Raw genomic sequence first — 57,671 nt, forward strand, 5'->3', positions numbered from 1 at the left:
ATGGCAAAAATCAACGTCACAAGGTGCAGCACAAACATAAACGCCAAAGGCGTCCATAGGAAAGATAATATAATCGTTCCACCTATAACTGGAATTCCGAAAAATGCTTCAAGACCCCCGCTTACCCATTTTAAAATGTTGACTACTGACATATAAATCCACCTCTGTATCCGTTTTTTCAATATACGAATTTGCGAATTGAAATGTTTCAAATATTCTTCAGCCCGGCACAAAAACTATTTTTACAAGACAATTCATCTTGTTAGAGTTTTCACAATTTTTATTTTATGATAAAATCTTACAACAAAATAAATTTTAACGGGAGTTTATGGAGATGACATATAAACTTTTATTTTTGGACATAGACGGAACAATCTTGACACCGGATGATCAAATTCAAGAATCTACGAAAAGAGCCGTAGCTGAAGTTCAGAAACAAGGTGTAGAAGTCTTTCTGGCAACAGGGAGACCTTTGCATGAAATTTCGCATATCGGCAAAGAGCTGAACGTTCAATCGTTTATTGGCTATAACGGCGCATTTACGGTTTATAGGGGCCGCGAGATTTTAAAAGAGCCGATGAATCCAGATCTTGTTCAAAACTTTGTGCATACCGCCAAACACCATGGACATGAGCTCGTCATGTATACAAGAGAAAAAAATGTCCTTAGCTCGTTTGATTCCCCTGCTATGAAAGATTTCATTCAAAAATTTCATTTACAAAAAAATGAGTTGTTTTCGTATGATATCATCGATCAAGTTTTAGGAATGACGATATTAAATTTAGCTGATCGCGATGTTTCTCTTTATGAAAAAGACGATCTTATATACTTATCCCAAGTGAATATCGAAGGCCTGGCCCAATGCTACGATGTCATTAGGGAAAAGGTCAATAAGGGCAAAGCTGTCAAAGCAATATTAAATTATCTTGGCGTGCCAAAAGAAAGCGCCATTGCCTTTGGCGATGCCATGAATGATAAAGAGATGCTCTCAATAGTCGGCGAAGGTTTTGCAATGGGGAACGCAGATCCAAACCTTTTGCCATATGCGAAGCACCAAACAACAGACGTAACAAATTCCGGTGTCTATCACGGTTTGAAAAAGCTTGGTCTCGTTGAATAAGTAAGAAGACTGTGTAAATTGCCAAATAGACAGTTGTAAAAAAAGATTATGCAAAACTGTGTTTCGGTATTCAGCTGGAGCACAATGCAAAAATTGTTCATGATGTTGTTTTACAGTGAGAAAAATACAACATTTCTATTTTAAGGTAAAAAAGGACTCGATGCAGCGTGATCCAGGCAGCTGTCTTTGCCAGAACGGCTGCCATGTGACCGAGTCCTTCTATTCTGCTTAGACGAATACCAGAAAAGAGAAAACTGGTCTCCCCTCATCTTCAAGACCGGAGTGAGACATCTTTGTTCACATTGGAGAGAAAAAACGGGCGATGAAGGTTTTGCGGCAGGGAGAGGACCGAATTTATTTGACGAAATAAACTGAAAGGTCAGGAAATGTGCTCCTAATTATGAGCTCGAACCGATACAATATATATTCCTTTATCCGCATAAAAAGAAACTATTAGACTATTATTGAAATCATGAGCAATCGATTGGTGCTCAGAATTGCTGGAACATATTGAGTGAACTTTTTTGCATATAGTTTATGAAGGTGTATTTATTTTATCTTCATGAGTGGAAAGGAGAAAAGGCTTTGATAAAAGCAATTATTTTTGATTTCGACGGTTTAATTATAGACACAGAGACTCCCTGGTTTGAGGCTTATAAAGAAACTTTAGGTTATTATAATGTTGATTTGCCCCTTGAACATTATGTAAAAAGCGTTGGATCAGATAATACTGTACTTTACGAGTTTTTCAAACAACAATTGGGAGAAAGCTGTAATATTGAGGAAATTGATGCCAAAGCAGAAAGCATTTATAAAGAAAAGATGAAAGCACCTCAGGCACGTGAAGGTGTAAAGGATTATTTGCAAGAAGCAAACGATTTAGGATATAAAATTGCTATTGCTTCAAGCTCCACAAGGGAGTGGGTAACTCATTATTTAGATGAACTTGGGGTGTTAAACTATTTTAATACTATTATCACGCAGGATGATGTTGAGAAGGTAAAACCGGCACCTGATTTGTATTTAAAAGCAGTTGATGCCTTAAACATCAGCTCAAACGAAGCATTAGCATTTGAAGATTCTTTAAATGGGCTCCAAGCAGCTCTAGCTGCTGGACTGAAATGCGTAATTGTGCCAAATCCAGTAACGGAGTCTTTACCTTTCGAAAATTATGATTTGCGACTTCAATCCATGGCAGAAAAAAGTTTAAGTGATGTCATAAAACTTATTGAACAATAAAGAATTAAAGTCTCGTATTAATGCTAAGGCTTTATCAAATAATATTTGATAATCTCGCTAGATAAAGAACCCCCAAGGAGGCCCTTTATCTAGCTGCTTCCTCAATGAACACCACCTGCAAATGTTTCCGTGAAATCATTACGTGTGCACTCATTTCTTTATAACGAGTCCAATGAAGATAATGATTTCCTTCTAAAGTAACTATTTTACTTGAAAAACTGCGGCTTAATTGCGTTTGATAAAACGTTACATTGGATTTACCATCTTCGTTCACTCGATCTTCTTTCGTAGTAAAAATCAAGACAGGCATATCAGGCAGGAAAGTTAAATCGACTGTTTGCTCAATATTATTTTTTATTTCATTTGCTTCTTCAACTACATTTTTGTTGTATCCTTTCCAAGCAGAAATGGCTTTGGTCATTGTTAAATTCTCTTCGGAATAAGTACCTTTTTCAGCTACAGGAAGGAAATATCAGGAATGATATATAATGCCAATTGTGCAATTCCAGTTGGTGAAGCATACCTCATATATTCGGACATTGTTGGAGCTGACTCGCCAAAATACTCTAAAGCCTGTGGCAAGGTGAAATCAATCCCTATAACTGCTTTCACTTCATCTGGATATGCATTAGCATAATACATGCTGTATATGCCAGAAATAGAGTGCGGCATCAATATGTATGGACCTTCTATATTTGATTTTTTTAGAGCGGTTCTAATTTCCTCCACTATATTTTCCACTGATCGTTCCTTATTCGTTACGTCGCTCCAACCATATCCAAAGCTCTCTACTACGACCACTTTATGATTCTTTGCCAATTCATTTGCTAAGGGTTCGAAATCTAACACGGGAGCTGCTGTGCCTAAACCGTTTAATAACACAATCGTGTTTTCTCCATCACCTTTTGTATAAACGTGTATATTCTTTCCATCTACATCATAATTGTCCTAATGGTGGATATTTTCTTTGCTCATACACTGTTATGATGTGATGGAAAACGACCCAAATCAGAGCCGCTGTAATCATAAACAAAAAAATATTTTTTGGAATTATCCAAAATCAAGATTTCTTTTTACTGTTCATTCTTTCACTTCTCTCTATAAAAACATTCTATTGATCGGCAATGCCAACGCCATTCGAACCATCTCTCCCGCCCTGATTCCTTTGCAATAGGCCAATTGCTTGCAGAGGTTAAACAATAGCCAATGTTAAAAATGAAAAACGCGAATTTTCTAAAGGGTGCTTTTCTTCAATAAGGAAGCAGAGCCTTTTTCTTAATAATGACGAAATGCTTGCTCTTTTCGTTTCAAAAAAATCCCCTCTAAGTATATGGGCCTTGTCCACTGTCTACTTAAAGAAGATCTTATCAAAATTGGTTCTTTTTTCTTTTACCTTGTCAAAAAATATTTAAATAAAAATATTTGAATTCGAGATATTTTTCGGTTATGATAATATCAAAACAAAAGGAGGAAAATAACAAATGGCAAATTTTCAATTAGATAAGGTGCACAGCTCTATTTCTTTCCAAGTAAAACACTTAATGGTTTCCAAGGCAAAGGGAGAATTCACTCAATTTGATGTAGAAGTTGACGGCGATGTTGATCAGCTCGAATCTGCAAAAGTAAAAGTAACAATTCAAGCTTCTTCTATTGACACAAAAAATGAAGACAGAGACAACCATCTTCGTTCCGGGGATTTTTTTGATGTCGAAAACTATCCGGTCATCACGTTTGTCAGCGAATCTATTAAAAAGGTTTCCGACGATGACTATGAAGTAACAGGAAAATTGACAATTAGAAATGTTACTAGAACCGAAACATTCAAAGTAGAATTCAACGGTCAATCGAAAAACCCGTTGGACGGAAGCATTGTCGCAGGATTTGATGTAGAAGGAAAAATCAATCGGGAAGATTATGGTTTAACATGGAACGCTGCTCTTGAAACAGGAGGATTCCTCATCGGCAAAGATGTAAAATTATTCGGCAGCTTCGAATTTGTCATTAGCTAATCTTTCGCAGGCTAGTGATTTGCCCTTGGCCGCACATGGCGGCTGAGGGCTTTTATTTTGAGAAAATTTAGCAAAAAATGTCATTCATACCTCTCTAATGAAAAATCCCCCTGCTTATAAAGTTTACTTTTCTTTTATTTTTTGTTATTATTCATAATATTTCAACCGGAGAAGGAGGAAAACAGCATATGTCCCATCAATCATTGCAACGCCACTTGCCGCCTTACCGAGCAGATCATGTAGGCAGTCTGTTAAGAACAGACCGAATTAAACAAGCCCGATTGAAAAAAGCAAATGGGGAAATAACAGCTGAGCAATTAAGAGAGGTGGAAAACGAAGAAATCACACGCATCGTCGAAAAACAAAAGGAAATTGGCCTCAAAGCGGTGACAGACGGCGAATTCCGAAGAGCTTGGTGGCACTTTGACTTCCTTGAAAATTTAGTAGGTGTGGAAGGATACGACACAGAGACCGGAATCCAATTCCATCAAAAACAAACAAAATCTCATTCTATTAAAGTTGTTGACAAACTAGATTTCAACGGCCATCCGATGCTTGAAGATTTTAAGTTTCTAAACAGCATCGCTTCCGGCCATACAGCCAAAATGACTATCCCTAGCCCGAGCATGCTTCATTTTAGAGGGACGATTGAAAAAAGCGCTTATGAAGATCAAGACGAGTTTTTCCACGATTTAGCCCAAACGTATAAAAAAGCGATTCAAGCATTTTACGATGCCGGTTGCCGTTATTTGCAGCTGGATGATACATCATGGGCATATCTTTGTTCAGAAGAGCAAAAGGAGCAAATGCGGGCCCGCGGCTTAAATCCGGATACGTTAGGACAATTGTATGCGAAAACAATTAATGAAGCTGTTGCCAATCGTCCTGATGATATGAGAATTACGATGCACATATGCCGAGGCAATTTCCGTTCCACTTGGATTTCATCCGGCGGCTATGAGCCAGTGGCGGAAATATTGTTTGAAGGCGTAAATGTGGACGGCTTCTTTTTGGAATATGACAGCGAAAGAGCCGGCGGCTTTGAACCCCTTCGCTTCGTAAACCGATCAAATTTATCCATCGTTCTCGGCTTGATCACGTCAAAATTTGGAGAATTAGAAAATAAGGATGAAATTAAACGGCGCATTGATGAAGCATCCCGATTTGTTGATCTCAATCAGCTTTGCTTAAGCCCTCAGTGCGGTTTTGCATCAACTGAGGAAGGAAACCTGCTCACAGAGGACGAGCAATGGGCAAAACTTCACCATGTCGTAGAAATTGCCGAAGAGGTTTGGAAATAATCGTTTACTAAAGAAATACTTACATAAGTGTGTAATGTTAAGAGCCCGTTGAGCGTGAATTTCGTGCAATGAACTGTCAATTAAGCGAGGCTTGCGGACAGAATGTGGCGGAATTTCGATAAAGGGCAGCAGCTTGCTTTACCTATATGGATTGGTTTCATCGTTCATTCCGAAGCAATCGCAGCATGTAAGAGTTCCAAATTGAACCTTTTTCTGCTTTGCGAAAGCTCTATTCGGGTTATGCATAAAGAATCAATATTTCTAGAAATGATACGCCAGGAAACCGTAAATTGCAGCAGCTCTGTTTTTCTTTTGGAAAATTTGATTGCGAATCGCTGACATTTATTTTTGCAAAATAAGGTGCTGCCCGCTCATCAGATTATTTAGGAAAATCACCGTAATGACCTGTTTCTTCCGTTCTATTATTCTGGAAAATATGTAAAAAGGGGGTGTTTAATAAGTCGTTTTTACGGCTTATTGACGCCCCCATTAATGTTTTAGAAACGTTGTGATTTTTGTTTTCAATGGCGATTTGACTTTCTAAGAGCCCCTTTTTCTTTTTGACAGTATCATCATCAGATGTTTCTGAACAAATTACGAACTTAACAGCAAATATTTATGCTTTACAGCAGAGCTTAATTCGTCGGGAGAGCCTTCAAACACGATCGAGCCTTTGTTTAAAATATATATGCGGTCTGCAAGCTCAAGCGCCATCGATAAATTTTGTTCAACTAAAAGCATTGTAAGACCTTGCTTCTTTAATTCACGAATAATTCGTTTCACTTCCTGAACCATCAATGGGGACAATCCTTCTGACGGCTCGTCAAGCAGCAGTAATTTAGGATTCGTTAGCAAAGCGCGTCCAATTGAGAGCATTTGCTGCTCTCCCCCGCTCAAAGCCCCTCCCATCGATGCTTCTCTTTCTTTCAGCCTTGGAAACGTGTCATAAATTTGTTCTAATGTCCAGCCATTTTCGGCAGGCCTATAAGTGGTCATTAAATTCTCCTTTACAGTCAAATTCGGAAATATTCTTCTCCCTTGCGGAACAAGAGCAACGCCTAATTTCGAAACCTGGAAGCTCGTCTTTGATTGAATTTCCTGTTCTTCAAGCACAATTTTTCCTTTTTTTGATTGAATGATTCCCATAATAGAATGAATCGTTGTTGTTTTCCCCATTCCGTTTCTTCCCAGCAGGACGGTTACCTTGCCTTGTTCAACCGTTAACGAAACATTATGGAGGACGTGGCTGTCGCCGTAAAATGTATTTAAATCTGAAACTTTAAGCATGTGCTGCCGCTTCCTCCTTTCCAATATATATTTCGTTCACCCTCCTGTCGTTTCTCACTTCATTTGGATCGCCGTCAATGAGAATCCCTCCGTCATATAAAACGACCATTCTATCCGCCAGTCCAAATACGACCTCCAAATCATGCTCAATAATTAAAACGGTCAAGTCCTTCGGCAAATTGTGCAGCAAATCGACAATATAATCCGTTTCCGCCTGCGACATGCCGGCAGTCGGCTCATCTAATAATAAAACTTGCGGATTGATCGCAATGCCTAGCAAAATTTCGATTTGCCGCTGTTCGCCGTATGACAGCTTTTTCACTATTTCATTTGCACGCTTTTCCAATCCCCAAGTTTTGATCAATTGGTTTGCTTCCTCGAAAAGCTTCGGGTATTTTTTTTCGTTTCTCTTTTTAAACCACACGTTTTGCAAATGATGTTTCCGCTGTAAAACTAATAATAAATTGTCAAGCACCGTCAGTTCATTCAACAAATTGTTTCGTTGAAAGGTGCGGACGATTCCGGCGTTTGTCCGTTTAAAGTTGGAAACATTCGTTATATTTTCTCCTTTATAATAAATAGACCCGCTGCTCGGCTTCAGGTCGCCGGTTAAAATGTTGAAAAAGGTCGTTTTCCCGGCTCCATTCGGACCGATAATGCCTATCCGCTCACCTTTTTTCACTTCCAATGAAACATCCTTAAGAATTTCAAGACCGCCAAAATGCATGCCGACGCGATCAATCTTCAAGATTACAGGATTCTCCATGCCCCATCCCTCAATTCTTCACATCATTGTTATACAACGCATTGGATTTTTTTCCGGAAATAGCTGACAGCTTGTTGGATTTTGAAAATGACTGCAAGAGCAATTTTCCAAGCCCGACAATTCCTTTTGGGAAAAATACGACAAACAAGATAAAGATAATCCCGATAATCATCATCCACATGGTCGTATAAGAGCTGACAATCGTTTCTAAAATGACGATAAAAGCTGCGCCCAAAACGGGCCCGATCATTGTTCCAGAACCGCCGATAAGAACCATAATTAAAACAGAGCCAGACATCGTCCAATATACATCGCTAGGCGAAATGAAGCTGTTAAAGCTTGTATATAACGATCCTGCTACTCCGCCGAGCCCGCCAGCTATAACAAATGCGGCAAGCTTATATAGTGTTGTATGATAGCCCATCGATTTCAATCTTGTTTCGTTTTCGCGAATCCCTATTAATACTTGCCCAAAAGGGGAGTGTACGATGAGGCTTAAACCGCCATAGATCAATATAAACAAAAGCAATATCAAATAATAAAAGTAAACCGGGTTTGAAAAATCAAGTGATCCAATTAAAGGGCTTGGAATGCCTGATAATCCGTTTGAACCGCCCGTGATAGTCGTTGACTGGTGGACAAATGAATAAATCATTTGCGAAAAAGCCAATGTTAACATAAGAAAATAAAAGCCGCTCACCTTTACGCAAAAAATTCCGATGATGGCGGATGCAATGATTGCAGCCGCAAGCGAGGCGAAAAGAGTAAGGAAAAAGTTTGGAGATATCTCCCTTGCAAGAATGGCGGACATATAAGCCCCGACTCCAAAAAACGCCGCGTGGCCAAGCGAAACCAGCCCGGTATATCCGACCAAAATATTTAAACTAAGAGCGAAAATAGCTAAAATTAAAATTTCAGTTACCAAATTTAAATAAAACAAAGAAAAGATAAAGGGGGAAAAGATGAGCAACATAACTGCGGCAATAAGAACGAAACCTTTTTTGTTCAATGCTTAACCACCTGCCTTCCGAGCAATCCGTTCGGTTTGACGATTAAGACGACCGCCATTAATCCGAAAACAACGAACAAGCTTAACTCAGGAACTAAAAATCGGCAAAAAGTCTCAACAATCCCAATCGTTAAGCTGGCCACAAACGTTCCAGCGATCGACCCTAAGCCCCCTATAACGAGAACAACTAATGCCAAAATAAGCGTTTGGAATTCCATGCTTGGATAAAGCCCGAGGATCGGCGCAGCAATGACTCCGCCAAAACCTGCTAAATATCCCCCTATGAAAAACACGACGGTAAAAACTAGTTGAATATTTACACCTAAAGCACATATCATCTCTTTATCGCTCAGTCCAGCGCGAATGATCGCCCCCCAGCGCGTTTTTTCTTGAATGAACCACAACAGCCCCGCTAAAATTAAACCTATTGCAATTACAGCTAAACGATAGACAGGAAAGGCTTGATTAAATAAGGTTACCGTACCTGATAAACTTTGAGGCAAAGGGATCGATAAAACATCCGATCCCCATATCGCCGCTGTCATATCATGAATGACATACGCAAGCCCAAATGTTAACAATACTTGTGACAGGTGCCCTAGCTGATAAGTCGGCCGCAATAAGATCATTTCAATAATGAGAGAGCAAACAGCTACTGCTAAAGGTGCAATGATTAAGGCAAGCCCAAAATTTTGTCCAGAATGGACGGTAATCGAATATGAGACATAAGCTCCTATCATATACAACGATCCATGCGCCAAGTTCAATACTCCTAAAATGCCAAAGACGAGCGACAATCCGCATGTAATGACGAAGAGCAAAAGCCCGTATGAAATGCTGTTTACTAGCTGCGCCCCGATAATATCCATGATTATCACCTCTTTTTTTATCTATTTTCCTGGATCTCTCACCTCTTCAATAATTTCGATCACTTCGTTTTCCGTCTGTCCATTCACAAGCTTGGTTTCAATGATATACATGTTTTGAATAACGTGGTGGGTCTCCTTGTCAAACTTAATCGGGCCTCTCGGGCTTATGAATTCAACATTAGAAATCGCTTCTACCACTTTATCTGGATCTGAGGCGTCGCCGTCAAGCGTTGTCAGCGCTTCTGCGATAATTTTGGCAGCATCATAACCTTCCAATGCTTCAATGGTCGGGCGTTCATTATATTTCTTTTCAAAAGCCTCTTTAAACTGTCTATTTTCTTCTGTTTTTATACTATAATCCCAGAAAATAGAGGAAATTGTTCCAACTCCTGCGTTTCCTTGTGATTTCCGCACGTCCTCTGAAACAAGCCAGCCGGAACCAATTAATTTCTTATCTTCTTTTAACCCGAATTGATCGTATTGCTGAACAAATCTCACCGCATCACTTCCTGCGAAAAATGCATATACTGCTTCAGCCTTTGCATTTTTAATCGTGGTCAAATAAGAGGAATAATCATTGTTTCCGAGAGGCGGGTAAACTTCACCGACAATTTTTCCTCCTGCGGCAGTATAAGCTTCTTTAAACGCTTCAGATACTTCCCGTCCAAACGCATAATCTGCTGCTGCAATGTACATTGTCTTTCCTACGTTATGAAACGCCCATTCTCCTAATGAATTGCCAATCTGCCACGAGGAAAAAGAAGAACGCCAAATATAGTCACTTCGTTTGCTTCTCGTTAAATCATTTCCTCCCGCATGCGAAACAAGGAACGGAATTTTTTTCTTATCCACTTCATCGCGAATGGCATAGGCTACCGCCGTGCTTACCGTTCCTGTTAAAATGTCCACTTTATCTTGATCAATCAATTTTCTCGCTTTCCTTAATGCTACTTGCGGATCAGCTTCACTGTCTTCTTTAATAATTTCGATTTTTTTGGAGCCAATTTTCCAATCAATGCTGTCAAAATACAGCTCCATACCTTTGTGCAAATGCTTTCCAAGTGAAGCATAAACCCCCGAATCTGGAAGCAGCACACCAATTTTTATTGTTCCTCCGCTTTTGCTCCCGCCTTCTTCTTTTTTCGATGTTGACTGAATCGCGCTGTTGCCACAAGCCGATAAAACGGCTAAGAAAACAACTAGCATAATCAAAAATAACTTCTTTTTCATCAAAATCCCCCCGTACTTGTCAAGTAAAACGCTTTCAAAATTCGCCTCCCCTTTTTTTAAAACGCTTTCATTTTCCTGGGTATCTTTTCTCCTCCCTTTTCCTCCGGAACTAATATTTCAAATATTATAATATATCTGAATTTTTAAAATTTCAATATTTTTTATTCATTTCGTCAAAAAAACATATAGTTAATGAAATCTATGATCGTCGCAGAAAACGCTGGAAATTCTTGTTTTTCTCATCATTCAATCTTCATTTTTTCTTTAATAACGAAAATTTTATTATTTATTTTTTTTACACTCGTCACACAAACAAATGGCTTAATGAATAAATTTTATTCGTAATTGTTTAAGAAAGACAGATGAATATCCTAAGCTTTTATTTGCAGAGGACTTTCCGCAAAAAAAATTCGCATTAAAAGTGATGCCCATCGTAACCCAAATAAAAAAACCTAGGGACTCTTAAAATTCCCTAGGGATTGCCTTTACAATGTGACTGTTATGCCCACCACATTTCAGCAACTTCTTCTTTAAAAAGAATTTGCTTTAATAAGCTTACTGCCTTTCCTAATCCTTCATCAATGGATGCCAGCATATCCTCATGTTCAATTGAAAGAACATAATCATATCCGGCAGCACGCAAGGCACTTACAATATCCTTCCACTCTTTTTCACCTTGGCCATAGCCAACCGACCGAAATGTCCATGATCGGTCCAAAATTTTACTGTAATGCTTTGTATCTAAAACGCCATTCACTTGTATATTTGCTTGATCCAAATAAGTATCTTTAGCGTGTACATGAAATATGGCATTTTCACGTCCTAATTTTTTTATTGCTTCAACAGGATCAATGCCTTGCCAAATGAGATGGCTTGGATCAAAATTCGCTCCAATACTTGGCCCTACATTTTCTCTTAACTTTAATAAAGTTTCAGGATTGTAAACAATAAAACCTGGGTGCATTTCAAAAGCAATTTTATTTACACCATGCAATTTGGCAAATTTTGCTTCCTCCCGCCAATACGGTATTGTCACTTCATTCCATTGCCATTCCAGTAATTCCATATATTCCGGAGGCCAGGAACAAGTAACCCAATTAGGATATTTCGCATTTGGATGATCGCCTGGACATCCGGAAAACCCATTCACAACTGATACTTCCAAACGTTCTGCTAACAGCACTGTTTTTCTCCATACATCATGGGATTCAGCCGCAAACTTCTTGTCCGGGTGAAGCGGGTTGCCATGAAAGCTTAGACCGCTTATCGTCAGCCCTCTGCTTTCGATGGCCCGCTGAAATTCTTTTAGTTTCATGCTGTTTTCAAGCAATTCATCCGGATTGCAATGTTTATTGCCCGGATAATTGCCAGTCCCCAATTCTATCGCCTCTATCCCCATTTCTCGCACTTTATCAAGCATTTCCTCGAACGGCAGGTCTTGGTAAAGTACGGTAAAAACGCCTAATTTCATTTCAATACCTCCCCTGTCTCAACCTTGACCCATCTTTTCTCTTCGTGGCTTTTTAATATAGCCTCAATCAGCTTCATAATGTAGTGTCCGTCTTCAAAAGTGGCAAAGGACGAAGAGGCTGGATTCGGATGTGCTTTTACTGCTTTATAAAAATCAATGAATAAGTTTTTTAAACCATCTGGCCATCCTTCTGGATGACCGCCAGGGTAATGCGCCAGCGAAGAAGAAAAGTCAGATAGCAAGGAAGGATCCCGTACTAGCTCCATATTCGCCTGATCACGGCGTCCAATCCATATTTTGTTTGGCTCTTCCTGATTCCAATAAATAGTATTCTTTTGCGCGGCAATTTCAAACGTAAAGAAATTTTTCCTTCCAGCACTTACTTGCGAAATGGTGAATACCCCATGTGCTCCATTTTCAAAATGAACCAGCACACTGCCGCAATCTTCGCTATTAATCTCTATTTCTTCGAAAGAATCTTGACCTCCACTTTTAAAGGTTTCGATTTCTCCAACCGGTCTTTTCCTTACAGGATAAACCGTTTTTAAATCAGCAAATACCTCGACAATCTTTTGATTGAGAACATATTGAATAGTATCACACCAATGGGAACCGATGTCAGCAATCGCACGTGATCTGCCGTTTTTTTCCTCATTTAAACGCCAGTTGTAATCAGTATCATACAGGAGCCAATCTTGAAGATACGTTCCATACACTAAATGTGCCGGACCGTATTCATCGCTGGTCATCAGCTCTTTCACTTGGGCAACCAGCGGATAATGACGGTAGTTGAAGCATACTCCTGCGACGACCTTTTTTGTTTCGGCTAACCTTACTAATTCACTCGATTCTTCACTCGTCATTGCTAACGGCTTTTCTGACAGTAAATGCTTGCCGGCAGCTAAAACTTTTTTATTGATATAATAATGCAAATAATTAGGAGTACAATTATGAACGACATCTATTTCTTGATCATTTATTAAATCATCTTCATTTCCATAATACCTCGGGATCCCAAATTGTTCGGCTGCTTTTTTTGCCTTCTCTAATGTTCTGGCACTAATTGCAGCCACTTCAACACCATTTAATCTTCTCAGTGCTTCTATGTGCGACTTGGCAGAAAACCCTGTCCCGATTACGCCTACTTTGATAACTGACATAAACAATGCTCCTTTTCTTTTGGATGATTATTTTTTTAATGTTTTCCTTCCGAACGCCACGGCCAAAATGATGATCAACCCTTTAATAATCATCTGCTGGCTTACATCAAGCCCCATGATGATTAATCCATTGTTTATTGTTCCAATCATGATAGAACCAAAAACGGTGCCAATAACGGTTCCGACTCCCCCGAATAGGCTTGTTCCGCCAAGAATTACAGCAGCAATAACGGATAGTTCGTCGCCTTCACCAAATGTAAACCTCCCGGAATGCATCCGGCCGGCATATAATAAGCCAGCAAATCCTGCCATTAAACCGGAAACTAGAAACACAATAAATTTAATTCGATTCGTTTTGATTCCTGTATATTTGGCAGCAATTTCATTTCCCCCGGTTGCTAGTGTCTGCCTGCCAAACGCGGTTTTTTTCAATAAAATATGGCCGATAACTGTAATCACAACTGTCCAAATCAATAAAATAGGAATCGGTCCGATATCTCCTGAACCAAATAAATAATTAAACGTAGAATGGACAATCGGCACTGGTGCAGTATTTGTTATCCACATCGCCAAGCCTTTTACCGCTTCCATCATCCCAAGCGTAACTAAAAATGAGGGGATGGCGATCTTCGTAACTAGAAAACCGTTTACTAATCCAACTAACAAACCGGTTCCTAATCCAGCTGCCAGACCCCCGATCAAGCCGAAGCCAGCTTGCAGCGCTAATGCTGCTGTTAAAGAGGATAACGCCGTAATAGATCCGACAGAAAGATCAATTTCGCCCGTGCTAATTACAAAAGTCATCGCAACTCCCATAATCGAAATCATCGCCGTTTGGCGGGCGATATTCAATAAGTTTGATGTTGATAGAAAACCATCGTCATATAACGTAACGGAAAAATAGATTAACACTCCAATAAAAGCTATATATACAATATAATTGCGCCAATCAAATGCCATTGATCGTTTCGAAGGACTTAGGTTATTTTGCAACTGATCTTGCTCATTAAATTTAATGTCCTTGGATAGCATGCTGGAGAACCTCCTCTGAATGAATTTCCTTTCTTTTTAGTTCTTTCACATTTCTTCCTTCATGTATTACTAGAATTCGATCACTTACCGCTAACAGCTCCTGCAGCTCAGAAGAAATGACGATGATTGATTTCCCGCTGTCAGCTAATTCACGAATAATATCTATGATTTCGGTTTTTGCGCCAATATCTACACCGATCGTAGGCTCATCTAAAATTAATATTTCAGGGTCATTAGCAAGCCATTTCGCTAATACAATTTTCTGCTGGTTGCCCCCAGACAACAGCTTTGCTGTTTTAAAAATATGATCTGTTTTAATATTTAGTCTTTTTACAAATTTTTCCGTTATCATATTAGCCTTGCGATGGTCGATGAAAATTCCTTTTTTTAATTTTGATAGAATCGGTAAAATCGTATTTTCTTTCACACTATAATCTAGAATTAACCCCTGCAGCCTCCGGTCCTCTGGAATAAGTGCTATGCCGGCATTAACCGCATCTGATGGACTTTTGATTGTATGCTTCTTGCCTTTTATATAAATTTCACCTTTATTTATTGGGTCAATGCCAAAAATGGCACGCGCTAATTCAGATCTTCCGCTCCCCATTAATCCAGCAATTCCTAAAATCTCTCCTGAGTAGAGCTGAAAGCTGATATCTTTTACTTTGGAGTTGGAAGTTAAATTTTTGACTTCTAAGACTGGAGTTCCCTCTGTCGAATAATATCTTTCTTTCCATTCAAACGATTTATCTAAATCATCCCCTACAATATGCTGAATGACAGTTTCCATATCGATTTGATTACATTGTTCAGTTGCAACTTTTTTTCCATCACGTAAAATGGTAATTTTATCGCATATTCTAAAAATCTCGTCCATACGGTGTGAGATATATATGATAGAAATACCTTTCTTTTTTAACTTATTGATGATTTTAAATAAAACATCTGTTTCTTTTTCCGTTAAGGATGATGTAGGTTCATCCATAATTAATATTTTTGTCTCATGCGACAAAGCTTTTGCTATTTCAGTCATTTGCCAGTACCCAACACCAAGATCTCCGACGATATCCTTTGGATTGATGTCAATTTCCATTTCCTTGAGTATTTCTCTTGTTCTGGCTATACTCTTTTTATCATTAAGTATCCCGATTGCATTTTTTGGCTCTCGAGCTAAAAAAATATTCTCAGCGACAGTCAGTGAAGGGATTAAGCTAAATTCTTGAAAAATCATGGAAATATAATTGTTTTTCGCATCGTTCGCATCCTTAATCGTTACTTTGTTTCCTTCAATATATATTTCACCTTCATCAGCTTGATAGACGCCTGTTAATATTTTCATTAATGTGGATTTGCCGGCGCCATTTCCCCCCATTAATGCATGAACTTCACCTTTGTTTAAAGTAAAATCAACCGAGTCTAAAACTTTGATGCCGTTAAAATATTTTGAAATTCCTTTCATTGATAATAAAGGTTTGTCCATTTTGATCACCTTCTTTTAATTTGAGGCTACTCAAAGCAAGAGTAGCCTCAATAGTTGTTCTTTCATTTCAAATTTACCCATATCCCTTTTTCAGCTGATTCTAAAATCGCATCACAAATTACGGCAATTTGATAGCCATCGTAGAAATTCGGCGAAACTTCAGTATCTTCTACAATGGATTTTATGAAATCATAAGTTTCGATAATTTTTGTTTCGCCATACCCTATTCCCAACGCTGGGATTGGCCATAATCCTTGACCGTACGGATGCTCAGGACCGGTGTAAATTGTTCTAAATCCTTTGCTGTCGCTTGGATCATCAGCAAAGCAAACTTGCAGCTCATCACGTCGTTCATAGTTGAAATATAATGACCCTTTTTCTCCATGGATTTCAAATGTCAAGAAATTGTTTCTTCCCCATGCATTACGTGTTGCTTCAATACTGCCGATGGCACCGTTTTCAAATTTTACTAACGTTGTAAATTCATCATCAACGTCAACCTGACCTTTAGGAGCCTCTGCCTCACCTTTGACTGTGCCGAGTTTATCAACTCCGCTCGTTTGAATCGGTCTTTCCGGCACCCATGTTTTTGTTACTGCCATGACATCTGTGATCTCCCCAACGAGATACCGCGCAAAATCAATTACATGTGTTCCAATATCTCCGAGTGCACCTGAACCTGCAACTTTTTTTTGGAATCTCCAGGACAAAGGTGATTGAGGATCTGCGGACCAATCCTGCAAATACGTTCCGCGAAAATTCAGTATTTTTCCAATTTTTCCTTCTTCAATATATTTTCTTGCTAAAGCTACGGCTGGCGTTCTTCTGTAGTTGAAAGCCACCATATGTTTAACTCCTGCTTCTCTTACAGCATCCAGCATCCTTTTTGCTTCTTCAGCATTTCTAGCCAACGGTTTTTCGCTTATTATATGTTTGCCGGCCTTTGCCGCTGCAATGGCAATTTCAGCATGAGTATCATTAGGTGTTACAATATCAACAATATCTATATCAGGATCTTCTATAACCTCTCTCCAGTTAGAAGAATAGCTTTCAAAACCAAAACGCTGAGCTGCCTCTTTTGCTAATTCATCCGTAACATCGACAACCGTTTTGCGATGGGGGATTCCAGGAGCAGGCCAGAAAAACATGGGCATACCTGCATATGAAAGCGAATGGGCTTTCCCCATAAATCCAGCGCCGATCATTGCTATGTTAAACTTTTTCATAACCTTACCTCCCATTGAGTTTAAAAAATGAATAATGATTATTTTGCTGCACTCTGAATAGAATCTGGTGCCTCTTTATGGTAAACAAGCTTCCATGCATCAAGAACATTTTCTTTTGTGACTTTATAAGCTGGAACTGCCACATACGGAGGGGTTTCTTTGCCTAACAATGCATATCCAGCTAAAATAGCTTCTGAAATTCCTTGGTCATACGGAAGCTGCGCTCCTAATCCTTTCACAATACCGTCAGAAGCAATTTCCAAAGCTACATTTGTTCCTAGATCAATGGTCGTAATAACTAAATCGTCACGCCCGGCTGTCCGCGCTGCTGCGAGTGCACCTTCAGCAGGTACATCCCAAACGACAAACAAGCCGTCTAAATCAGGATTTTTCGTTAAAATACCCGAAGCCACTTTTTCTCCATCGTTTGGATCTGTTATACCGCCTCGTGCAACAATCTCAATATCAGGATATTTTTCTTGAATTGTTTTTTCGAAAGCTTCTGTACGCTGTTTCGTCACAAAGAAATCAGCGTCGTGAAAGATAACTCCAATTTTCCCTTTACCGCCCAGTTTTTCAGCCATAATTTCAGCTGCTGCAACTCCATTTCCGTAGTTATCTGCTGAAACAACACTCACATAATCTTTTCCATGTTCTAGCCCTTGAGGCGCATTATCCATGAAAACTAATTTTACGCCTGATTCAGCAGCTTTTTTATAAGCCTCAGCGGTAGATACCGGGTCTACTGGAATACTGACAATAATATCCGGATTTTTAGCAAGCACTGTTTCAATATCCGAAACTTGTTTTTCAGATTTAAAGTCTGCATCCGTTACAGCCACTACTTCTATTCCCATTCTTTCAAACGTTGCTTTTAGCCCGTCAATTTGGGCGGTTGACCAGTCGTTCCCTGCATAATGCATGACAATCGCCGCTTTATAGTTTCCTTGTTTTATTTTTGCTATTTCCTCTTCGGTCAGCTCCAATGTTTTGGCGGAAACTGCTGTTTCCCCGTGCGGGCCTTTACTTAAAATTAACTGATCATCTGAAATTTCCTTATTAATCGTGATAGGTCCTGATGCAGGAGCTTCAGATGATGATTTGTTTTGATCAGAAGAGCTATTTTCATTGTTTGATTTGTTTTGATTACAACCGACGAGAATAAGGCTGCTAATTATTGCAAATATGGAAAATATCGCGAAAAATTTTCTCATAAGCCATCCCCTTTTCATAAAATGTTACAAACCAATATTTTTTAAATAATTTCTGCTGATTTCTGCACCTTGTTTTGGATCCGAATAGCTGTCTAATTCTATCGTGATCCAGCCGTCATAATTAGATTCTTGCAATACTCTCGTCATCTCTTCAAAATTTTGGTGTCCTTTTCCTAATGGCAAAAATTGACCATTATCATAATCTTTAAAGTGGACATATTTGATTCTAGATGAGTATTTTTTGATAATTTCGATTGGATCGCCTCCGCCTGCCTCAAGATGCGCCGTATCAGGACATAGATTAATAGTTGTTAAAGGCATCAGCTTATCTAATTGAGCAGGTGATTCTACGATCGTTCCCAGGTGAGGATGATAACTTGGGATTAAATCGTACTTTTGGGCAATCTCCACAACTTTATTTAATGCATTTGCCAAATGAATGTAATCGTTTTCTAAAATCCCGTTTGAACGTACAGCTCCCCCGCCGACAACTAGATGATTGGCGCCTAATTCGGAAGCAAATGCTGCAACCTTTTCAATTTTCAACATTTCTTCTTCCAAAATATCTGGAAAAATAAAATTTCCGCCTGTATACACCGCCACAAAATCTAAAGAGTACTCGTTCATTAATGCTTGAAAATCTTTTTTTCTATCTACATATTGCATCAAATTTCCGTCAAAAATTTCAAAACCTTTATAACCGGAAGCAGCTATATCTTTTAATGCTTCTTCTGTTGATCCATTTGCCAAATAGTAAAGATCTTTAATTGACGTAACCCCTGCCGGATGGCCAACAACACCGCCCCAAGTATTGGTCTGGTAGCCTAGCTTCATTTTTACCCCTCCTAATTCTTTTACATGTTCATCAGTTGCTTTTTTACCCCATTCGTATTGAAAAGCTGCCATCACCTCCCATAAAATGAAATCGATTACATTAAAATGAAAAAAATAGGGAAAATAAGGCGTATATTTTTGTAATCCATTACATTTTAATCATATCTTTCTTCTTCTCTTTGCATGTCTCGCGAATAACCAGTTGATCTTCTAATATATATTGGCTTTTTTCCAGCTTATCTTTCTGAATAAGTTTTATTAATAATTCCATCGCTTTCTGACCTATCTCAAACATAGGCTGTGAAACAGTTGTTAGCGCAGGTTCAAAAATAGATGCGAATTTAATATCGTCAAAACCAACTATTGAGATATCATCTGGAACTTTCAATCCTTTTGCTTTGATCGCTTTTATCGCTCCAATGGCCATTTCGTCGCTTGACGCAAAAACAGCAGTTGGCGGTTCAGTAAGCGCAAGCAGTTTTGTCATTAAATTAAAACCGCTCTCAAATGAAAAATCTCCCTCTTGAATTAAATTCGGTTCGATCGCAATATCATGCTGCATCATTCCTTGCTTGAAGCCCTTTAAGCGGTCTCTGCTCAATATTACGTCCATTGGGCCTGATAAAAATCCTATTCGTTTATGGCCCAAGCTGATCAAATATTCCGTAGCTTTTCTGGCACTGCTAATATTATCAATAGAAACAGTTGGAATATCCGATCCCTCCAAATATTCACATGCGAGCACCACTGGGAATTCATGAGAAATCTCCTCTAATAAATGAGATTCAAGTCTTGCGGTCAACAAAATCATTCCATCTGCTTTTTTCTGGCGCAATATATCTAAATAGCCTTTTTCACGCTCTAAACTATTCCCGGTGTCGCCGAGAAGGACCTCGTAATCGTTTTCAATCGCTACTTGCTCTATCCCTCTCAATATTTTTGAGAAAAATGTATTTGTTATATCAGGCACTACAACAAGAACCGTTTTTGTTTCTAAGCGTCTCAGCTGTCGAGCCAATAAATTTGGTTGATAATTCAGCTTTTTGATTGCTTCCAATACTTTTTCAGCCGTTTCTTTTTTGACGTTCCCAGAATTGCTTAAAACTCTGGAAACAGTAGCTGTGGACACATTTGCCATTTTTGCAACATCGCTAATTCTAACCATATCCAGATCTCCATTTCCTAGATAAAAATCCTTTGGCTGTATTATTTTTTATGCTAGATTTGTAATCTAGTGTAATCGATTACAAAATAAAAAGCAATACTTTTTCTACTTTTTTAAAAATTAATTGTTTGTAAAACTTTATTAGCGTTAAAAGGGAAAAAAGGTTTTTAGAATAAAAAACAAATTGTTATATATTCCGAGGCGGCATTTTAAATGATTGACAAAGTCAATTCTTCAAACTACGCAACACATTGTATCCGATGGCAAATATCCAATCACAGCAATAACTGAACCATTGGGTGCCAATAGTAAAAAACCGGGCTTCTGGTCATAACAGGTAATCCAATATTATTCATCCAGACAGTTTAGCAGTCTTTTTTTCAGCAAAATGCAGATGTAAAGTGTAAAATATACTGCCAATTGCAAGAGACATCCAGCATACATGCACGTGTACAGTAATGAAATATTGAAAAACAAAACTCGAACAACTCTCCAATCAAAAAAATAGAATTTTTTATTTATGAATGCCCATTGGATCTTACTATGAAATAATTTGAAATCGACATCGCCTTAATCTGCAATTAAAGCCCCAAATTTATCATTCAATTACCGCTCATTTAACTTCATTCAAATGCTAAATGAACAGTTACCGATAGACGGCTGAATGACTTTATTAAAACAGAAAAGAGCCCTTGATGCTTTATAGCAAGGGCTCGTTTTTCCACTGAATTATGCCGGTACCGCATAAATAATATATCGCTGTGGCGCATTTCCAATATAACCGAACGGATAGCATGTTGTTAACGTTAAAACTTCGTTTGGAGCAGTAGATCGGATCACTGTTCGATCATCGGCATCAACAATCTCTGTTTCTTGAATCAAATATGTGAAACGACCATACTCCATTTCAACAATGAGTTCATCTCCAATTTTTAAATCGCCAACATTGCGAAAAACTGTATCCCGATGTCCTGATAAAACGATTTGGTCGTTTTGCCCAGAAAAAGCAGTGCCTCTGTAATGACCGACGCCTTTCTCCAATTCGTCTTCATCCGTCCCCTCAACGATCGGCAATTGTGCTTTAAGTTTCGGGATGTGCAAAATGCCAATCACCTCGTCCATTTTCGGTTGAAAGTCGCTTGGTACAACTTCGCTTCTCTCCTTTTTCTTTAGACCTTCTGCACCAACAAGCTGATGGGCTTCCTTCAATGCCTCATTTTGTGCGCTGTGCATTGACCATAACTTCCATCCGCCATATGCGACACAAAACAAACCACAGCTAATAAACAAAATGGGCAGCCAATTTTTCACATGCATCCTCTTCCTTTAATAGAGACTGTTGTTAATTATTTTACCATAAAAAGTCGAGAAGACATCCGCTTCATTTTGCGGAGAAAACCAAAAAATAAAATAATCGGACCCCAGCTACTGTTCTTAGGGAAACCTGTTAAAGCAGCCCATAAAAATGCTAGGCGTCGGTCTGTTTTCAATTGATCTGAAATAAGTAAAAAAAGTAAGAACGTCTCAAGGGCAGAATTTAAAATTGTTGTGAAGGACAAAGGGGCTTGTCTATAAGACTTTTTCGGCTTATAGACGTGCCCCTTTAAAATTTTAAAAACGTTGATATTTGATGTTTTTTGTTTTCAATGGAGATTTGACTGTCTGAACAGCCCCAATATTGTCTATATTTCTTCAAACCCACATTAATTGACAAAAATGAAATTTGGCTCGTTCAAATATTTTTTTAGCTCGTTCAATGCTTTTTGTGCCAACACTCCGTCCATAATCCGGTGATCATAACTGAGCGATAACGCCATCATGGATGCAATTTCAATCGAATCATCGACCACAACAGTTTTTTTCTCGATTCGGCCGATGCCAAGAATACACGATTGCGGATGGTTGATAATCGGTGTAAACCATGCGCCGCCAGCTGATCCGATATTCGATATCGTACATGTAGAGCCTGTCATTTCATCCGCTTGAATGGTACCATCTCTTGCCTTTAGGGTAAGCTCGTGAATTTCTTTAGCAATTTGAAATAATGTTTTTTGGTCTGCATGCCGTATGACCGGCACGACAAGACCGCGGTCTGTATCAGCAGCAAAACCGATATGGTATTGTTTCTTCAAAATGATTTCTTCACGTTCTTCATGAAAGGAAGCGTTTAATTGTGGATACTTTTTCAAAACGATCGTCAACGCTTTCACAACATAAGCTAAATAGGTGAGTTTGATTGCTTCCTCTTCCGCAAACGATTTTATGCTTTGCCGATGCTGAACAAGCTTAGTAACATTCGCTTCATCAAAATGTGTTACATGCGGAATCGTCTTTTTCGAATGAACCATTGAACGTGCAATGAGTTTGCGAATGTTTGAAAGCGGAATATATTCATCTTGTACCGAATTGGTCTTTGTTTCTTCCTTCTGATGTTTTTGCTGATTTTCCATTTCAAGCTGCTGATTTTTGCGCCTTTTGATCACGGCCTCAATATCTTCTTTTAATATTTTGCCGTTTGGACCCGATGGAATTACCTCTTCAAGATTCACTTGATGTTCTCTTGCAAATTTGCGCACGGATGGCGCGGCAACTATGAATGAAGAATTTGTTTGCTTCTCTTTTTCCCGCTTCTTGTACTCGTTGCGAATATCTTCTTCCGATACTTTCCCGTTTAAACCAGTCGGCTCCACAAGCCGCCAATCCACCCCTAGCTCTTTCGCTAATTTCTTCACTCGCGGCGTCGCCCTTTTCTCGACCTTTTGCTCCGTTGCTATTTGTTCTTCCGATCTTTCATTCGTTTCTTCTTGTTTTATGTCTGGCTGCCCGTCGCGTTCAGCTGTTTCAATTGTTGCAAGCACTTCGCCGACAGATGCTGTATCTCCTCTTTTTTTACGGATTTCCTTCACGATTCCGCTTGCAGGTGCATGCAGCTCCGATACCGCCTTTTCCGTTTGAACTTCAACAAGTATGTCATTTTGCTCCACCTCATCCCCTTCAGACACATGCCAAAATGCAATTAAGCTCTCATTATATTCTTCCGACAATTGCGGCAATTTAATTTCAATAATCATGTTGGCCTCCTGTGAAAGAAATGGTAGATTTATTCATTAACGAGTTTTATAGCTTCTTGATAAATTTTTTCTGCATTCGGTAAAACAAACTGTTCAAGCGGGCGGCTGAAAGGAATCGGCACATCTGGTACAGCCAATCGTTTGACCGGAGCTTCTAAGTCATACAAGCCTTCCTCTGCAGCTATGGCAGCAATCTCCGCCGTCATGCCGTATGATAAATAATCTTCATCTACTACAAGTAATCGATGAGTCTTTTTAATGGATTTCAGGATTGTTTCACGATCTAACGGGACAAGTGAACGCAAATCGATGACTTCTGCTTCAATTCCTTCTTGCTCCAGCTTTTTGGCAGCCTCAAGCGCATGATGAGTCGTCATTTGAATCCCTACAATTGTTATATCCTTCCCTTCCCTAACAACGTTTGCTTTTCCTAACGGCACCGTGTAGGCTTCTTCCGGAACATGACCGACTGATGCGTCTAATTGATCCATCCATCCTAAGCCTTGCAATGTTTTATGGAACATAAAGACTACTGGATTATCATCCCGAATGGCTGAAATCATCATCCCTTTTAAATCATATGGAGTGGATGGAGCCACCACTTTCATTCCCGGCAAATGCGCAAACGTTGCATACAAAGTTTGAGAGTGCTGAGCAGCATCACTGTACCCTCCGCCAACAGCGGTCATCAGCACGATCGGCAGCTTCACTCGACCGCCCGACATATAAGGGATTTTTGCCATATGGTTATAAATTTGATCCATGCAAACGCCAAAGAAATCGACAAACATCAATTCAACGATCGGCCGCATTCCTTCGGCTGCTGCGCCAACGGCCGCTCCAATAAATGCAGTTTCAGATATCGGGGTATCAATCACTCGATCTGATCCAAATTGTTGAAATAATCCTTCTGTCGATCCGAAGATTCCCCCGTAAACCCCGACATCCTCCCCCATGACAAACACGTTTGGATCCCGCTCCATCTCCAATTTAATCGCTTCCGCCATGGCTTTATTTCCCGTTAATAAGCGCGTTTTTGTTCCTTGCACAGCTTATAACCCCTTTCCTGTTTATTTACGAAACGTATAAATCATTTAAAGCATCTTCCGGATTCGGATAATTGCTGCTGCGTGCAAATTGATAAGCAGCGTCTACTTCCTGTTTTGCTTTATTTTCAATGATGTCAAGATCGTTTTCCGCTATGTTTTGTTCAGAGATTAATAGATTTCGAAGGCGGACGATCGGATCTTTATCCCGAAGAAGCGACACTTCATTTTTATCTCTATACAACTCCGGATCCCCTTGGAAATGTCCCAAGTAACGATATGTTTCAATTTCAATAATCGATGGACCTTCGCCTCGTCTGGCGCGTTCCACTGCTTCTTTTGATACTTCGTACATGCTGATCGGATCGTTGTCTTTGACGTAATATCCTTTAATGCCATATGCAGCTGCACGAACATCGTTAGATGCTACAGATGTCGATGCTGTTTTCGGAACAGAAATTCCGTACTGATTATTTTCAATCACCACAATAAGAGGTAAATTCCAAAGTGCTGCCATATTTAATGACTCATGGAAAGCTCCTTGATTGGCAGCTCCCTCTCCAATAAATGAAACCGCAACCCAGTCTTTCCCTTTTTTCTTAGCAGCTAAAGCTGCTCCAAGAGCGTGTGGGATTCCTGCTCCAACAATTCCTCCACAGGAAAACTTGACATCCGGATCAAACAAATGCATATGTCCTCCCTTGCCTTTGCCAAGCCCGGTTTCTTTTCCGAAAATTTCAGCCGTCATTTTATTTAGGTCAACGCCTTTCGCGATGGCATGATGATGAGGCCTGTGCGGCGACGTAACCGTATCTTCTTTTTTCAAATGAACACATATGCCGACGGCTGCCGGTTCTTGCCCTGTTGCCAAATGCATCTCGCCAGGAACAGGACCCGCCCCAATATTGAAAACCGGATTTTTCCCTTCAGTATAAGCTTCTGCCATTTTGTCTTCGTAATAACGGATTTTGTACATGTTTTCATACATCCATAAAAGATCATTTTTAGAAATTGCCAATGTATTCTCTCCCTTCTACCAAAATAGAAAACGGTTTCAAATAGTTAAATGCAAAAATTGTGCCAAACTACATTTTTTGTGATTGATATATTTAGTTTCATTGAAAATGAATAAGATTTTTTATGCTACAAAAAAAACGTCCCGTTTTGGGACGCTTTTTAGAGACACAATGATACAATTTGATACGAAATGAAACAAAATGATATTAATAAGGGATTTGAAATCTTTGCATTTGCCGATAAAAAGTGCTTCGTGATATCCCTAAATATTGCGCAGCTTTTGTGATGTTGCCGTTATATAGACGTAAAGCTTGCAAGATCGACTGCTTTTTCATTTCATCTCGATGAATAAACACCGTTTCCGATTTTGGCTTGGAGTCCGTTTTTATAATTTCCTCAGGCAAATCTTTAATAGTTAAAACAGGCTTCGTCAATTTGTTTAAAGTTCTTTCTACTATATTTTGCAATTCTCTAATGTTTCCCGGCCAATGATAATGTATTAACGCTTGAAAAAAATCCGGTTTGATTTCAGGAAAAGGCTTATTTAACTTTTCACAATTTTTTTCAATAAAATGATGAACAAGGAGCGGTATGTCTTCTTTTCTTTCTCGCAATGACGGCAAAGTGATCGGCATGACATTAAGCCGGAAAAACAAATCCTCCCGAAAGCTGCCTTTTTCGACCTCTTCCCGAAGATTTTTGTTCGTCGCTGCGATGATGCGAACATCAACAGGCAAAACTTTATGCCCGCCGATTCGCACCACTTCCTTTTCTTGTATGACTCGTAAAAGCAATACTTGCATTTCCAAAGACATTTCTCCAATCTCATCTAAAAAAAGCGTACCGCCATCGGCAAGCTCAAATTTTCCTGCACTTCCCCCTTTTTTCGCTCCGGTAAAAGCACCGTCCGCATAACCAAACAGTTCGCTTCCTAATAAATCTCGAGGAATTCCGCCGCAATTGATGGCTATAAAAGGCTTATGTTTTCTGTCACTTTCATTATGGATCGCTTGTGCAAACATTTCTTTTCCCGTACCGCTTTCTCCTAAAATTAATACATTTGAGTCCGTTTTTGCTGCTAGCTTCGCTTCGTTTACTTTTTGGAGAAACTGGGGATGCTTCCCGATCATATCAGAAAAAGTGATTTTCGCCTGATTGCCTGATAAATGATTAATAAATTGTCTTATCTTTTGAATCTCTTTTATAATCATCATTGAACCGATCCATTGGCTGTCTTTATAAATGGGGAGTTTATCAACTAGAACATGAAAAACTTTGTTTGACTGTTTTATTTTTAAGTGCAGTTCATGATTTTGAAGATGTCGAGGGCGATTGGAAATAATCGATTTGTTGCTAAAAACTTCGCTGATCTTTTTCCCTTCCAGGCAAGAATGATTCAATTGAAGCAGCTTTTTTAATTGATCATTCACTTTAATAATGAGCCCTTCCGTATCGAAAATGAGGATGCTCTCTTTCATATTATTGGTAGTCGCTTCAAGAAATCTTTGCATCATAATGTTTTTTTCTGTCTTTTCAATCAGCTCCAGTTGGTACTCAATCGCTTTCACTGCTGACACTACCATTCCTAAAGTATGTGGATGCACTTTTTCATATGGGCCTGAAACATTTAATACGCCGATTATCTTTCCTTTTGAATCGTGAATGGGCGCAGCCGAGCATGTCCATGCCTGGCAAATTTCCGAATAATGCTCCTCAGCATATATTTGTACAGGTTGATTGATCACAATCGAAGTGCCGATTGCATTCGTTCCCATTGCTTGTTCACTCCAATCAGCACCTTCCACAAATTGAATATCAGCTGCCATCTTTAACGTATCAGCGTCGCCAATTGATTTTAACAACTGTCCCTTTTCGTTGCAAAGAATCACTAAAAAACCCGAGCCCTTTACGATTGAATACAATCCTTCCATAAACGGAACCGAACATTCAATTAAAGGCTTGTAATGGTCTATTTCGATTTTTTTCATTTGACCATATCGTTGAAAAGGATCAACATTCATTTCTTTGGAACGAATCCATGAATCCTTTACAATGGGAGATAATTTTTCGTCGAGCTTATTTTCAAAAATAAAGCGCTTCCAACATTGTTTGACATACTCTCTTTTCTTCATTATAAAACACCTCCTTCAATTGTTGATTAAAGCTTTTCGTCCAATTGCATCACATGCCAGCTTACAATGTTTATCGAATTTTTCTAATATTCTCCTATATTGTAGCATTACAAAAAAGCTGTGAGAACTAGCGATCCACTGAATGAAGCTCCTTTTATTTTTGAAACTTTTTAAACCAAAAATGCTGGAAACCCCTTTTACTTTTTCAATCATGAGAAATTGGGGCGCCCTTCTTTTGATATCCCGAAAATACAGAAATTTACAGTTGTCGATCGTACTGGACGCATCGACAAAATTGGTCATAAAAAAAACCGATTCCAAAAGATTGGAATCAGTCTTTCTTGCTGCTGCACGGAAGGCCAAATCATTCTCTTTTTTCCGTTATGCATATGTTTGGAAATTGTATTACCAGTTATTAACTTGATCGAATGGTGATTTGGCAAAGCCTTGTTCTTTCTAAATGAAACGGCTTCATGGCATTTAAACGGTAATTCTTAATGTTTAAAATCAGTGATTTTTTAGTATGCTTCAAAAAAAGACGAAACGACGTTCCAACGATCACTTTGAAAAATGCCGCCGGTTCTTCTGCATATGTAAGCAGAACTCCCTATTGTGAACAAATATTGATCAGTATGATGATGTTTTTCAAACGTCTTCCTTCATTACATAACAACTGAATTGAGCTGATAAAAAATATATACAATGTAGGAATGTGGGCAGCTATAAAAGAATAAAGGTTTTTGGCAATGGGAAAGAAGTATAATATATTGAAATAATAAAATGCTCTATATTCTGGGAGGATAACATAAAGTTATAACGGGGGAACGTGAATCGTATTAAAACGATCATAAAAATTATTGTGAAAAAATTATCATCGGAGCTGTCCTATTCATTTATATTATGTTTTCTTTCTCCTTTTCTTTCGTTAATTGTTTTAATTTGTTGGACAGCTCCATAAACCAATTTTCATCTTTTGTTAACAAGGCTAAATCAATTAATGCTTTAATCTGCTCTTCATTTTCTATTGGAGATACGGGCAATTTTTTTACCCAATGATTTAATGTTTCAACTGTTTTACCAACGACGATTTCATTGTCACAAGCCATAACTTTTACTCTTATAATCTTTTGTGATGAATCTATCGTTTCAACATAACCGTAAATAAATTCGCCGCTTTTTGTTTTTCCTTTTACCCAATCCCCTACTTTCACTGGCAACTGATTGATTCCTTCCATTTTATACACCACCACTTGCAGTATTATAGAGATCTGTTTTGAAATACTAAATATCTAGTTGTTAACAGAAATTATTACATGATAATAAAGGGAACGCAAACAATTTAACCTGGGAAATAATAAAAATTTTAAAATTCCATTTTTTCAAATATATAACTTATAATAAATGTTTTCATATTTATTGCAATAGACAAACGTTCAGCACATTTGTTCCATGTGAAACATAAATCAGACAGCCGGCTCAAATTTTACCTTTTGTGCGGCAAATCGTTATTGAAGGAAAGTGCAACTTTCGGCTGTCCTTTCGTTTAAAGATGAAAAAATCTACCCTTTGTGATCAGCTGAGCAATAGCGAGAAAAAAAGTTTTTTTAAAATAATTCTTCATGCAAATGAACCTTTACATGCTCTTCCTGAAGCATGTACACAATCGACGAAGGAAGCCCGTTAAACATCTTTTCCAAAGCTGGCGCACGCTCTATCCACAAGCAATCTCATACTGTATTTCCCATTTAAAAAACAAAAATTTCCAATTGGCCGCTTCCCACTCTATGATAAGAAAAACTATTGTATTTCTTCCGTCTTTTCCTTATTAAGTATCACTATGAATCTACAAAAATGAACATTTAGCATTTATTGATTTAAATAACCTTTTTTGTAGTCGGTGATGTTGGAAAAGGCGGCACAAATTCACTTAATAAATATTCATAAATTGCTTTTTCAACTGATAAGCCACTTTTTGTGATGCCCATATTCCCAAAAAGAACATTAAACTCGAGAATATAAAGATGCCCTCCGCTTATTAGCACATCAAAGCCGGCATGATTAATGTTCAATTGTTTCGAGACATTCAAAACAAGATCACAAGCTTCTTGCGGTATAAATTCAAAACAGAGGCTTCCGCCTTGGGCAACATTGTGGAGAAACTCCCCTTCCGCCCCAACCCGCCAATAGGCGGTGAAAATATCTTTTCCAATGACACAAATGCGTAAATCTTTTCCGTCGTTTTCTAAATATTCTTGTACGTACAAAACATCATTTTGATTAGCATATTGATAAAAATCATACTCATTTTTAATTATAAAGGTTCCTTTTCCCATTGAATTCCGGACTTCCTTTGCAACAAATGGGAACGGGAACGTTTCTAATACTTTTTCGATATTGCTTGGGGTGCTTGCCAATATTTCCGTATATGGAACATGCTCAGGCGCCACCGTCCACAGCGCTCTCGTCATTTCTACTTTGCTAAAGCCCAGCTGCAATGATTCAATGCTTGGGAAAATTTTTTTCTTTAATCCGTATACTAGAGCAGGGGCTTGCCACGTTTCAGGAAAAAGAACAATATCCGCTTGTCGAATGGTTTCTAATTCTTTAAACATATTGTCAGGCTTTATATAGTGTACACCTGGAATTCCGATGGTCCGGTATGCATTAAAGGAAACCATTTTCATAAATTCGTGACCACACTCCAAAACATATAACAATTTTCTAAATAAATAATAGAATCTTCATGAATTTTTCGCAAATAAAATTTTCAATAGTTTCCCCTTTCAAATGCCGTGAGAAATTTTTTACTTCATTATGGCATCTTGAAAGGACGTAGAACAGGCGGATGTTTTTTTGCTATTACTTCGACTCTGAAGCGGAAAAAGGGAATCCCCTTGTTTTTATTTATAGTGATCCCGCCAGTGCTGCCTGAGAAAGCGTATCACCATTGCTCCCGGGGCGCAGGCAATATTTTATGATCTGCCATTCCGTCATTACTAAGTATCTGAGAGAGGCGTAATCGCAGCAACGACTTGGATGTCCTTCTGACAATTATGGACGAATCCAGTCAGTATTCGGAGCGTGATGTATGCGACCAATGTAATCGAACAGACGATCAAGGAGATTCGGAAACGTTTGAAGTCGATGTACAGTTTGAACTCAAAAGCTGAGGAAAACAATTCAGGATTTTAATGAGAAATAGCGGAGAGAAAGCTTCAAGAATTTGCCGAGGCTCATGAAGGGATAGCCGTCATCCGCCAGCTGTTTTCTAGTAAAAATTGTAAACATATACAAAAGCCAGTATAGAAAAATGAGCTGTTTTTCTATACTGGCTTCATCTTATTAGGACTTATCGAACCGTCCCTATATTAACTAAATAATGTAAAAAGGGGCATATAAGGAACACCGCTTTTCCACACATAAGAGTAAATATTTAGTCTTATGTGTGGAGACAATCTTCTTCTTTCAGCTGAATAACATTTTAGTGATACCTTATCGAATGGGTAATGTAAACATAATTATTACCCCCGTTGCCGTTGCAAAATACTGTTCTAAAAACCTGATACACACTAACACATTTTCAATTTGTAATGGCTATCTCATAGTTACCTTCTGCGTGAGAACGTTATTGCCCGAACCTAAGCGCAAACGGATATAGGCTTCATACGCCGAAACATTTGGATTAATGCGCATCATGATCGTTTTCTTTGCTTTTCCATTTTCATCTGCTTTCAGTTTGCCGATATTGAAATAACCGTAAGTGATTGGCCATGTTCCATCCTCAAATTGGATTTGCGAAATGCTTTGCCCGCCTGACAAATATATTTGAATTTGTCCATTTGATACTGCTTGGCCAGGTGTTAAACCACTCATCACCACTTCTACCGGAAATGGTATACCTCCGAGCGGAATGAATTTCGGTGTTAACAATTGATATTTTTCTTCACCGCCAGGCGGCGTCTCAACAATTGACTGACCGATATTGACTGTTTTGGTGAAGACGTTGTTTCCAGCCCCTATTCGAAGGCGAATATATCCTGTTGTTCCGTCTTGTACCGTTGGGTTAAGTCTCATTGTCAGTACTTTTTCCGCCACACCATGCTGATTAGCTTGAATGCTCCCAACACTTTGATAACCGTAAGTGGTAGGCCATGTTCCATTCGGAAGCCGAACTTGCGAAATTGATGTACCACCTTCTAAATATACTTGAATTTCCCCATTTTCAATGACTTGTCCCGGTTTCATATCTGTTAATTTGAGTGTTACTTGAAAAGGTTCTCCGCCAGTTGGCAAATATTCAGGGGTTTCAATGTTATATTTAATATCTTTTGGAGGATCCATTTCCGAGCCAAATGAACCGTCAGCAAATGTCGATTGATCATACCAAAGATAACCTTCATTCGGTGAACGCCAAGGCTCCGGCTTCAGCTCCTCAGAATGCTCTGGGGTCTCCATTTCTAATATTGGTGAAGGCTGATCAAGCGGTATATCAAGTTCAGAGAAGGTCAGATAACTTTCTTTATGAGACAGCCATTCGACAATTTTCATTAGCAATTGGCCATTATCTTTTTCAGTAAATCCGTCGTACGTTCTCTTGACTCCTCCGTGTTCTTCATTTCTATATTTAGGGGTGCTGTCTTCCACCACAGAAGAGTCGCCGATGAAAGCGGCCTTTCCTCTTTCCTTTTTTCCTATCGCTACAAAGGGCCCTTCATGAATTCCGCCGCCAAAATAAACCCCTTCGTCAACTGCATTGCTCCATTTGTTTTCTTCTACAGTAAGCCCATCAGGCAAATAAACAATCCCTTTAGCAATTTCAGGATTCATAATAGCCAGTGTAGAACCAGCATGAATCGAAATTTCATCAATGCCACTCGTTATACCAAAGGATTCATCAGATGGTATAATCACATTTGCTGTTGTGTTATCTATCGAGTTAAAACGAAATCTTACACCAAATTCTTCACTTAGCCAATCAGTGCTTTCAACACCAGCCATTGCAGCTTGTTCACCTTGATCCATTCCTTTTGTTGGATTATCAAAAGCCCCTCTGCGCCAACCATTCATAATTTCATTTGAATCCCAACGGTTAAAATTTCGGTCGGCATTATAGTGGTCGGCAATAAAAAATACGCTTCCCCCTTGTTCTGCAAACTCGGCAATAGCATCTTGTTCAGACTTCTTAAAAGGAATTTGTGCCTCTGGAATAATAAAAACATCATAGCCTTCTAAATCCTCCAGAGTAAGTGGATCTAAACTCCGATGCTCCTTCACTGTATATCCCGCTTCAAGCAATGCATTGGCAAAATCGGAAAATGCACCATCAATCACCCAATCGGACTGGCCTGCTGTTTGCCCATGGCTGTTATCAAACAAAACTTTCTTGCCGTTCGGATCGCTAGGAACTAAGATTGGGGCCGGATCATTCGGACCTTCTGCACTTACAGTTACGTTTTCCAAAGCAAAAACAAAAAACGCCAATACTGCCACAAGGCCCTGCAACAGCATCTTTCTCATAATTACTCTACCTCCATAATTTATTAACTCAACGAGGCAAAAGCCTTTTATTGAGTTCAGCCGCTATTGCTGGAGCTTTCGATATACATTGCTGCCTTATGAGCATCTGCTAAACCACCTTCTTGCGCAAATAGCCGGAAATGATATCGACGATCGTAACCATGGCAATGATTCCTAATAAAATAATACCGACACGACTCCAGTCGCGAGACTGCATGGCAAATACAAGCGGTGTACCGATTCCGCCTGCACCGATGATTCCTAAAATGCTTGCGGAACGGAGGTTAATTTCAAAACGATATAAGGTGTAAGAGATAAACCCAGGAATGATTTGTGGAACAACGGCAAACCACAGCGTTTGCAAGCCGCTTGCTCCTGTTGCTTTCAAAGCTTCAATTGGTCCGAAATCAATATTTTCCACTTCTTCTGAAAACAATTTGCCAAGCATCCCGATGGAATGGAGTCCGAGCGCCAACACACCGGCAAAAGAGCCAGGGCCTACTACTTTAATAAATAACAACGCCATCACTAGTTCCGGAAATGTCCGGATAAAGCTTAAAATAAATTTTCCTGTTCCTGCCGCAATCTTTCCTTTCGTCATATTGTTAGCCGCCCAAAAAGCAAACGGTATACATAGAAAAGCTGAAATAAATGTGCCTAATATGGCAATCGCTAATGTATCTAATAGCCCTCGGAGCAGATCTTCGCCTTCGGGCAAGTAAACATATCCCCAATCAGGAGAAAGAATGCCGGATAAAATCGCTTTTGTAATTTGGCCGGCCGTTTCTTTAAATCCTTCTATTGGAATACCGGATAATGCCCATATATAAATAACAGCCAACAACACATATATACTCCAAAGCATGAACCGGTTCTTTTTTGGTTTAACTGGTCTTGCAACACTCTTCATAATAGTTTCTCCCGCAATTTAGAACTAATATAGTCGATCAACAAAACAACCATTAATGTAAAAATAATGATTGTACTCACTTTGTCGTATTCAAGAAAACCTAATGTTTTATCATAATATTCTCCGATTCCTCCTGCTCCCACTAGTCCTAATATAGCTGCAGCCCTTATATTAATTTCAAAGGTGTAAAGAACGAAAGAGACAAAGTAAGGGGACACTTGCGGAACGACAGAGTAGACGATCCATTGAATTTTATTGGCGCCAACTGCCGTCATCGCCTCCAATGGGCCTTTATCAATACTTTCCATCGCTTCATAAGTTAATTTCGCAATAATGCCCATTGAGAAAACAGCTAATGCAAATATTCCTGGTAATGGCCCCAATCCGAAAATCGCAACAAATATAGCGGCTAAAAGAAGTTCAGGAATGGTACGAATTAAATTTAAAATAAATCTGAACGGGTAATAAATCCAATTACTAGAAGCGATGTTGCTTGCGCATAACAAAGCAAATGGAACCGCAAGCAAAGCTCCCATCGTTGTCCCAATAACCGCCATGCGGAATGTGTCAAGCATTGCCGGAACAATATCATCAAAATATGACCAGCTGGGAGGATACATTTGTACAAGCAAATCAAACATATTTGGAAACCCTTCAACAAAATCGATGAAAGAACTTTCCGTTTGATAGGCGCTCCAGCCGATCAGCAGCACAATCAACGCTGTTGTCAAGTAATGCTTTATTTTAGTAGGTGCTTTAGGAATTTCTTGTTTAGTTAATCGATTCATATTTAAACTCTCTATCCGCTTCATTTGTTCCCACCTCAAAAGGCTTTCCATATATTTCAGAAAACCGTTTATCTGTCGCTTCCCTAGCAGATCCGTCAAACACAATTTGTCCTGCTTTCAGGCCGATGATCCTTGTGGCATATTGTCTAGCTAAATCGACCGAGTGCAGGTTGACAACAAGCGTTATTCCTAACTCTTGATTGATCTTTTTTAAATCATCCATTACTTGTTTTGTTGTCAAAGGATCTAAAGATGCTACAGGCTCATCCGCTAAAATGATTTTAGCTTTTTGCGCCAAAGCTCTAGCAATCGACACTCTTTGCTGCTGTCCTCCTGAAAGCTGATCCGATCTGGTGTACGCTTTTTCAAGAATATTCATTCGTTCCAGAGCATTCATGGCCAAATCCACATCTTCTTTTGGAAACCATCCCAAAACGGTTCGGAGAGTAGAATGGTAGCCAACTCTTCCAGATAAAACATTTCGTAAAACAGTCGACCTTTTCACTAAATTAAAATTTTGGAAGATCATCCCAATGTCGCGACGGATGCGGCGGAGTTCCTTCCCCTTTGCTTTCGTGATGGATTTCCCGTCTATTGTTATTTCTCCGGAACTAATTTCATGCAATCTATTAATAGAACGTAGCAACGTTGATTTGCCAGCGCCAGATAAACCGACAATCACAACAAATTCCCCTTTTTCAATTTTCAAATCAATATTTTCCAATCCTACTACACCATTAGGATAAATTTTTGTAACACGATGAAATTCTATCACTCTGCATACCAACCTTTTTTAAATATTTATCTAAACATCCCGACGTTGCTTTATCTATTCATAGAGGATTAGCCAGTACGAACGATTCGCCTGGCTATATTTTATGAAAATACATTATTCAGTTTTCACTTTTTCAGCATACTCCCTGACGATATCGAAGTTACTGTCTTTCGATTCTATGTAGCCTTCATGCGTGTAAATGTCTTTTATAATCGCATGCCCTTCTTCGTCTTTTCCAATATCAATGAAAGCTTGCTTGATTTTTTCAACCCATTCTGAATTCATGTCGGAACGGACGGAAATCGTATCGTTCGGAATCGGTTCTGTAAACTCAATGACTTTCGTATCTTCGAAAACAGTTGGGTAATCTCCTGCTACGGTATTGCGGGCATCTTGGAAAACAACCGCACAATCGACATCACCGTTCAAAACAGAAATAATTGCTTGGTCGTGCCCTTTTACTGTTATTCCTTGTACATCTTTTAATGGATCAATCCCATTATCCATCAGCGTTGCGGCCGGCCAAACATAACCTGCAGATGAAGTGACATCTTGAAAAGCGATTTTCTTTCCTTTTAAATCTTTCACACTAGTAATACCAGAATCTTTTTTCACTACGAAAATTGATTTGTAATTGTCTACTAGTTCATCTGTTGGTTGCCCGGTCTCATCATCCACTCCGTAACGTTGCGCTTGAAGAATTACTTCAGCAGCTCCTCTTTCTTTCGCCAGCACATAAGCATTTGGCGGCAAAAATCCTACATCTACTTTTTTGGATTCCATAGCTTCAACAATGGTATTATAGTTCGTTGAAACACTTACCTCTACAGGTATACCTAAACGATCTCCCAATAACTTTTCAAGCGGCTTTGCTTTGGCCTCCAATGTATCTGCATTTTGAGAAGGTACAAATTGTACAGAAAGAGTTTCCGGAATATACCCAACTGATTCTTTGCTGCTATTAGTTTGTTGGGAATTGCTGGAGTCCCCGCATCCGCTGATGACCACCGCTGTTAAAGCTAGTATTGTTCCAAAAGCTACTAATTTTTTAAACATATTAATTTCCCCCATATCTTTTTGAAAATCTAATTTCCATTTTAACACCAAATTTTTAATTATTTGTAAATTTTGTTACAAAATATCACAAATATTTTGTTAACTTTGTAAATTATTTCTTTTCATTCAATTATCTATTTCATTTTTACAACGATTTGTTATGATGAAAAAAAAAGAAGGAGGAAAATAATGGAGAAGGAAACTGCGATTCATCTGCTTGTAACCAGCGATCTTCACGGCTACATTTACCCGACCAATTACAGAGACAAAGAAGAACAAAATTTCGGACTGGCTAAAATAGCCACGATTATAAAAGAAAAAAGAAAAAAAGGCTATGTACTTTTACTTGATAATGGAGACTTGATTCAAGGAAGCCCGTTGACTTATTACCATGCAAAAAACAGGCCCGACAGTGAAAATCCGATGATTCAAGTTATGAATGATCTCCAATATGATGCATGCGTATTGGGAAATCATGAATTTAATTATGGACGAAGTTATTTACAAAAGGCGATTGATCAATCAGCTTTTCCTTGGCTGTCCGCTAATATCTTGAAGCAAACAACAGGAGAGCCCGCTTTTGGAACACCTTATCTCGTCAAGGTATTGGACGGAGTCAAAATTGCTGTACTTGGTATAACCACTCATTTCATCCCTAATTGGGAAGAGCCGCGAAATATTGAGGGACTTGTTTTCAAAGATGCATTGCAAACGGCTAAATTATGGGTGAGTGATATTCGCCAAAAAGAAAAACCAGATGTGATGATCGTCTCATATCATGGGGGATTTGAAAGAGATCTACAAACTGGAGAGCCTATAGAACAGCTGACAGGAGAAAACCAAGCATACCAAATGTGCCAAGAACTAGAGGGTGTTGATATTTTAATCACAGGTCATCAGCACCGCCCACTCGCAGATAAACTAAACGGCATCACAATCATTCAGCCAGGCCATAAGGGGCAATTTTTGGGTGAAGTGACGATGAAAGTTAGACAGAAGGCAAATGGAAACAGCCCCGCAATCGTTAGTCATTCCAACTTAATCAAAATTGATGAAAAAATGGAAGCGAATCAAGATGTTTTGGCATTGATATCCGATATTGAACAAGAAACGCAAAAATTGCTGGATCAGCCGATCGGAACCGTTATTGGTGACATGACCGTATCTGATCCATTGAAGACCCGATTACAAGACAATCCTTTTATAGAATTTATCAATAAGGTGCAAATGGAAACAGCCAAAGTTGATATTTCTGCCACTGCCTTATTCAATAATGACTTGCCTGGATTCAAACAACATGTTACAATGCGCGATATTGTTTCCAATTATATTTATCCGAACACATTAACTGTCATCCGCATCAGCGGCCAAGATATTAAAGATGCTTTAGAGCAAAGCGCCAAGTATTTTACGGTTCAAAACGGAACAATCTCTGTCAATCCCGCTTTCTTATATCCTAAACCGCAGCATTACAATTATGATATGTGGGAAGGAATTGAATACGAATTAAAAATCTCTAATCCAGTTGGCCAACGAGTTGTGAAGCTAAATTATCACGGCAGCCCATTGGAGCTTGACAAAGAATATGATGTCGTCATGAACAGCTACCGCGCAGGTGGAACAGGCAATTTTGATATGTTTAAAGAAAAACCGATCGTTAAAAATATCCCCATCGACATGACCGAACTCATTGCCAACTACATATTAGAGCACAAAACTATCATCGCAGCTTGCAATCATAATTGGAGGGTAGTTTTATAGTAGTAAAAGCATTTTCCGATTTGCCCGCTTTTTATTTAAAACAAATGCCACTAATAGGTATCAAAGTATACTTGTCCAAATATCACAAATGCTTACAGCAACAAAAAGTCATTAATAACAAATTTGATATCAACGATGATTATATAAAAATGATTTTTTCGTTATGAAAATGTGAAGCGTTTTATTCGCACACATCAAAAAAGAAGATTTAGGATTTTCCTAATCTTCTTTTTGCATGAAAGTATATTTCACCATTCCCCTGAACAGGACATGGATTATTTAAGCAGCTGTCTTAACTCTTCGGTCATTTGTTCAACCAATTCAGGTCTGCCATGAAACTGAGCTGGAGTATTTTGAAAAAGTTGAATACGCCAAATTCCTTCCGTTTTCACTGCAACAAGTGTATGATGAGTGTTCACATCAGGATTTAAATCGGACTGGCCGTGAGGAACCATACCGGCAATCGCTCGTAAAATAGCGATATCAGGAGCTAGAAACCGGACATTTTTCACTTTGCTGACAAATTTAGCTGTCTGGTGGTGTTCAAAGACGGACTGGAGATGTGCGAATATTTCATCGTGTCCAATCGACTGACTGCCATCGAAACCAATGCTTTCGCCATCCTTAGTAAACAGATCCGTCATTCCGCTAGCAGTTCGATTGTTCCACGCATTGATTAGTTGCTGGTACAGCTCTTGAACTTCATTTATTTGAGAATTTTCCATCGTTTATCACTCCGAAATGTAATGTTTTGTTCTATGATAGCCAATCAACTGAAAAATTTTTTTTATAAAATGTTGCCGATTTAATATTTACGTGCAGTTTTTTCTTTTGAAACCTCTGCTTTGAAACGCTGAGACGAATGATCAAAAGCATTTTTTATAGAAGCTTGACAGCGTATAATACTTCAAAATGAAAATTTTCTTCTTTTTTCACTTCAAACGGCATTTATTTGATGTGCAATCACTTTAAAAGGGCATTATTTTTCCTTCTGTTATTGTAAGAATATGTTTGTTCTTCAATTAATCTGTTGGAAATGAATGCCTGAGACAGTCTGCAAATACCTTCCGATCCTCTAAAGCCACTACATAATCAGCAAACAATCATTCTTTTAATCATATTGCCATTTATTTACTGGGAGTGTTGCTACTGACGGCTCTTTTTTTCTATTTCCATACTGCTGCATATTTTTTTTGATATTTCGGATCTTCTTCCTTTTCAATTAAATCGAAGGCAAGCTGCTTGATCGCTTCATCCTGCACTTTATCATACAAGTTTCGCAGCCCTTGAATAATATCGAACCGAATAAGTGTCGCATGTTTTTCGTCAACACAGTTGTCAAACCGAGCTGCCAAATGACGGATAACCATCTCTTTTTGCTTTTCCCCAGCTAAACCAATCCTCCAAATAGCCTGCAAACTATGTCTGGCAGTTACAAACTTTTTATCATAGGTTACTTCCCAAACTTGAGGAAAATCCTCCAACATTCGCTGTTCGGGATCGCTGATCGCTAAGCGGCTTAAAAACTGAGCAGCACGCGAGCGCTTATGAGAGTCTTTACTTGTCAGCTCTTCCTTCAGCTGATCCCATACTTCATACGCCCAATCGACTTTTTCTTCAGTGATCTTCATAATGCTGCTGTACGCTTCGTACTGCGCATTTTTATCACTTGACTGCAATTCCGCAAAATAATGCCTCGTTCGTTCATCCACTATTTATCGCCCCAGTCATGCCTTATTATGTTTGATTTTACCTTAGGCAAAAGTGAATAGGCAATGACTGCAATATGTAAATGCCGAACGATCATATCGGAGGTACAGATCCAAAAAGCCGAAGTTTGATATGGAAACTGGCTCATATTCCATGTGAAAGCAAGTTTAAAATATTAGCAGAGAGCGAGCATGAAAAAAAGCCGCTGTATCACCAATAATTGGCGTTCAAGCAGCTTTTTTCAATTACTTATTTAAACGGATTTTTCCATTCCATTAGAACAGCATAGTTACGGGATTCCTCATCCTCCAAATAATTAGCCACAATTCCAAGAGGCGTCCGTCCGCAACGGAGGAGGAATGAAATAACCGGGTCTTTTAAATTTCCGCTGACGACAGCATCTACATATTGTTCAGCTGACATCTCATCCGCATATTTATAATATCCCGGCATTCTGCCGCCGCCGAGCAAGCGATCCAATCCTTTATGGACAACTACTTCGTACATTGATTGCATAAGCCATTTTCCTAAATCCAGCTTTCGATGGGACGGACGGATGCAAATATCCACAACATATAAAGTGTTGCCATTCGGATCATGGTTACGGATATAGCCGTTGTCCGTTATCTCTTCCCAAGTATGATCAGGATGGGCGGGATCAAAATTCACGATTAAAGATGTCATCGATCCTGCTAACGTTCCTTCTACCTCAACGCATAAAGCGCCTTCCTGAAACAATGTCACGTGATTCGTTAATTGCTCTTTATTCCACCAAAGTTCTGATGGAAAAGGCGGCGGAAAGCTTTCCTTTTGAATTTCAATTAATTCATCAAAATCTGCTTCATTATAATTCCTTATCACCACTTCGACATTGCGGCCTTGATTATTCAGATAAAATCTCTTTCTGTAACGGCTCATCTCCATTCCCCTTTCGTCCATGAACACTTAAATCAGGATATAAATCAAAGCGGCGGTCTCTCCAAGTGGTGACAGATCCGTTTTCTCTCACTTTGTATAAGAGAGATAAATCAAGATCCGCCGTAATAATCATATCGTGGTTTATTTCCCCCTCCATCAAGATCCCGTTTTTCGGAAATGGGATGTCGTTCGGAGTAATGACCGCTGCCTGGCCGAAATTTGCCCTCATAAAATCAACGGTAGGAAGCGAACCTACTGTCCCTGTTGTCACCACATAGATTTGATTTTCAATCGTTCTGGCGTGGCTTGTATACCGCACTCGTTGAAATCCGTGGCGGTCATCTGTACAAGACGGACAGAACACAACGTCAGCTCCCATTCCTCGCACAATCCGAACAATTTCCGGAAATTCGATATCATAACAAGTTAACATGGCAATTTTTCCTTTTTCGGTTTCAAATATTTGAACCGTTTCTCCGGGAGTCAGATGCCATTCTTTCACTTCCGTCGGCGTCAAGTGAAGCTTCGCTTGTTCAGCTATCCGGCCATCGGGATAAAATAAATGGGCTGTATTATACAATCGTCCTTCTTTTTCGATAATATGAGTGCCTCCAATAATATGCATGCCCGTTTCTTTAGCAAGCGATGTAAATAGTGAATAATATCGGTCCGTATAATGAGGTAAATTTTGAATCGTCTGCTTTTGATTCGGAATGGACAGCAATTGAGTCGTAAAAAATTCAGGAAAAAGAACAAAATCAGCATCAAACTCTTCTGCGGTTTTCACATAATGCGTTACTTGGTTTGCAAAATCTTCAAAGCTCCCGATGGAATGAAGATGATATTGAACAGCAGATACACGTATTTTCATGTAGCCTCTTTCCCTTCATCATAATCTGTTCCCCGCTTATTACTGAACAAAGTATAACATAAAACCAGTTTATTTTAATTTAATTTGATTTTGTGTAAAGCATTTTGCTGGAACAAAAGAGAATACTTGAACTATTTATTTAGAAGTGAAATAATTCACTCAAAATTAACAGACAAAACGAAAACAAGCCGTTTGACTGCCGGTGATTTGGCGTTCAAGCGGCTTGTTTTATTCCATTTTTAAATGCTTTGCTCGTATTTGGCAATAAGTTCTTCGTTTTTTCCGACTAAACCGAGTTTAAATGCTTTTTGAATAATTTTTGCTACTTCAGCATTGAAAAATGGATCTCCACCATACCTCATCTTATCATCCAAAATTTTATTATGGAAATGAGACGTTTCTCTGGCTAAATCTTCATTTACAATTTTCCCTTCCTTTATTGCGTCCATAAATTCATAAAAATCCATTTTGCTGTTGTATTCTTCTCTTGTCTCGTTGCCATAAGGGCTGCCTGTTTCCAAATGTTTTTTGAACGGAGCTACAAGCGTCAATTGCGTATAAGCAGCAAAATATTGAGTTTCAGTAATATTCATATAAGATCACTCCCTAACAATTGTAAAATTTATGTGATCATAAAGTGTTTTATTTGAAAAATAATCTAACGCTGAAATGCTGATCGATTCTGTAGTCAATAGCCTCATAGGTATTTCATAATATTTGATCCACCCATACACAATTTTGTCAGATCCTGATAAAGGTTCATCCGCTAAAGGTTTACGAGTTTGAGAAGTAATATCCCTTCCACCATTATATATTCTAAGAAAGCCTGGACGCTCAGTACCTTCAACATAAATGGCAATTCTTATGTTTCTCCCTTTTAAAGGAGTGATTGCCGACAATTGATTTGGTGAAATGATTTCCCATTCATTATCTTTCCATCCGACGTAATACCAATTATCTGTAAATCCGTTAATGGTGGTGCGGATGCAGCTGAAGTTTTTGCAGGAAAGAATGCAAATACGAACGAAAATGATAGAACAGCCAGCGTAAAAATAACTCCGACAATTTTTTTCATAATAACCTCCTCCATATTTTATAAAATTTCCATTTTTCATATCGGTATAAACTGGAATATTTTTAATATAAAAACAAAATTTAACAAGAAGTATTCTGACCTCACATCCGCCTTTAATAAACCTTTAAAACTCTTAAACGAGTTGAAAAACGGCTCATCGCAACATTAAACCGTTTCAATTACCTTGTAAAATCAATTATAATAAGGGCAAAGATCATTTTTTTCCCTCGGGAACAGCAATCTTCAGAAAGCCGGAAAATGATTTATACAATCAATTATAGAAAAATCGCAAAAAAACACCGCTATCCGCTCAATCATGCACAATTTAGGACAGCGGGAAAAAGTCTAACAAACATAAGTGAAAAAAGTGTGGTGAAAGCATTGTTTAAAATTTTGCTGATTGAGGATGACACCACCCTGTTTCATGAAATAAAAGAACGGTTATTACAATGGTCTTATGATGTATACGGCATTACAGACTTCGGAAAAGTGATTGAAGAATTTACAGCCATCAAGCCTGATTTGGTCATCATTGATATTCAGCTGCCAAAGTTTGATGGATTTCATTGGTGCCGAATGATCCGCTCCCATTCCAACGTTCCGATTATTTTTTTATCATCGCGGGATCACCCGACCGATATGGTGATGTCAATGCAGCTTGGAGCGGATGATTTTATACAAAAACCGTTTCATTTCGAGGTGCTTATCGCAAAAATACAAGCAATTCTCCGCCGAGTATACAACTATAATACAGAACGAATGAAGCTGAAGGCATGGTGCGGGGCGACGGTCGATTATGAGAACAATACGGTCACAAATGATAAAGGAACAATTGAACTAACTAAAAATGAACTATTGATATTAAAGCATTTGCTTGAGAAGAAAAACAAAATCGTCAGCCGGACAGAATTAATCAAAAGCCTGTGGGAGGATGAGCGCTTTGTCAGCGATAATACCTTAACGGTCAATGTCAATCGTTTGCGAAAAAAATTGGATGAGCTCGGGTTGGGACGCTTTATTGAAACGAAAGTCGGCCAAGGCTACATAGCAAAGGAAGAGGCAGCCGTATATGATTAAAAAATATATTATTGAAAGAAAGAGCTGGATCCTTCTCTTTTTATTCATGCAGCTGTTTATCCTTTTTATTTCTTATCTTGATTCAACCATTTCATTAAAGTCCGTTCTCTATATTGTCTTTTTATTGATGATTATTTTTTTCATTTTTGTCATCATCCGCTACAATAAAGAAACAAAGTTTTATAAAAGCTTGGAAGGATGGGAAAACAGCCTTGATTTAACAAGTATAGCGAATGCTGAAAGCCCTTTTGAAAAAATGATTGAACAGCGGATAATAAACCAAACGAAGCTTTTGAAACAAGAGGCTTCGCAAAATCGAATTGCGCTCGAGCAGGAAAAAGATGAATTGCTGTCATGGATTCATGAAGTTAAAACACCGCTGACAGCGATGCATTTAATCATTGAACGATTAGATGATGAAGTTATCAAAGCACAATTGACATATGAATGGCTGCGCATTCATCTGCTGCTTGACCAGCAGCTTCATCAAAAACGGATTCCTTTCATGGAAAATGATTTATATATTGAAAATGTTGCACTGGAACCACTCATTTTCAAAGAGATAAAAGCTTTGCAATCATGGTGTATGCAAAAAGGAATTGGGTTTGAGGTCGAGCTAGAGGCTGCCGAAGTGCTAAGCGATGCGAAATGGCTCGCCTTTATCATGAGACAGCTGTTAACAAATGCGGTAAAATACAGCGATTCATCCGATATCATCATTCAAAGCTATCGACAAAATGATCAAACAATGATCAAAGTGAAGGATTTTGGCCGTGGCATTGACCCGAAGGATCTGCCGCGCATTTTTGACAAAGGCTTCACATCCACGACCGCACATCAGGACAATGCCTCAACAGGCATGGGATTATACTTGGCGAAAAAAGCCGCCGAAACATTGCTGATAGATATTAAAGTAGAGTCAAAGCTTGGAGAAGGAACGACTGTTACCTTAACCTTTCCAAAGAAAAATGAATTTGTCCGCATTACAAGCATGTGACAATTTTGTCACATGCTTTTTCATTTTGTTCGCTGAATCGAAGGAAAAATACAAGAAGGACGATTATGATAAAAATATCAAGGAGGGACGCGATATGTATATTTTAGAGGCAACAAAAATTTACAAAAGCTATGGAAACAAATTTAATAAACAAGAAGTGTTAAAGGGATTGGACATTCGTGTCGAAAAGGGAGAATTCGTCAGCATCATGGGGGCATCCGGCTCAGGGAAAACGACATTGCTCAATGTTCTATCCTCAATTGATCAAGTCAGCCAAGGAACGATCAAAATAGAAGGAAAAGACATTATAAGCATGAAAGAAAAACAACTGGCTGAATTCCGCAAAAGACATTTAGGATTCATCTTTCAAGAATACAATTTGCTCGATACACTAACAGTGAAAGAAAACGTCCTGCTGCCTTTATCCATTACAAAAACAGCAAAAAAAGACGCGGAGCAAAAATTTAATGAACTAGCGACAGAACTAGGAATTTATGAGATCAAAGACAAATATCCGAATGAAATTTCCGGCGGCCAAAAACAGCGCACTTCAGCAGCAAGGGCATTTATTCATGAGCCGAGCATTATTTTCGCCGACGAACCAACAGGCGCTCTTGATTCAAAGTCGGCATCTGATCTATTAAACAAGCTGCAAAAATTAAATCAAAAACGAAAAGCCACCATTGTTATGGTCACCCACGATCCGGTTGCAGCAAGCTTCTCAAGCAGGGTCATTTTTATAAAAGACGGACAAATTTATACCCAATTAATAAAAGGGGAAGAAACAAGACAAACGTTCTTTCAGCATATTATGAAAACCCAAGGGGTATTAGGCGGGGTGCAAAATGAGCATTAATCAGCTGATTTTCCGTAATTTGAAAAAAAATCTGAAAAACTACTATTTATATGTATTTGCCTTAATGTTTACAGTAGCCCTTTATTTCGCGTTTGTCACATTGCAATATGATCCGTCAATGGATGCAACAAAAGGCTCGATTAAAGGGGCTGCTGCCATTCGAACTGCATCCGTATTATTGATTGTCATTGTGACTGTCTTTCTCTTGTATGCCAATAACATCTTCATTAAACGGCGCAGTAAAGAAATTGGCTTGCTTCAATTAATCGGCATGACAAAAGGGAAAATATTCCGCATTCTTACGGCTGAGAATTTTATCATTTATTTCAGCTCATTATTCATTGGAGTCTTTATTGGATTTTCCAGCTCCAAATTATTCATTATGATTTTGTTTAAAATTACCGGCGTCAATGCCATTGCAACGCTTACTTTTTCACCTAATGCTTTGATCCAAACAGTGATCGTTTTTAGTGCGATTTATCTTTGTATCATGCTGTTGAATTACGTATTTATTAAAAAACAGAACATTTTATCTTTATTTAAAGTTGCTTCCACTACAGAAGTAAAAAAAGTATCCCTGTTGGAAATGATTATCGGGATTCTCGGCATATTCTTCATCATTATAGGCTACTATATTTCGTCTAAGTTATTTGGCGGCGATTTTACTACGATGAATGAGCTATTCCTTGCGATGATCTTTATACTAGGATCTGTCATTATCGGAACCTATTTATTTTATAAAGGGTCTGTCAGCTTTATTTTTTATCTCATTAGAAAAAAGAAGGATGGTTATTTAAATATTCATGAGGTACTATCTCTTTCATCGATTATGTTCCGAATGAAGTCAAATGCTTTATTATTAACGATCATTACAACCGTCTCTGCTCTTGCCATCGGATTGTTATCTTTAAGTTATATTTCCTACTATTCATCGGAAAAATCCGCTGAAAATTATGTCGCCGCCGATTTTGCTCTGACGAATGCAGAAGATGCAAAGCATTTTAAAGAAGCATTACATGCGCATCACATTCCATACAGTGAAAAAATGATTGATGTGATCCACGCAAACATCAATATGAAGAAAATATTAGATACAAAGCTGAAGGAATTGAAAGTTGACCCGGCATCCATGACTCTCCCAATCATTAGTGACGACGATGTAGAAAAGATCAATCTGTCTCCAGATGAAACTCTTTTTGCAGGGTATAACGATATGATGCAGAAGTTTATGCCGCTGAAAAGTTCCGGTCAAATCGAATTAAAAGGCCGGCACGAAGTCATACCGCAAAAATATTTAGGTTTACAAAAGGAATACTACATTTCCTATTTTTTCACAAGCGGTGGCCTGCCTGTTGCCATTGTCGACGAAGCGATATTTGACCGTTTACAAAAGGACATGGACATGAAACCGTCTGTTCATATAGGAATTGATATTCAAGATGAAGCTAAAATACAGGAAGCTGATGAAATCTTTCAAAAAACGACGTTTAGCGGCAATCATGATTCACGGCTCGCCATGAGCAGCAATCAAAAACGATCTATGGGGCTCAGCATGTTTATTGTCGGCTTTTTAGGTTTAACTTTTCTGATTACATCCGGCTGCATTCTTTATTTCAAACAAATGGATGAGAGCGAAGATGAAAAGCTAAATTATACCATTTTAAGAAAACTCGGCTTCACACAAGGCGACTTGCTCAAAGGAGTTCAAGCCAAACAAGCTTTTAATTTTGGGATTCCTTTGATCATCGGGCTTTTCCACAGCTACTTTGCCGTTCAATCCGGATGGTTTTTATTCGGCACAGAGCTCTGGACGCCAATGATTCTCGTCATGCTGCTATATACAGCTTTGTATTCGATTTTCGGCTTTCTCTCCGTACTTTATTATAAAAAAGTAATAAAAGCGGCTCTTTAATATTAAGGAACTGTCCAAAAAGTCAGTATAAGTTGACTTTTGGGAACCCCCTCTTTATTAAAAAAACCGCCCGTGTGAAAAACGGGTAGCTTGTTCAACTTTATAGAAAAATATAAGCCTCAGCTCCCCACAGGGTGTCTGAGGCTTATATTTCATTATATGAATAACCCCCGAAATCCTCCCAAATCTCAAACCGTAAAAAAATAAGAAAATCTGCACCGCTCGGCAATCAAGCTTTTATTTGGATACGACGGAAAAACGTTTATTAATGTGCTTACGGTTTTCAATTTCATCTACAAGTGCTATCGCATAGTCTCTATAACTGATGTAGCTTTGGCCTTCAGAGTTGACAGCAAGCACATCGCCTGAAACTTTATATTCACCTGTGCGCGGACCTTGCGGATCAAAAAATGCAGCTGGGCTAATATAAGTCCATTGAATCCCTTCAGAGTTTTCAAGATCTTGCAAATTTTGAGCTGAGCTTTTCGCTACCGGCAAATATTCTTTCGGAAAATCCGGCGTATCAAAGAGGCGGGTTGTTTTCGCTTCATCGACAAACAGGCTGCCCGCTCCTCCTACAACAATAAGCCGCGTATTAGGCGCTCCTTTCAAGGCATTGATTAATACTTTTCCTGCCTCCACATGTTTATGCTCTTCACCAGGTGCAGTGCCAAATGCATTTACAACAACATCAAAATCTTTTATATCCTCTGATGTAATATCGAAAATACCCTTTTCAACAGCTGGTACATCAGTCACTTTAGAAGCATTGCGGACAATAGCCGTAACATCATGTCCTCGTTCCTTTGCTTCCTTTACTATTAAACTTCCTGCTTTTCCCGTTGCACCAATAACGGCAATTTTCATAAACAATTTTCCTCCCTTTATGTAACTAATTCAGTTACAAATTATATGTAACTATTATAGTTACAAATATAAATCTCTGTCAACTTATTGATTGAAGCTGTCATCCGGAAATCATTGCCTGCCGACCTGTTTGACAAAATTTCAAATTTGTCACTAAAATAGTGACAAATGGTGGTGGAAACTTATGATTAACAGCCGTTTAGCAGTGGCGATTCATATTATGATCTTAATAGCATCAAATCCCCTTGAGCACGTGTCTTCAGAATTTATTGCCAAAAGCGTCAACACGAATCCTGTGGTGATCCGGCGAATTACAAGCATGCTCAAGAAAGCGGGACTATTAACTTCCCATGCCGGCAGAACCGGAGCAAAATTAACAAAAAACCCTGAAGACATAACACTTTTGGATATTTTTAAAGCGGTCGAACCGAAAGACGAATTATTCGCCATTCACGAAAATCCGAACCCCAATTGTCCCGTTGGAAAAAACATTCAATCCGCCCTGGACAGCACATTTACGCGCGTTCAAAAAGCGATGGAAGACGAGCTGGCCAGCCAATCCCTAAAAGACGTAATGGGCCATTTCTTACAATAAGAATGGCCCATAAAAAATGAAGCTGTAGTTATTTCCTCTTTTTCGGCACTTATGACCGTTTCGCTGTTTTGAATAAGGTGAATGATTCATTTTTACTTTCATAAGTTTGCACGCATGCAGGGAATCTTTGAAATCGATTTTATTCCTCCATCAAGTGCTTGATTTCAAAATAAAAAGCATGGATAAATTTTTTCGTATTGATTCGTATAGACGATGCAGCTGCAGGCCGATCGGCTTTTAATTCCTCCATTTTTTGACGAACAGCAGTGAAATCAAAAAATTTGGATGAGTAATTTTCAAACTTTGGATGGATGAAGTCTGTGAGCCCAAGTGACGCTAAGTTGTTCAAGGAATGATAGATCGCCCTCCGCACACGTTGTTCAGACGCTTTAATTTCCCTTTTCAGCTCCTCTTCACTGGCTGCTTCTCCAAGCTTCTTCAACGCAATATTTCTAAATATCTCCTTTAATGAAGGAAATCCGCCGGCAAATGTTTTCTCTTGTTCGTAATCATATAAAAACTGCATGATTTCAATGAGATCTTTACTGCCGCTTTCTCCGGCAATGCCTAGTTCTGAAAGGAGGAATCGTGCACTGGCAGAAAGAGAATTTTCTTTATAAGGATTTACATTTTGCTTTAGAAGATGATCAACGTTCATAACACTATATAAAGAGTGATGGATATCCTGAATGGTTTTTTCCAAACGTATATGACCCATCACCTTCTTTAAGATTGACAATACTTCAATTTTATTAATCGGCTTCGTTATATAGTTTTCGATTCCGTATTCATAAGCTTGGCCGATCATATCCTTTGATTCCACCTGCGATATCATAACAATTTTTCCTTTAAAAATCGGCTTGATTTTCTTAATCGTTTCAATGCCGTCCTGAATGGGCATTAACAGGTCAACTAATAAAATATCGACTTTCTTCAAATTTAAAAATTCACCGCTAACATCAGCACCGTCTGCTGCTTCGCCGACGACTTCACCAAGTTCCTCGTCTTCAATGATATGCCATAGCATAGTACGAATTGACTCATCGTCATCTATTATAAAAAACCTCATAAAATCACCTTTTCTGGGTTAAATTTCCAATTGGCAGACGAACGATAAATGTTGCCCCTTTGCTATCTTCCTGATGATCAATCATTACTTCCCCTTTAAGCTTTTCTGCCAATTCTTTCACATATGAAAGCCCAATACCTGTTGATGAATTGCCCGTGCTGTCGAATTTCAAGGTGAATCCTGGTTTAAAAATAATATCTTTATATTGATCGGGAATTCCGGGACCATCATCATGAACGCGTATTTGGAGCCAATCATTTTCCCGCTCCACTGCAATCTCAATGCTGCCAGTTCCTTTGATGGCCTCCACTGCGTTAGCGACAAGGTTATTCACAATGGAAATAAACGTATACACATGATACTCAGGATGTGACCCATTATATGCAATACTGAATTCAATGTTTTTCCCCAACAGCTCAGCATACTTCTCATGTGTTCGAACAATGATTGATAAAAGTGATCGGACATCTAAATAATCAAGGGAGCTTTCTTCTGAAATTACTTTTGAAAGTCCAGACAAAATGCGTTGATTATCTTTTTTGATCTCATGAACCTCGCCGGCAATCCTCAAGGCATGCCGTGAAAGCTCCTCCAGCGACAGCCTTTTCTTCCCTTTCCTGATCTCCTGCAATTTTTGATACAGGTTGTAAGATTGCCTCGTAATTTCCTCAGCATCTTGAACGGATTTTTTTAATAGCACCGACTCTTCGTAAAGGTTCGATACCAGCATGATCATATGTTCATTGCGTTTTTGAATCTCCGCTTCCCTTAGCTTAGATTCATGCAATTTTATCATACTAAATAAACCGATCACAAAAAAACTTCGGAATATGGCAATAATCATAATTTTATTAAAGGCATCTAAAGTCATTACCGTTCCAATCATAATATTTTCAGCGAGTAGCTCGACAATCCCGGCTGCCAATTCTATCACAATCCCCAAAAGGCCGATCACCCATGGTCGATTGTAAAATCGGTGAATTCTTAAAACAGAAAAAACAAGCGCATACGTGAAGTAATAGAAAAAATAAGGAGAATTTGTATGAATGGAAGCCATCCAATCAACAGATGTAAGGGATATCAAATCGAGAAGAACCCGAAATGTCACAATTGATAAGCCTGCAAGAACACCACATATAACAGCTGGTACCTTTCTCAGCCACAATAAAAAAATAAACAATGTTGGAGGTCCAAAACTCACCCGATAAACTTCATTAAATGGATAAAATTTAATTTCGCCAGCGAGCGGAACCAAAATGATCATTGCAACCAATAATTGAAGTTCTTTTTTTTCAAGAGAGTGCAAGTTCAATATTACCACAACCTTGTTATAATGGTTCCTCTTAAAAAATTGAATAAAAGTTAGAATTTTAAAAACGAAGTAAATAATCAATTTGTAGAATTTTGTAGATTTATCGTCTGATCTTGTAGTTTCAATTTTAAATTAGATGAGATAACTCGTAAGCGCTCTCGCAAACAACTCTACTAATTATTATAGCTTATTATTTCGACGAGTAATCATTTAAAAGATAATGATAATCAATTTTGTCATCCATTCGTTTTGGAGGCAATTATAAAAGAAAAGAGGTGCTATGATGAAAAGAATAAGCTTGGCTTGGCAAATTTTAATAGGTCTTGTACTAGGTATTGTTGTTGGTACTATTTTTTATGGTAACCCAGATGTTGCGAAATTTTTGCAGCCAATTGGGGATATATTTTTACGATTAATTAAAATGATCGTCATTCCAATTGTTATTTCCAGCTTAATTGTCGGTATTGCAAGTGTAGGTGATACAAAAAAGCTCGGAAAGCTTGGCGGAAAAACAATTTTGTATTTTGAAATTATTACAACTGTCGCCATTATTGTCGGACTTTTAGCAGCTAACATTTTTCAGCCTGGTTCCGGCGTCGATATGAGCTCATTAGAGAAAACAGATATTCATAGTTATGTCGATACGGCAGAAGCAGTTGAAAGCCACGGAATAGCTGATACATTTGTCAACATTGTTCCACCAAACATTTTCCAGGCATTTGTTGAAGGAAATATGCTGGCGATCATTTTCTTCTCTGTATTTTTCGGACTTGGAGTCACAGCCATCGGAGAGCGTGGAAAACCGATCATTGCCTTTTTCCAAGGTACAGCTGAAACGATGTTCTGGGTGACGAACCAAGTGATGAAATTTGCACCATTTGGTGTGTTTGCCCTTATCGGTGTGACTGTGTCTAAATTCGGTATCGAATCATTGGTGCCGTTGGGTAAATTAGTAATTGTCGGCTATGGAACAATGTTATTCTTCGTTGTCGTCGTTCTTGGATTTGTTGCAAAATTAGTCGGTCTAAACATTTTTCACATCATCCGTTTACTTAAAGAAGAGCTTATCCTTGCCTATTCAACCTCAAGCTCAGAAACAGTTATGCCAAGAATAATGGAGAAAATGGAGAAATTTGGATGCCCAAAATCCATTACAGCATTTGTCATTCCAACAGGTTATTCCTTTAACTTAGATGGTTCAACCCTATACCAAGCATTAGCAGCACTGTTTATAGCACAAATGTATGGCATTGATTTGTCCATCGCTGATCAAATTTCATTGGTGCTAGTATTAATGTTGACCTCAAAAGGAATTGCAGGCGTTCCAGGCGTTTCATTTGTTGTACTGTTGGCTACGCTGGGAGCAGTAGGCATCCCGCCTGAAGGTCTTGCATTTATCGCAGGTATTGACCGTATTCTCGATATGGCTAGAACAGTGGTCAATGTCATTGGAAATTCATTAGCCGCTGTCGTTATGTCTAAATGGGAAGGTCAGTTCGATGTTGAAAAAGCTATTTCATATATCAATTCTTTTAAAAATAATAAGCAATCCGCAGCTTAATATAACCGATATAATTCCAAAAACTTTGCAATCAAAAAGCCGGAGTGGTTATGATACCATTCCGGCTTTTGCTATAGATTGAAGATAATGATTTCAACAGCTTTGTTAGATTCATTCGTAAAGATGATATTTCTGATCTTGATCGTTTTCTACATAGTTAAACGTTAAGAAAAAACAGAGCGTATTTTCCATCATTTCTGTCATTTCCTATTATTTCTTTATCTTTGTTTGTTCCAAAGTGCAATTCTTTCCCAAAAAGCTTTTCGCATGTAGAATGATTTTTCACAAGAATAAGCAGACAGCTCAAACTCGAAAAAAAGGTGTCACCTATAATGATTATTAAATAAAACTTGAAACTGTTTCCAAATTCAAGTATTATATAGAAAGACTTAGAAATAGGCACGTGTGAAAAAGTGAAAATTAATAATTTTATAGTGGACGGATGTTTATTATTTTCTTGTTGTCTTCAACACGAAATCACAATAGCCGAATCTGAAATAATTGGTGTATCGCTTAATTTTGCAAAATTACCATAAAACAACTTCTTCGTTTATTAGAGAGATAGAAACTTAAAAAACTTTGAACATATTTTTAAAAAGATAAATCAGGAGTTCCATTGCTTTCAATTCATTTCAGATTAGAAAAACCGTAAATTAAATTTATGTATCTTAGGCTATTTAACTTATATAATTTAGGACCTTTGTTTAATCTAATTTTGAATAGTGGACGTGGTGAGCCGTCCGCGATTGCAAAAATGAGCATTGCCTTATTTGCGCCATTTGCAAAAACACCACGTCCACAAAAGCTAAATCTCAAGGGAGTACTGTTTTCATATCTCTAATCTCCTAATGATTATTTTTCTTTTTAATACTAATATCTATAAAATTGTTGATAACGTTTGCAAGCAAGGAATCTCCAATTACACAAAACCATTTGTTTACCTTTTCCCTAATTCATCAATTAATTTTAATAAATTAGGATCTTCTATATAATTTTCTATAGTGATAATTCTTTTGTTTTTATGAGATAATCTTGCTCTTTCTAATAAATCTTTATGAACGACGATAATGTCAGTGTCTTCTGGAACATCCTCTATTCTATAATGTTTTACTTCAATACCGTCAATATTTGCTTTTTGCAGTCTTTTTCTAAATGTGGTTGCACCTAATGCACTGCTGCCGGCACCTGCATCGCAAGCAAATGAAATTTTACTTATTTTTGTATTAGACAGTTCATTAGATGGATTTAAAATTTGTTTCCCTTCAGATTTCATTGCTTTTGACTTTTCGATTGAACTTGTAAAATCTTCTTCATCTGTTTTTTTATCAAACTTTAATATTATTGCAGTAACGATGAAGGATACTACCGCAGCTACGATTACACCTGAAATGATTCCTAGGAAATTACCTTTAGGGGTTAAAGCTAAATAAGATATTATGGATCCCGGACTAGGTCCAGCTACAAGACCCGCATCGAAAAGATAAAAAGTTGTAATACCTGACATCCCGCCGGCAATCATTGCTAAAATTGTTAATGGTTTCATTAATACATATGGGAAGTATAACTCATGAATGCCTCCGAAGAAATGAATTATTATAGCACCCGGAGCAGTCCGCTTAGCAGCCTTTTTGCCGAAAAAGCTAAAAGCTAATAATAATCCAAGACCAGGTCCTGGGTTTGACGCAACGGTAAAGTAAATTGATTTTCCTGCTTCAAGCGTTTCTTGCATACCTAAAGGATAATATATTCCTTGATCAATGACGTTATTTAAAAACAATACTTTAGCTGGCTCATTAATAAGAGATAATAATGGTAAGTACCCTGTATCCACTAGAGATTTAATAGCGGATGAAACAACATTATTTGCCGCTTCAATAACCGGTCCTATAAAATAAAAGGAGAAAATCATTAGAAAGAAGCCTAAAATACCAATTGAAAAGTTATTAACAATCATTTCAAATCCTGCAGGTATTTTACCATCTATCAATTTATCAAATTTCTTTATAAGCCAGCCTCCCAAAGGACCAATAATCATCGCGCCTAAAAACATTGGTATATCGGATCCAACTATTAGCCCTATGGCTCCGATGGTACCCATTACAGCGCCCCTTTGGCCGGCAACCATTCTCCCTCCTGTGCTTGCTAAAAGCAAAGGCAATAAATACTTGATTGCCGGATCAACTATACTAGCAAGATTCTCATTTGGAAACCAGCCAGAAGGTATAAACAAAGCTGTTAATAACCCCCATGCAATAAAAGCTCCAATATTCGGCAAAACCATATTGGTCAAGAATCCTCCAACAGCTTGGATGCGTGCACGAAAAGATGGAGTTTTGGCTTTAATTACATTTTCCATGTATAACACCCTTTCTTCATATCAATATTATAGAAGAAATTTTTATACTTTTTTGAAAAAAAACGATGTTTAAATTTTAAATTTAATCAAAAAAACATTTTTTATTCTACCATTTTAATAACATTCATTATTTCTTCTTCATTGCTTGAATTTCTAAACTTGTTTACAACATCTTCATCAATTAGTATAGAAGATAAGTCGGATAGCAAACCTAAATGACTTGAATTGTCTTCAGCCGCTAAGACGATAATAATATTCACTTCTTTTCCCTCTGGGAACTGCACGTTGTTTTGTAATTTCAAAAAAGAAATGCCTGTTTTGATTACTCCTCCTTCGTTTCTTGCATGCGGCATGGCAATTCCCGGAACAATTACTATATATGGACCATTTTTATTGACATTATCAATCATATCTTGAATATATTTAGGAGTAATATTACCTTTTTTTAATAAAGGATCGGAAGCAACTCTTATAGATTCCTCCCATGAAGATACTCTATTCAAGAAATTTATATTACCTTTTAAATATTCACTTAACACACCGTTTCACCTTTCTTCATGATTCTATTTACACTACCATTTCTGTATTTTTAGTTGATAATAAATTTCTTTAATTTTTTCTCTAATTGTTTTATTTTCTAACTCTGTAAAATGTAAAATGGCTTGTTCGATCCCATTTTCACAAATGTAGTTTTGCAAAATTACAGACTCTTCATCATCAGGGTTATCGAATAAAAATGCAGCAGCAACGGCAACTGATAAATATTCTATTGAAAGTCCTAAATCAAAAAGTTCTCTAGTGGGTTTAATTAATCGTTCATTATAGCCCAGTTTGCGAATCGGCGATCTTCCTACTCGCAAAATCGAGTCGCTAATATTTTTGTTTTTAAAGCGCTTTATAATTCTTTCAATAAAATCACTCATATCTTTTGGATCCATATTAAATTTCCTCAAAATATATTGGGAAGCTTCATTTAGCGTTTCCCGTACAAGATGTTCAATTTTTGCATTTCTCAAAGCGCTCTGTATTGTAGATTCTCCTGCTAAAAACCCAATATAAGCAGTTGCCGCATGACCCATATTCACTAAATATAATTTTCTTTCAATATAAGGCTGTAAATCTTCAACATAGATTGCGTTTTTTATAATAGGCGAATCTGCATTAACGATTTCTGATTTGTTAATGATCCATTCATAGAACGGTTCTACAAGAACACTCTCACCCCCTTCGCTATGTTTTGATAAAGCTAGGCGATCAATAGCTGAATTAGGAAAGCCAACAAAAGTACATATATTTTCCATTTCTTTATTTGAAACATATCTCTTTATCTCACGTTTCAAACTGGAAGAAGCGTTAATTGCATTTTCATTTGCGATAATGTCGATCTTCTTTTTATTTTCTTTTGCTCTTTTCAAAAGGCCTTGAGATAATATATTAGCTATTTTAGGTATGTTATTGATGCCGACAGATGTTGTAATTAAATCTGCATTCACAATAGCATTGATCACTTCTTCTTCTTGTGTTACACTGTTTAATGCTGAAACCGGAGAGATAGTCTCTATCGTATGATTATCATCTAATATCTCAACCTGATAACTATTGTAATTGTTAAATTTATCAACCGTTTTTTGATTTATATCCACGAAACAAACTTCATACCCAGTTTTGTTTAATAAGTAACCAATTAAACCTTTCCCTATATTCCCTGCACCAAAATGCAACGCTAGCATAATATTATCTCCCTTTACAATACTTAAAACTCTTTATCAAAGAATATCCAATCCAGCGAAGCTATTAACTTTTTACTCTAAATTCGCGTGATATTGCCAAAGACTAGACATATCAATATTTTGCTCTCTAATCATCATTAAGGCTAACGCGTCGCCTAATAACAATAAGCTTTGTTCAAATAAGCTTGTCATTGGTTGTACAGATTTCACTTCATTTGGCAGCTGTAGTTTTGTACCTACTGGTATCCTTACGAAACAATCTGAATACTCATTCATTGAG

The 57,671-nt window shown here is 38.2% G+C and carries 52 protein-coding genes (2 of these 52 cut by a window edge); 11 read left to right on the top strand and 41 right to left on the bottom strand.

The annotated features are described in order from the left end of the window. Positions 1 to 152: the 5' portion of a hypothetical protein gene (locus NSQ84_RS17680; protein WP_063389087.1), read on the bottom strand. It extends 148 nt beyond the left edge of the window; 152 of the gene's 300 nt are visible here — the first part of the coding sequence; its start codon is at positions 150 to 152; its stop codon lies off the left edge, out of view. A 182-nt stretch (positions 153 to 334) separates the two neighbouring features. On the opposite strand from NSQ84_RS17680, the gene NSQ84_RS17685 reads away from it, so the two are divergent. Both NSQ84_RS17685 and NSQ84_RS17690 read left to right on the top strand, forming a co-directional pair. Next, positions 335 to 1,120 carry an HAD family hydrolase gene (locus NSQ84_RS17685; protein ID WP_063389088.1) on the top strand — a complete coding sequence of 262 codons (786 nt, stop codon included), beginning with the start codon at positions 335 to 337 and terminating at the stop codon, positions 1,118 to 1,120. 537 nt (positions 1,121 to 1,657) lie between these two features. After that, on the top strand, positions 1,658 to 2,359 hold the full coding sequence (locus NSQ84_RS17690; RefSeq protein WP_242513748.1) for an HAD family hydrolase: 702 nt from the start codon (positions 1,658 to 1,660) through the stop codon (positions 2,357 to 2,359). 85 nt (positions 2,360 to 2,444) lie between these two features. Here NSQ84_RS17690 and NSQ84_RS17695 read toward each other — a convergent pair whose 3' ends face one another. Both NSQ84_RS17695 and NSQ84_RS17700 read right to left on the bottom strand, forming a co-directional pair. After that, the gene (locus NSQ84_RS17695; protein WP_130156401.1) at positions 2,445 to 2,780 is read right to left on the bottom strand and encodes a hypothetical protein; all 336 of its coding nucleotides are present in this window, start codon (positions 2,778 to 2,780) and stop codon (positions 2,445 to 2,447) included. A 35-nt stretch (positions 2,781 to 2,815) separates the two neighbouring features. Next, positions 2,816 to 3,241 (bottom strand): alpha/beta hydrolase, encoded by a 426-nt coding sequence (locus tag NSQ84_RS17700; protein WP_242513747.1) that lies wholly within the window; start codon positions 3,239 to 3,241, stop codon positions 2,816 to 2,818. 599 nt (positions 3,242 to 3,840) lie between these two features. Here NSQ84_RS17700 and NSQ84_RS17705 point away from each other — a divergent pair. Together NSQ84_RS17705 and NSQ84_RS17710 are read left to right on the top strand one after the other, a co-directional pair. Continuing rightward, positions 3,841 to 4,368 carry a YceI family protein gene (locus NSQ84_RS17705; protein WP_066251402.1) on the top strand — a complete coding sequence of 176 codons (528 nt, stop codon included), beginning with the start codon at positions 3,841 to 3,843 and terminating at the stop codon, positions 4,366 to 4,368. Between the two features lie 188 nt (positions 4,369 to 4,556). After that, complete coding sequence (locus NSQ84_RS17710; protein ID WP_130156399.1) at positions 4,557 to 5,669, top strand: cobalamin-independent methionine synthase II family protein; 1,113 nt, start codon at positions 4,557 to 4,559, stop codon at positions 5,667 to 5,669. 594 nt (positions 5,670 to 6,263) lie between these two features. On the opposite strand, the gene NSQ84_RS17715 is transcribed toward NSQ84_RS17710, so the two are convergent. The 25 genes from NSQ84_RS17715 to NSQ84_RS17835 form a co-directional block, all read right to left on the bottom strand. Further along, positions 6,264 to 6,956, bottom strand: coding sequence for an ABC transporter ATP-binding protein (locus NSQ84_RS17715; protein WP_130156897.1), 693 nt, complete (start codon positions 6,954 to 6,956; stop codon positions 6,264 to 6,266). After that, the gene (locus tag NSQ84_RS17720) at positions 6,949 to 7,722 is read right to left on the bottom strand and encodes an ABC transporter ATP-binding protein (protein ID WP_063389094.1); all 774 of its coding nucleotides are present in this window, start codon (positions 7,720 to 7,722) and stop codon (positions 6,949 to 6,951) included. The genes NSQ84_RS17715 and NSQ84_RS17720 overlap by 8 nt, the downstream gene beginning before the upstream one ends. A gap of 10 nt (positions 7,723 to 7,732) precedes the next feature. Beyond that, the gene (locus tag NSQ84_RS17725; RefSeq protein ID WP_327848486.1) at positions 7,733 to 8,731 is read right to left on the bottom strand and encodes a branched-chain amino acid ABC transporter permease; all 999 of its coding nucleotides are present in this window, start codon (positions 8,729 to 8,731) and stop codon (positions 7,733 to 7,735) included. After that, positions 8,728 to 9,600 (bottom strand): branched-chain amino acid ABC transporter permease, encoded by an 873-nt coding sequence (locus tag NSQ84_RS17730; protein WP_327873546.1) that lies wholly within the window; start codon positions 9,598 to 9,600, stop codon positions 8,728 to 8,730. The genes NSQ84_RS17725 and NSQ84_RS17730 overlap by 4 nt, the downstream gene beginning before the upstream one ends. Before the next feature lie 21 nt (positions 9,601 to 9,621). Beyond that, positions 9,622 to 10,830, bottom strand: a complete 1,209-nt coding sequence (locus NSQ84_RS17735) for an ABC transporter substrate-binding protein (protein ID WP_063389097.1) — start codon at positions 10,828 to 10,830, stop codon at positions 9,622 to 9,624. Positions 10,831 to 11,329: 499 nt separating this feature from the next. After that, the gene (locus NSQ84_RS17740) at positions 11,330 to 12,301 is read right to left on the bottom strand and encodes a sugar phosphate isomerase/epimerase (protein WP_327848485.1); all 972 of its coding nucleotides are present in this window, start codon (positions 12,299 to 12,301) and stop codon (positions 11,330 to 11,332) included. Beyond that, positions 12,298 to 13,461 carry a Gfo/Idh/MocA family oxidoreductase gene (locus tag NSQ84_RS17745; protein ID WP_327848484.1) on the bottom strand — a complete coding sequence of 388 codons (1,164 nt, stop codon included), beginning with the start codon at positions 13,459 to 13,461 and terminating at the stop codon, positions 12,298 to 12,300. Before NSQ84_RS17745 ends, NSQ84_RS17740 begins: the two co-directional genes overlap by 4 nt. A 27-nt stretch (positions 13,462 to 13,488) precedes the next feature. Beyond that, positions 13,489 to 14,421, bottom strand: coding sequence for an ABC transporter permease (locus NSQ84_RS17750; protein WP_242513772.1), 933 nt, complete (start codon positions 14,419 to 14,421; stop codon positions 13,489 to 13,491). A 52-nt stretch (positions 14,422 to 14,473) separates the two neighbouring features. Beyond that, positions 14,474 to 15,973: a sugar ABC transporter ATP-binding protein gene (locus tag NSQ84_RS17755; RefSeq protein ID WP_066251423.1), complete on the bottom strand. Its 1,500-nt coding sequence runs from the start codon at positions 15,971 to 15,973 to the stop codon at positions 14,474 to 14,476. A gap of 62 nt (positions 15,974 to 16,035) precedes the next feature. Continuing rightward, complete coding sequence (locus NSQ84_RS17760) at positions 16,036 to 17,199, bottom strand: Gfo/Idh/MocA family oxidoreductase (protein ID WP_063389101.1); 1,164 nt, start codon at positions 17,197 to 17,199, stop codon at positions 16,036 to 16,038. Positions 17,200 to 17,237: 38 nt separating this feature from the next. Beyond that, positions 17,238 to 18,413, bottom strand: coding sequence for a substrate-binding domain-containing protein (locus NSQ84_RS17765; protein ID WP_130156907.1), 1,176 nt, complete (start codon positions 18,411 to 18,413; stop codon positions 17,238 to 17,240). A gap of 24 nt (positions 18,414 to 18,437) precedes the next feature. Then, complete coding sequence (locus tag NSQ84_RS17770; protein ID WP_242009308.1) at positions 18,438 to 19,319, bottom strand: sugar phosphate isomerase/epimerase family protein; 882 nt, start codon at positions 19,317 to 19,319, stop codon at positions 18,438 to 18,440. A 76-nt stretch (positions 19,320 to 19,395) separates the two neighbouring features. Further along, complete coding sequence (locus tag NSQ84_RS17775) at positions 19,396 to 20,412, bottom strand: LacI family DNA-binding transcriptional regulator (protein WP_066251427.1); 1,017 nt, start codon at positions 20,410 to 20,412, stop codon at positions 19,396 to 19,398. Between the two features lie 729 nt (positions 20,413 to 21,141). Then, the gene (locus tag NSQ84_RS17780; protein ID WP_063389105.1) at positions 21,142 to 21,729 is read right to left on the bottom strand and encodes a class D sortase; all 588 of its coding nucleotides are present in this window, start codon (positions 21,727 to 21,729) and stop codon (positions 21,142 to 21,144) included. Between the two features lie 386 nt (positions 21,730 to 22,115). After that, entirely contained in the window at positions 22,116 to 23,483 is a 1,368-nt protein-coding gene (locus NSQ84_RS17785; RefSeq protein WP_327873545.1) for a 2-oxo acid dehydrogenase subunit E2, read from the bottom strand. Positions 23,484 to 23,512: 29 nt separating this feature from the next. Then, positions 23,513 to 24,532 carry an alpha-ketoacid dehydrogenase subunit beta gene (locus NSQ84_RS17790; protein WP_063389107.1) on the bottom strand — a complete coding sequence of 340 codons (1,020 nt, stop codon included), beginning with the start codon at positions 24,530 to 24,532 and terminating at the stop codon, positions 23,513 to 23,515. 25 nt (positions 24,533 to 24,557) lie between these two features. Beyond that, positions 24,558 to 25,547, bottom strand: coding sequence for a thiamine pyrophosphate-dependent dehydrogenase E1 component subunit alpha (locus NSQ84_RS17795; RefSeq protein ID WP_063389108.1), 990 nt, complete (start codon positions 25,545 to 25,547; stop codon positions 24,558 to 24,560). A 205-nt stretch (positions 25,548 to 25,752) separates the two neighbouring features. Continuing rightward, on the bottom strand, positions 25,753 to 27,681 hold the full coding sequence (locus NSQ84_RS17800; protein ID WP_117016916.1) for a sigma-54-dependent Fis family transcriptional regulator: 1,929 nt from the start codon (positions 27,679 to 27,681) through the stop codon (positions 25,753 to 25,755). An 890-nt stretch (positions 27,682 to 28,571) separates the two neighbouring features. After that, a complete protein-coding gene (locus NSQ84_RS17805) occupies positions 28,572 to 28,913 on the bottom strand; it encodes an IDEAL domain-containing protein (protein WP_063389111.1) in 342 nt (113 codons plus the stop codon). A gap of 639 nt (positions 28,914 to 29,552) precedes the next feature. Then, positions 29,553 to 30,362, bottom strand: coding sequence for a hypothetical protein (locus NSQ84_RS17810; RefSeq protein ID WP_327873544.1), 810 nt, complete (start codon positions 30,360 to 30,362; stop codon positions 29,553 to 29,555). Between the two features lie 910 nt (positions 30,363 to 31,272). Beyond that, positions 31,273 to 33,195: a DNA-binding protein gene (locus NSQ84_RS17815; RefSeq protein WP_339212142.1), complete on the bottom strand. Its 1,923-nt coding sequence runs from the start codon at positions 33,193 to 33,195 to the stop codon at positions 31,273 to 31,275. A gap of 109 nt (positions 33,196 to 33,304) precedes the next feature. After that, on the bottom strand, positions 33,305 to 34,105 hold the full coding sequence (phnE, locus tag NSQ84_RS17820) for a phosphonate ABC transporter, permease protein PhnE (protein ID WP_063389114.1): 801 nt from the start codon (positions 34,103 to 34,105) through the stop codon (positions 33,305 to 33,307). Next, a complete protein-coding gene (gene phnE, locus NSQ84_RS17825) occupies positions 34,102 to 34,893 on the bottom strand; it encodes a phosphonate ABC transporter, permease protein PhnE (RefSeq protein WP_063389134.1) in 792 nt (263 codons plus the stop codon). The genes phnE (NSQ84_RS17820) and phnE (NSQ84_RS17825) overlap by 4 nt, the downstream gene beginning before the upstream one ends. Then, on the bottom strand, positions 34,877 to 35,668 hold the full coding sequence (gene phnC / locus NSQ84_RS17830; protein WP_063389115.1) for a phosphonate ABC transporter ATP-binding protein: 792 nt from the start codon (positions 35,666 to 35,668) through the stop codon (positions 34,877 to 34,879). The genes phnE (NSQ84_RS17825) and phnC overlap by 17 nt, the downstream gene beginning before the upstream one ends. Positions 35,669 to 35,782: 114 nt before the next feature. Further along, the gene (locus NSQ84_RS17835) at positions 35,783 to 36,724 is read right to left on the bottom strand and encodes a phosphate/phosphite/phosphonate ABC transporter substrate-binding protein (protein ID WP_327856179.1); all 942 of its coding nucleotides are present in this window, start codon (positions 36,722 to 36,724) and stop codon (positions 35,783 to 35,785) included. 189 nt (positions 36,725 to 36,913) lie between these two features. Between NSQ84_RS17835 and NSQ84_RS17840 the strand changes: the two genes are divergently transcribed. Further along, positions 36,914 to 38,485: a bifunctional UDP-sugar hydrolase/5'-nucleotidase gene (locus NSQ84_RS17840; RefSeq protein ID WP_339212143.1), complete on the top strand. Its 1,572-nt coding sequence runs from the start codon at positions 36,914 to 36,916 to the stop codon at positions 38,483 to 38,485. A 275-nt stretch (positions 38,486 to 38,760) separates the two neighbouring features. Here NSQ84_RS17840 and NSQ84_RS17845 read toward each other — a convergent pair whose 3' ends face one another. The 6 genes from NSQ84_RS17845 to NSQ84_RS17870 form a co-directional block, all read right to left on the bottom strand. Then, positions 38,761 to 39,210, bottom strand: coding sequence for an SgcJ/EcaC family oxidoreductase (locus tag NSQ84_RS17845; RefSeq protein ID WP_339212144.1), 450 nt, complete (start codon positions 39,208 to 39,210; stop codon positions 38,761 to 38,763). A 441-nt stretch (positions 39,211 to 39,651) separates the two neighbouring features. Beyond that, on the bottom strand, positions 39,652 to 40,197 hold the full coding sequence (locus tag NSQ84_RS17850) for a hypothetical protein (protein ID WP_339212145.1): 546 nt from the start codon (positions 40,195 to 40,197) through the stop codon (positions 39,652 to 39,654). Positions 40,198 to 40,444: 247 nt separating this feature from the next. Next, positions 40,445 to 41,113 (bottom strand): GNAT family N-acetyltransferase, encoded by a 669-nt coding sequence (locus NSQ84_RS17855; protein WP_311066684.1) that lies wholly within the window; start codon positions 41,111 to 41,113, stop codon positions 40,445 to 40,447. Beyond that, a complete protein-coding gene (locus NSQ84_RS17860) occupies positions 41,079 to 41,984 on the bottom strand; it encodes a carbon-nitrogen hydrolase family protein (RefSeq protein WP_063389120.1) in 906 nt (301 codons plus the stop codon). Before NSQ84_RS17860 ends, NSQ84_RS17855 begins: the two co-directional genes overlap by 35 nt. A gap of 239 nt (positions 41,985 to 42,223) precedes the next feature. After that, positions 42,224 to 42,577, bottom strand: coding sequence for a hypothetical protein (locus tag NSQ84_RS17865; RefSeq protein ID WP_066251453.1), 354 nt, complete (start codon positions 42,575 to 42,577; stop codon positions 42,224 to 42,226). A 284-nt stretch (positions 42,578 to 42,861) separates the two neighbouring features. Next, a complete protein-coding gene (locus NSQ84_RS17870; RefSeq protein WP_066251457.1) occupies positions 42,862 to 43,059 on the bottom strand; it encodes a hypothetical protein in 198 nt (65 codons plus the stop codon). A gap of 381 nt (positions 43,060 to 43,440) precedes the next feature. Here NSQ84_RS17870 and NSQ84_RS17875 point away from each other — a divergent pair, with 381 nt between their 5' ends. From NSQ84_RS17875 to NSQ84_RS17890, 4 genes are all read left to right on the top strand, one after another. Continuing rightward, on the top strand, positions 43,441 to 44,136 hold the full coding sequence (locus NSQ84_RS17875) for a response regulator transcription factor (protein WP_327848295.1): 696 nt from the start codon (positions 43,441 to 43,443) through the stop codon (positions 44,134 to 44,136). Continuing rightward, positions 44,129 to 45,133 carry a sensor histidine kinase gene (locus tag NSQ84_RS17880; RefSeq protein ID WP_063389122.1) on the top strand — a complete coding sequence of 335 codons (1,005 nt, stop codon included), beginning with the start codon at positions 44,129 to 44,131 and terminating at the stop codon, positions 45,131 to 45,133. Before NSQ84_RS17875 ends, NSQ84_RS17880 begins: the two co-directional genes overlap by 8 nt. Before the next feature lie 94 nt (positions 45,134 to 45,227). Continuing rightward, complete coding sequence (locus tag NSQ84_RS17885) at positions 45,228 to 45,989, top strand: ABC transporter ATP-binding protein (RefSeq protein ID WP_066251459.1); 762 nt, start codon at positions 45,228 to 45,230, stop codon at positions 45,987 to 45,989. Then, positions 45,979 to 47,901 carry an ABC transporter permease gene (locus tag NSQ84_RS17890; protein WP_117016895.1) on the top strand — a complete coding sequence of 641 codons (1,923 nt, stop codon included), beginning with the start codon at positions 45,979 to 45,981 and terminating at the stop codon, positions 47,899 to 47,901. The genes NSQ84_RS17885 and NSQ84_RS17890 overlap by 11 nt, the downstream gene beginning before the upstream one ends. A 237-nt stretch (positions 47,902 to 48,138) precedes the next feature. Here the strand turns inward: NSQ84_RS17890 and NSQ84_RS17895 are convergent, their stop codons facing one another. Continuing rightward, positions 48,139 to 48,768, bottom strand: a complete 630-nt coding sequence (locus NSQ84_RS17895) for an NAD(P)-dependent oxidoreductase (RefSeq protein ID WP_327873540.1) — start codon at positions 48,766 to 48,768, stop codon at positions 48,139 to 48,141. A 184-nt stretch (positions 48,769 to 48,952) separates the two neighbouring features. On the opposite strand from NSQ84_RS17895, the gene NSQ84_RS17900 reads away from it, so the two are divergent. Beyond that, positions 48,953 to 49,363 (top strand): Rrf2 family transcriptional regulator, encoded by a 411-nt coding sequence (locus tag NSQ84_RS17900; RefSeq protein WP_327873539.1) that lies wholly within the window; start codon positions 48,953 to 48,955, stop codon positions 49,361 to 49,363. A gap of 139 nt (positions 49,364 to 49,502) precedes the next feature. On the opposite strand, the gene NSQ84_RS17905 is transcribed toward NSQ84_RS17900, so the two are convergent. Continuing rightward, entirely contained in the window at positions 49,503 to 50,432 is a 930-nt protein-coding gene (locus tag NSQ84_RS17905; protein ID WP_130156913.1) for a response regulator, read from the bottom strand. 4 nt (positions 50,433 to 50,436) lie between these two features. Further along, on the bottom strand, positions 50,437 to 51,744 hold the full coding sequence (locus NSQ84_RS17910) for a sensor histidine kinase (RefSeq protein WP_130156915.1): 1,308 nt from the start codon (positions 51,742 to 51,744) through the stop codon (positions 50,437 to 50,439). Positions 51,745 to 52,027: 283 nt separating this feature from the next. Between NSQ84_RS17910 and NSQ84_RS17915 the strand changes: the two genes are divergently transcribed. Further along, the gene (locus NSQ84_RS17915; protein ID WP_066251467.1) at positions 52,028 to 53,305 is read left to right on the top strand and encodes a cation:dicarboxylase symporter family transporter; all 1,278 of its coding nucleotides are present in this window, start codon (positions 52,028 to 52,030) and stop codon (positions 53,303 to 53,305) included. A gap of 937 nt (positions 53,306 to 54,242) precedes the next feature. On the opposite strand, the gene NSQ84_RS17920 is transcribed toward NSQ84_RS17915, so the two are convergent. From NSQ84_RS17920 to hxlB, 4 genes are all read right to left on the bottom strand, one after another. Beyond that, complete coding sequence (locus NSQ84_RS17920; protein WP_066251470.1) at positions 54,243 to 55,661, bottom strand: PTS mannitol transporter subunit IICB; 1,419 nt, start codon at positions 55,659 to 55,661, stop codon at positions 54,243 to 54,245. A 101-nt stretch (positions 55,662 to 55,762) separates the two neighbouring features. Continuing rightward, positions 55,763 to 56,200: a PTS sugar transporter subunit IIA gene (locus NSQ84_RS17925; RefSeq protein ID WP_066251473.1), complete on the bottom strand. Its 438-nt coding sequence runs from the start codon at positions 56,198 to 56,200 to the stop codon at positions 55,763 to 55,765. A gap of 33 nt (positions 56,201 to 56,233) precedes the next feature. Further along, positions 56,234 to 57,391: a mannitol-1-phosphate 5-dehydrogenase gene (locus NSQ84_RS17930; protein ID WP_117016899.1), complete on the bottom strand. Its 1,158-nt coding sequence runs from the start codon at positions 57,389 to 57,391 to the stop codon at positions 56,234 to 56,236. 72 nt (positions 57,392 to 57,463) lie between these two features. Next, a protein-coding gene (gene hxlB, locus NSQ84_RS17935; RefSeq protein ID WP_066251479.1) for a 6-phospho-3-hexuloisomerase crosses the window boundary here: on the bottom strand, positions 57,464 to 57,671 show its end. The gene runs 353 nt beyond the window's last position; the window shows 208 of its 561 coding nt (coding positions 354-561); its start codon lies beyond the right edge, outside the window; it ends in the stop codon at positions 57,464 to 57,466.

The organism is Aeribacillus sp. FSL K6-3256, from assembly GCF_037965805.1.
GTDB lineage: Bacteria > Bacillota > Bacilli > Bacillales > Aeribacillaceae > Aeribacillus > Aeribacillus composti.

What these genes read in the sequence shown, in the direction of transcription:
- NSQ84_RS17705 (WP_066251402.1), top strand. Translation starts at nt 3,841, where the DNA reads ATGGCAAATTTTCAATTAGATAAGGTGCACAGCTCTATTTCTTTCCAA.
- NSQ84_RS17765 (WP_130156907.1), bottom strand. Translation starts at nt 18,413, where the DNA reads ATGAGAAAATTTTTCGCGATATTTTCCATATTTGCAATAATTAGCAGC.
- NSQ84_RS17835 (WP_327856179.1), bottom strand. Translation starts at nt 36,724, where the DNA reads ATGTTTAAAAAATTAGTAGCTTTTGGAACAATACTAGCTTTAACAGCG.
- NSQ84_RS17890 (WP_117016895.1), top strand. Translation starts at nt 45,979, where the DNA reads ATGAGCATTAATCAGCTGATTTTCCGTAATTTGAAAAAAAATCTGAAA.
- NSQ84_RS17715 (WP_130156897.1), bottom strand. Translation starts at nt 6,956, where the DNA reads ATGCTTAAAGTTTCAGATTTAAATACATTTTACGGCGACAGCCACGTC.
- NSQ84_RS17735 (WP_063389097.1), bottom strand. Translation starts at nt 10,830, where the DNA reads ATGAAAAAGAAGTTATTTTTGATTATGCTAGTTGTTTTCTTAGCCGTT.
- NSQ84_RS17930 (WP_117016899.1), bottom strand. Translation starts at nt 57,391, where the DNA reads ATGCTAGCGTTGCATTTTGGTGCAGGGAATATAGGGAAAGGTTTAATT.
- NSQ84_RS17745 (WP_327848484.1), bottom strand. Translation starts at nt 13,461, where the DNA reads ATGTCAGTTATCAAAGTAGGCGTAATCGGGACAGGGTTTTCTGCCAAG.
- NSQ84_RS17810 (WP_327873544.1), bottom strand. Translation starts at nt 30,362, where the DNA reads ATGAAAATGGTTTCCTTTAATGCATACCGGACCATCGGAATTCCAGGT.
- NSQ84_RS17740 (WP_327848485.1), bottom strand. Translation starts at nt 12,301, where the DNA reads ATGAAATTAGGCGTTTTTACCGTACTTTACCAAGACCTGCCGTTCGAG.
- NSQ84_RS17905 (WP_130156913.1), bottom strand. Translation starts at nt 50,432, where the DNA reads ATGAGGTTTTTTATAATAGATGACGATGAGTCAATTCGTACTATGCTA.
- NSQ84_RS17855 (WP_311066684.1), bottom strand. Translation starts at nt 41,113, where the DNA reads ATGAGCCGTTACAGAAAGAGATTTTATCTGAATAATCAAGGCCGCAAT.
- NSQ84_RS17900 (WP_327873539.1), top strand. Translation starts at nt 48,953, where the DNA reads ATGATTAACAGCCGTTTAGCAGTGGCGATTCATATTATGATCTTAATA.
- NSQ84_RS17760 (WP_063389101.1), bottom strand. Translation starts at nt 17,199, where the DNA reads ATGAAAAAGTTTAACATAGCAATGATCGGCGCTGGATTTATGGGGAAA.
- NSQ84_RS17770 (WP_242009308.1), bottom strand. Translation starts at nt 19,319, where the DNA reads ATGGCAGCTTTTCAATACGAATGGGGTAAAAAAGCAACTGATGAACAT.
- NSQ84_RS17805 (WP_063389111.1), bottom strand. Translation starts at nt 28,913, where the DNA reads ATGGAAGGAATCAATCAGTTGCCAGTGAAAGTAGGGGATTGGGTAAAA.
- phnE (WP_063389134.1), bottom strand. Translation starts at nt 34,893, where the DNA reads ATGAATCGATTAACTAAACAAGAAATTCCTAAAGCACCTACTAAAATA.
- NSQ84_RS17920 (WP_066251470.1), bottom strand. Translation starts at nt 55,661, where the DNA reads ATGGAAAATGTAATTAAAGCCAAAACTCCATCTTTTCGTGCACGCATC.
- NSQ84_RS17775 (WP_066251427.1), bottom strand. Translation starts at nt 20,412, where the DNA reads ATGGTTAGAATTAGCGATGTTGCAAAAATGGCAAATGTGTCCACAGCT.
- NSQ84_RS17880 (WP_063389122.1), top strand. Translation starts at nt 44,129, where the DNA reads ATGATTAAAAAATATATTATTGAAAGAAAGAGCTGGATCCTTCTCTTT.
- NSQ84_RS17870 (WP_066251457.1), bottom strand. Translation starts at nt 43,059, where the DNA reads ATGAAAAAAATTGTCGGAGTTATTTTTACGCTGGCTGTTCTATCATTT.
- NSQ84_RS17860 (WP_063389120.1), bottom strand. Translation starts at nt 41,984, where the DNA reads ATGAAAATACGTGTATCTGCTGTTCAATATCATCTTCATTCCATCGGG.
- NSQ84_RS17865 (WP_066251453.1), bottom strand. Translation starts at nt 42,577, where the DNA reads ATGAATATTACTGAAACTCAATATTTTGCTGCTTATACGCAATTGACG.
- NSQ84_RS17780 (WP_063389105.1), bottom strand. Translation starts at nt 21,729, where the DNA reads ATGCATGTGAAAAATTGGCTGCCCATTTTGTTTATTAGCTGTGGTTTG.
- phnE (WP_063389114.1), bottom strand. Translation starts at nt 34,105, where the DNA reads ATGAAGAGTGTTGCAAGACCAGTTAAACCAAAAAAGAACCGGTTCATG.
- NSQ84_RS17685 (WP_063389088.1), top strand. Translation starts at nt 335, where the DNA reads ATGACATATAAACTTTTATTTTTGGACATAGACGGAACAATCTTGACA.
- NSQ84_RS17840 (WP_339212143.1), top strand. Translation starts at nt 36,914, where the DNA reads ATGGAGAAGGAAACTGCGATTCATCTGCTTGTAACCAGCGATCTTCAC.
- NSQ84_RS17750 (WP_242513772.1), bottom strand. Translation starts at nt 14,421, where the DNA reads ATGGCATTTGATTGGCGCAATTATATTGTATATATAGCTTTTATTGGA.
- NSQ84_RS17895 (WP_327873540.1), bottom strand. Translation starts at nt 48,768, where the DNA reads ATGAAAATTGCCGTTATTGGTGCAACGGGAAAAGCAGGAAGTTTAATA.
- NSQ84_RS17720 (WP_063389094.1), bottom strand. Translation starts at nt 7,722, where the DNA reads ATGGAGAATCCTGTAATCTTGAAGATTGATCGCGTCGGCATGCATTTT.
- NSQ84_RS17730 (WP_327873546.1), bottom strand. Translation starts at nt 9,600, where the DNA reads ATGGATATTATCGGGGCGCAGCTAGTAAACAGCATTTCATACGGGCTT.
- NSQ84_RS17915 (WP_066251467.1), top strand. Translation starts at nt 52,028, where the DNA reads ATGAAAAGAATAAGCTTGGCTTGGCAAATTTTAATAGGTCTTGTACTA.
- NSQ84_RS17755 (WP_066251423.1), bottom strand. Translation starts at nt 15,973, where the DNA reads ATGGACAAACCTTTATTATCAATGAAAGGAATTTCAAAATATTTTAAC.
- NSQ84_RS17710 (WP_130156399.1), top strand. Translation starts at nt 4,557, where the DNA reads ATGTCCCATCAATCATTGCAACGCCACTTGCCGCCTTACCGAGCAGAT.
- NSQ84_RS17695 (WP_130156401.1), bottom strand. Translation starts at nt 2,780, where the DNA reads ATGACCAAAGCCATTTCTGCTTGGAAAGGATACAACAAAAATGTAGTT.
- NSQ84_RS17785 (WP_327873545.1), bottom strand. Translation starts at nt 23,483, where the DNA reads ATGATTATTGAAATTAAATTGCCGCAATTGTCGGAAGAATATAATGAG.
- NSQ84_RS17815 (WP_339212142.1), bottom strand. Translation starts at nt 33,195, where the DNA reads ATGAGAAAGATGCTGTTGCAGGGCCTTGTGGCAGTATTGGCGTTTTTT.
- NSQ84_RS17845 (WP_339212144.1), bottom strand. Translation starts at nt 39,210, where the DNA reads ATGGAAAATTCTCAAATAAATGAAGTTCAAGAGCTGTACCAGCAACTA.
- NSQ84_RS17885 (WP_066251459.1), top strand. Translation starts at nt 45,228, where the DNA reads ATGTATATTTTAGAGGCAACAAAAATTTACAAAAGCTATGGAAACAAA.
- NSQ84_RS17690 (WP_242513748.1), top strand. Translation starts at nt 1,658, where the DNA reads ATGAAGGTGTATTTATTTTATCTTCATGAGTGGAAAGGAGAAAAGGCT.